The organism is Pseudomonas sp., from assembly GCF_017744435.1.
Taxonomy (GTDB): domain Bacteria; phylum Pseudomonadota; class Gammaproteobacteria; order Pseudomonadales; family Pseudomonadaceae; genus Aquipseudomonas.
The window spans coordinates 1-50,489 of the sequence record NZ_JAGIBG010000037.1 but is presented as its reverse complement, the minus strand read 5'-3'; the positions used below and the strand labels follow the sequence as shown (position 1 = coordinate 50,489).

Below are 50,489 nucleotides of genomic sequence, written 5' to 3'. Positions count from 1 at the left end.
TTGCCTTCGATCTCGATGCTCGACACCGACGGGCGCTCGACCACGTTGATGATCAGGACGTTGCCATCGCGGTTCAGCTGGATGTCCTGGAAGAAGCCGGTCTTGAACAGCGAGCGGGTGGAATCCACCAGGCGGCGATCGTCAGCCTGGTCGCCAACGTTGAGCGGCAAGGCGCCGAACACGCTGCCAGCGGATACCCGCTGCAGGCCGTTGACACGAATATCGGAGATAGTGAAGGACTCGGCGTGAACTTCAGCGATCATCAGTGCGGACATGACCGCAGTTAGCAGCAGACGTTTCATGAAGTCCTTTTATTCCAACTGGCAATAAACAACCCGCCGCATGGAGACGGCAGGTTCGCAATTGAGCGAAGCTTTTTAAAGTCGACCCAGATCGTTGATCAGGGCGAGCAACATCACCCCTACGACCAAACTGATACCGATCTGGACCCCCCAACCTTGCACCCGTTCCGACAGCGGACGACCGCGCGCCCACTCGACCAGGTAAAACAGCAAATGCCCCCCATCCAGTACTGGGATGGGCAGCAGGTTAAGAACCCCCAGGCTTATGCTCAGGTAGGCCAGGAAATTCAGGAAATCCCCCACGCCGGACTGGGCTGAAGCGCCCGCCACTTTAGCAATGGTTATCGGTCCGCTCAAGTTTTTTACCGAGAGCTCCCCGAACAGCATTTTCTTTAGCGACTCGAGGGTCAGGACGCTCATGTTCCAGGTCCTCGAGAGGCCTTCGCCCACGGCATCCAACGGGCCGTAGCTGACTTCGCGGAGCATGCTGGGCGGCCATTCGGCGCCCTTCACACCCGCGCCGAGGTAACCCCCAACGGCCTTGCCTTCACCTTTGTGAGCCAGCGTGACCGGCACCTCCAGGGCCGCGCCATCACGCTCGACACGCAGCACCACCTGGGCGTCCGGGCGGGCGCGAACACTGTCCACCACCTGCTGCCAATCACTCAGCGCAGCGCCGTCGAGGGCGAGCAACTTGTCGCCTGCCTTCAGACCAGCGGCAGCGGCCGGGCCTTTCGGATCGATTTCGGCCAGCACCGGCGACACGGCCGGCCGCCATGGGCGCAGGCCCAGGGACTGGATAGGGTCAGGCTCGTCGGCGCCCTTGAGCCAATGGTCCAGTTTCACCTGCAGCTGGCGCTCGGCAGTGGCGCCTTCATCGCGCACCCCCACCTGCAGCGTGCCACTCTCACCCAGGCGTCGAACCAGTTGCAGATTGACAGCGGACCAACCGCTGGTCGCCTTGCCATCAATAGATACAATTTCCTGACCGGCGGCCAGGCCTGCTGAAGCTGCCAGGCTTCCGGATTCGACCGCGCCGATCACCGGGCGGACCTGCTGGGTACCGAGCATGGCCAGCAGCCAGAAGAAGAGGATGGCCAGGAGGAAGTTGGCGATCGGGCCTGCGGCCACGATCGCAATGCGCTGACGCACCGACTTGCGGTTGAAGGACTGATGGGCAAGCGCCGGAGGAACATCGCCTTCACGCTCGTCGAGCATCTTGACGTAGCCACCCAGAGGGATCGCCGCCACCACGAACTCGGTGCCCTGGCGGTCATGCCAGCGCAGCAGCGGCGTGCCGAAACCGACGGAGAAGCGCAGCACCTTGACCCCGCAGCGCCGAGCGACCCAGAAGTGACCAAATTCGTGGAACGTGACCAATACACCCAGGGCCACCAGGGTGCCGACAATCATGTAGAGCGCAGTCATATCTATCTCCGAATGACGTTCAGCAGAACCCTGGCATAGCCACCGGCCTCAACGGCCGTGACGCCTCAGCCACTCACGGGCCAGCTCGCGGGCGCGCTGGTCGGCTGCAAACACGGCCTCCAGCGAAGGCAGCGCCACCACAGGTTCCTGATCAAGCACCTGTTCGATCATACCCGCGATCTCCGGGAAGCGGATACGCCGCTGGAGAAATGCCTCGACGGCGACCTCATTGGCCGCATTGAGCACCGCAGGCGCACTGTTACCGGCTTCAGCCGCCTCGCGCGCAAGGCGCAGACAGGGAAAGCGCTGTTCGTCCGGCGCCTGGAAGTCCAGGCGGGCAATGGCGAACAGGTCCAGCGGTGCCACCCCGGAATCGATGCGCTCTGGCCAGGCCAGGGCGTTGGCGATAGGGGTGCGCATGTCCGGGTTGCCCAGCTGGGCCAGCACCGAACCATCGACGTAGTCGACCAGCGAATGGATCACGCTTTGCGGATGCACCACCACCTCGACCTTGGCCGGCGCCGCATCGAACAGCCAGCAGGCTTTAATCAGCTCCAGCCCCTTGTTCATCATGCTGGCCGAGTCCACCGAAATCTTCCGCCCCATAGACCAGTTGGGATGGGCGCAGGCTTGTTCCGGCGTGACATCGACCAGGGCCGCCTGGGGCGTTTCGCGGAACGGCCCACCCGAGGCGGTCAGCAGGATGCGACGTACGCCGACCTGGCTCAGGCCACGGGCATAATCGCCAGGCAGGCATTGGAAGATCGCATTGTGCTCGCTGTCGATCGGCAGCAGCACGGCACCACTGCGCCGCACCGCGTCCATGAACAGCGCGCCAGACATCACCAGCGCTTCCTTGTTGGCCAGCAACACCTTCTTGCCCGCCTCGACGGCGGCCAGGGTCGGGCGCAGGCCAGCGGCACCGACGATGGCCGCCATCACCGCATCCACTTCAGGGGCTGCTGCGACCTCACTGAGGCCCGCCTCCCCTACCAGCACCTGCGCACTGCAGCCAGCGCCAAGCAGACCATCACGCAGGCGCGTAGCGGCTTCGTCATTGGGCACCACGGCATAGACCGGACGGTGCCGAACACACAGGGCCAGCAGTTCGTCGATGCGCGAATAACCGCTCAGCGCGAACACCTGGTAGCGCTCAGGGTGCCGTGCAATCACATCAAGGGTGCTGAGACCGATCGAGCCGGTCGCACCCAGGACTGTAATTCGCTGCACGCCGCTCACATCACACCCCATTCGGCAGCCCACAACAGCACAGCAAAGATCGGGATCGCCGCCGTCAGGCTGTCGATGCGATCCAGCACACCACCATGGCCAGGCAGCAGGTTGCTGCTGTCCTTGATGCCGGCACGGCGCTTGAACATGCTCTCGGTCAGATCGCCGATCACCGACGACATGACCACCAGCGCAGCACCCAGCAGCCCCAGCAGAAGCTGGCCGAAGCCCCAGTCACGCGTGATGCCGACCACCAGGGTGATCACCAGGCTGACCGCCAGGCCACCATAGACACCTTCCCAGCTCTTGCCCGGGCTCACCTGCGGCGCCAGCTTGCGCTTGCCGAAGGCACGGCCAGAGAAATAGGCGCCGATATCGGCCGCCCAGACCAGTACCATGACCGACAGGATCAGCCAGTTACCCAGCTGCCAGTGCTTGAGCAGGATCAGCCCTTGCCAGGCTGGCAACAGGATCAGCAAGCCGATCAACAGCTTGCAGGCCGCACTGGCCCACAGTTCGCTGCTGCGTGGATAGGTCAGTACCAGCCAGGTGGCCAGCCCCCACCAGATGACCGAAGCCCCGAGCACCCAGGGTGCCAGGTCCGGCATGAGATGGAGCAGCATCAGCGCTCCGGCGACCACGGCGGCGTAGGCGATGCGCAAAGGCTGGGCCACAAGCCCGGCCAGACGCGCCCATTCCCAGGCACCGAGGGTCACCACGAAGCCGATGAACAGGGCGAAATCCCCGCCGTTGAGCAGGAAAAACCCACCCAGCGCGACCGGCAACAGGATCAGCGCAGTAATGATGCGTTGTTTAAGCATTAAGCACGAGCTCCAGCCTCGACCTGCTCGCTGGTCTTACCGAAGCGGCGCTGGCGCGAAGCGAAATCGGCCAGGGCTTTGCGCATGGCCTCGTGTTTGAAATCCGGCCAGTAGAGGTCGGAGAAGTACAGTTCGGCGTAGGCCAGCTGCCACAGCAGGAAATTGCTGATGCGGTGCTCGCCGCCGGTGCGGATGCACAGGTCGGGCAATGGCAGCTCGCCCGTGGCCAGGCAGGTCTGCAGAAGGCCCGGGGTGATGTCATCCGGACGCAGATGGCCGGCCTGGACCTCACGCGCCAAGCGCTGGGCAGCCTGTGCGATATCCCACTGGCCACCGTAGTTGGCGGCGATCTGCAGGATGAAGCGATTGCTGCCCGCGGTCAGCGCTTCGGCTTCGCGCATGGCGGCCTGCAGCTCGGGATGGAAACGCGAACGATCGCCGATGATGCGCAGGCTGATGTTGTTCTCGTTGAGGCGTCGGGCCTCACGGCGCAAGGCCGAGAAGAACAGCTCCATCAACGCGCCGACCTCTTCGGCCGGGCGCTGCCAGTTTTCACTGGAGAACGCGAACAGGGTCAGTACTTCGACCCCGGACTCGGCACACACCTCGATGACCGCGCGCACCGCATCGACGCCGGCCTTGTGCCCGGCAACGCCGGGCAACAGGCGCTTCTTCGCCCAGCGGTTGTTGCCATCCATGATGATCGCGACATGACGCGGCACCGAGGACGGTGCCGCCAACTTGGACTTTTCCATTAAAAAACCTCGGCCTTAAACGGCCATCAGGTCCTTTTCCTTGGCTTTGTAAGCAGCATCGACTTCAGCAATGAACTTGTCGGTCAGCTTCTGGATTTCATCAGCGGCACGACGCTCTTCGTCTTCGCTGATTTCCTTGTCCTTGGTCAGCTTCTTCAGGTCGCCCAGGGCATCACGACGCACGTTGCGCACGGCCACCTTGGCGTCTTCGGCAACGCCGCTGGCCTGCTTGGTGTAACCCTTGCGGGTTTCCTCGGTCAGGGCCGGCATCGGTACGCGGATGGTGGTACCGGCGCTGGACGGGTTCAGGCCCAGATCGGAGGTCAGAATGGCCTTCTCGATGGCAGCGCTGAGGTTCTTGTCGTGGGCGACGATCTTCAGGGTGCGGGCATCTTCGACGGTGATCGCAGCCACCTGGTTCAGCGGCATCTCGCTGCCCCAGGCAGTGACCTTGACGGTGTCCAGAATGCTTGGGTGGGCGCGACCGGTACGGATCGCCGCCAAGTTGCGAGCCAGCGCTTCCAGGGACTTGGTCATGCGCTCCTGCGCGTCTTTCTTGATGTCGTTGATCATTTTTGAACTTCCTCGATCAGAGTTCCTTCCGCGCCGCCATGCACGATGTTCAGCAGGGCGCCGGGCTTGTTCATGTTGAAGACGCGCAGCGGCATCTTGTGGTCGCGGCACAGACAAATTGCCGTCAGATCCATTACACCCAGCTTGCGATCCAGCACTTCATCGTAGGTCAGATGATCGAACTTCTCGGCATGCGGGTCCTTGAATGGGTCTGCAGTGTATACACCATCGACCTTTGTTGCCTTCAAAACTACATCGGCATCGATTTCGATGGCGCGCAGGCAAGCGGCGGAGTCGGTGGTGAAGAACGGGTTGCCGGTACCGGCAGCGAAGATTACGACTTCTTTAGCGTTCAGGTGGCGCATGGCTTTGCGGCGATCATAGTGATCGGTCACGCCTACCATGGAGATCGCCGACATGACGATGGCGGTGATGTTCGCCCGCTCCAGCGCGTCGCGCATGGCCAGGCCATTCATCACGGTGGCCAGCATCCCCATGTGGTCGCCGGTAACGCGGTCCATGCCGGCTGCACTGAGCGCCGCGCCACGGAACAGGTTGCCACCACCAATCACCAAGCCTACCTGAACACCGATGCCGACCAACTGGCCGACTTCCAGCGCCATGCGATCCAGGACCTTGGGGTCGATCCCGAACTCTTCCGAGCCCATCAGGGCCTCGCCGCTAAGTTTGAGTAGAATGCGTTTATAGCGAGCCTGATGACCACTGCCCTGCTGAGCCATTGCGAATCTCTCCTGCGGCGTTTGTAAAATTCTGGCGGGCTTCTTGAGCCTGCGTATAACTCTATCGTGACGCAGCGACTGCGTCAGCGAGCAACGGCCTTGTAAACCGTTCCCGCTTTGACAAAGAGGCTGCGCGCGTGAGCGGGCAGCCTCTTTGGGGCGACAGACGGGGCTGTCTTACTGCTTGGCAGCAGCTACCTGAGCGGCAACTTCAGCAGCGAAGTCGTCAACTGGCTTCTCGATGCCTTCGCCAACCTTGAAGTAGGTGAAGGAAACGATTTCAGCGCCGGCTTTCTTGGCCAGCTCGCCAACTTTGACTTCCGGGTTCATGACGAAGGCTTGCTCTTTCAGCGAGGCTTCGGCTTTGAACTTGGTGATACGACCGTTGATCATGTTCTCAACGATGTTTTCCGGCTTGCCGGCGATCTTGTCAGCGTTCAGCTGCAGGAAGACGCCCTTCTCGCGCTCGATGGCCTCGGCGGAGATTTCCGACGAATCCAGGAACTCTGGGTTCGAAGCGGCAACGTGCATGGCGATGTTCTTGGCCAGCTCGACGTCGCCGCCTTTCAGGACAACGACAGCACCGATCTTGTTGCCGTGCAGGTAGGCGCCGACAACGTCACCTTCAACGCGCACCAGGCGACGGATGTTGACGTTTTCGCCGCACTTGGCAACCAGGGCTTCACGAGCGGACTCGCGCGAGGCGATCAGCGGAGCAGCGTCGGTCAGCTTCTGGGCGAAGGCTTCTTCCAGGCTTTCGGCCACGAAGTTCTTGAAGTCGTCTTGCAGAGCCAGGAAGTCGGTCTGCGAGTTCACTTCCAGCAGGACGGCGGCTTTGCCGTCGGTCTTGACGGCGATAGCGCCTTCAGCAGCGACGTTGCCAGCCTTTTTGGCGGCCTTGATGGCGCCCGAGGCACGCATGTCGTCAATGGCTTTCTCGATGTCGCCGCCGGCCTTTTCCAGGGCCTTCTTGCAATCCATCATGCCTTCGCCGGTACGCTCGCGCAGTTCTTTGACCAGCGCCGCAGTAATTGCTGCCATTTCAAAATCCTCTTGGAAAGTTTTTCAACCATTCCACCCGCTCGACGCGGGCGTTAAATTCTGCAAATCGCTGCCTTTATATCAGCTCGCCCATCATGCGGGGCCGTTGCTGACAGCAGGATTTCAAGGTGGCAAAAAGGGGGCAGAGCCCCCTTTTCGCGTGCCAAGTAGACGCTAGCGCCTATTACTCAGCAGCAGGTGCAGCCGCTTCTTCAGCGTAGACTTCAGTGCCGCCGGCAACGTTGTTGCGGCCGCGGATGACGGCGTCAGCCATCGAAGTCATGTACAGCTCGATAGCGCGGATGGCGTCATCGTTACCTGGGATAACGAAGTCAACGCCTTCTGGGCTGCTGTTGGTATCGACAACGCCGATAACCGGGATGCCCAGCTTGTTGGCTTCGGTGATAGCAATGCGCTCGTGGTCAACGTCGATCACGAACAGGGCATCAGGCAGGCCGCCCATGTCCTTGATACCACCCAGGCTGCGGTCCAGTTTTTCCAGATCGCGCGAACGCATCAGGGCTTCTTTCTTGGTCAGCTTGGCGAAGGTGCCATCTTCGGCCTGGGTTTCCAGGTCGCGCAGACGCTTGATCGAAGCACGGATGGTTTTGTAGTTGGTCAGCATGCCGCCCAACCAACGGTGGTCAACGTATGGCGAACCTGCGCGAGCAGCTTGCTCGGCAACGATCTTGCCGGCGGAACGCTTGGTGCCGACGAACAGGATCTTGTTCTTGCCCTGGGCCAGGCGCTCTACGAACGACAGAGCGTCGTTGAACATTGGCAGGGTTTTTTCCAGGTTGATGATGTGGATCTTGTTACGCGCGCCGAAAATGTACTTGCCCATTTTCGGGTTCCAGTAACGGGTCTGGTGGCCGAAGTGCACACCAGCCTTCAGCATATCGCGCATGTTGACTTGGGACATGATAGTTCCTTGATAAGTCGGGTTGGGCCTCCACGTATCCCAATGACCAACCCGCGCTTCCGGAGAATCGGGGCACCCAGGTCATCGTGTCGACACGTGTGTGGGTTTAGTGCTGACGGGGTCGTCCCCGAAAGCGGCGCATTTTATACCACAGACCGCGAGCGAACGGAACCCGGTTCAGGTTGCGTCCGTCAGCAGTTTTTGCAGCACCCTGGCAAACAGGCCAGAATGCCTCCTATAGACAGCAGCATGGCCGCCTTTATCCCGACAGAATGCCGCCCTGCTCTGCTAGAATCCGGCCTTTCCCGTTTGTTCGCGCCGCGTGCGGCGCCGTAGAGAGCCTGTAATGACCGTCACCATCAAGACTGCAGAAGACATCGAGAAGATGCGCATCGCCGGCCGCCTGGCCGCCGATGTGCTGGAAATGATCGAAGAACACGTCAAGCCCGGTGTCACCACCGAAGAGCTCGACCGCCTGTGCCACGACTACATCGTCAACGTTCAGCAGGCCATCCCGGCGCCCCTCAACTACAAGGGCTACCCGAAGTCGATCTGCACCTCGATCAACCATGTAGTCTGCCACGGCATCCCCAACGACAAGCCGCTCAAGGACGGTGACACGCTCAACATCGATGTCACCGTGATCAAGGATGGCTACCACGGCGACACCAGCCGCATGTTCCACGTCGGTACCGTACCGGTCTGGGCCGAGCGCCTGTCCAAGGTCACCCAGGAATGCATGTACAAGGCCATCGAGCTGGTCAAACCGGGCTGCCGCCTGGGCGACATCGGTGAAGTGATCCAGAAGCACGCCGAGAAGAACGGCTTCTCCGTGGTGCGCGAGTTCTGCGGCCATGGCATCGGCAAGGTGTTCCATGAGGAGCCGCAGATCCTCCACTACGGCCGTGCCGGCACCGGCATGGAGCTCAAGGAAGGCATGACCTTCACCATCGAGCCGATGATCAACCAGGGCAAGGCCGACACCAAGGTGCTGGGCGACGGCTGGACCGCCATCACCAAGGACCGCAAGCTCTCGGCCCAGTGGGAGCACACCCTGGTGGTGACAGCGACCGGCTACGAGATCTTCACCCTGCGCAAGGACGACACCATCCCGCGCACCTCGGCCTGATTGCACCCAAGGCAACCTCCAGACAGGAACGCGACGCGATGCCCCAGGTGGATCCCGAGCTGTTCGACCGCGGCCAGTTCCAGGCGGAACTGGCCCTCAAGGCGAGCCCCATCGCCGCCTTCAAGAAAGCCATCCGCCAGGCCGGCGAGGTGCTCGACAAGCGTTTTCGCACAGGCTGCGAAATCCGCCCGCTGATCGAAGCCCGCGCCTGGCTCGTCGACAACATCCTGCAGCAGGCCTGGAACCAGTTCGACTGGGGCGACCCGAGCGGTATCGCCCTGGTGGCGGTTGGCGGCTATGGCCGCGGTGAACTGCACCCGCATTCGGACATCGACCTGTTGATCCTGCTCGGCGCCGCCGAGCATGAGCAGTACCGCGAGGCCATCGAGCGCTTCCTCACCCTGCTCTGGGACATCGGCCTGGAGGTCGGCCAGAGCGTGCGCACCGTCGGCGAATGCGCCGAACAGGCCCGCGCCGACCTGACGGTAATCACCAACCTGATGGAAAGCCGCACCATTGCCGGCCCAGAAGACCTGCGCCAACGCATGCTCGAGGTGACCAGCACCACCTACATGTGGCCAAGCAAGGAGTTCTTCCTGGCCAAGCGCGCCGAACTCAAGGCCCGCCACCACAAGTACAACGACACCGAGTACAACCTCGAGCCCAACGTCAAAGGCTCGCCCGGTGGCCTGCGCGACATCCAGACGGTGCTCTGGGTGGCCCGCCGCCAGTACGGCACGCTGAACCTGCACGCCCTGGCCGGCGAAGGCTTCCTTTTGGAAAGCGAGAACGAACTGCTGGCCTCGTCCCAGGACTTCCTGTGGAAAGTGCGCTACGCCCTGCACATGCTCGCCGGCCGCGCCGAAGACCGCCTGCTGTTCGACCACCAGCGCAGCATCGCAGCACTGCTCGGCTACAGCGATGAAAACCCCAAGCGCGCCATCGAGCAGTTCATGCAGCAGTACTACCGGGTGGTGATGAGCATCAGCCAGTTGTGCGACCTGATCATCCAGCACTTCGAGGAAGTCATCCTCGCCGATGACGACAGCGGCGCCACGCAGCCTTTGAATGCACGCTTCCGGTTGCACGACGGCTACATCGAGGCGGTCAGCCCGAACGTGTTCAAGCGCACCCCGTTCGCCATGCTGGAGATCTTCGTGCTGATGGCCCAGCACCCGGAGATCAAGGGCGTGCGCGCCGACACCGTGCGCCTGCTGCGCGAACACCGGCACTTGATCGACGACACCTTCCGCAACGATATCCGCAACACCAGCCTGTTCATCGAGCTGTTCAAGTGCGAAATCGGCATCCACCGCAACCTGCGGCGGATGAACCGCTACGGCATCCTCGGCCGCTACCTGCCGGAATTCGGCCTGATCGTCGGGCAGATGCAACACGACCTGTTCCACATCTACACGGTCGATGCGCACACCCTCAACCTCATCAAGCACCTGCGCAAGCTGCAGTACACACCGGTGTCCGAGAAATTCCCGCTGGCCAGCAAGCTCATGGGCCGCCTGCCCAAGCCTGAGCTGATTTACCTGGCCGGCCTGTACCATGACATCGGCAAGGGTCGCCAGGGCGATCACTCCGAGATCGGCGCGGTGGATGCGCAGAAGTTCTGCGAACGCCACCAGTTGCCGGCCTGGGACAGTCGGCTGATCGTCTGGCTGGTGCAAAACCACCTGGTGATGTCGACCACCGCCCAGCGCAAGGACCTGTCCGACCCGCAGGTAATCAACGACTTCGCCCTGCACGTGGGCGACGAGACGCGCCTGGACTACCTCTATGTGCTGACCGTGGCCGACATCAACGCCACCAACCCCAGCCTGTGGAACTCGTGGCGCGCCAGCCTGCTGCGCCAGCTCTACACCGAGACCAAGCGCGCCCTGCGCCGCGGCCTGGAAAACCCGCTGGACCGCGAGGAACAGATCCGCCAGACCCAGTCGGCCGCGCTGGACATCCTCGTGCGCGAGGGCACCGACCCGGACGATGTCGAGCAGCTGTGGTCGCAGCTGGGCGATGACTACTTCCTCAAGCACAACGCTGCCGACGTGGCCTGGCACAGCGACGCCATCCTCCAGCAGCCGGCCGATGGCGGGCCACTGGTGCTGATCAAGGAAACCACCCAGCGCGAATTCGAGGGCGGCACGCAAATCTTCATCTACGCACCCGACCAGCACGACTTCTTCGCCGTGACCGTGGCCGCCATGTCGCAGTTGAACCTGAACATCCATGATGCGCGGATCATCACCTCGAGCAGCCAGTTCACCCTCGACACCTACATCGTGCTCGACAACGATGGCGGCTCGATCGGCGACAACCCGCAGCGGGTCAAGCAGATCCGCGACGGCCTGACCGAAGCACTGCGCAACCCCGAGGACTACCCGACCATCATCCAGCGCCGGGTGCCGCGCCAGCTCAAGCACTTCAACTTCCCGCCGCAGGTCACCATCCTCAACGATGCCCAGCGCCCGGTGACCATCCTCGAGATCACCGCACCGGACCGCCCCGGCCTGCTGGCCCGGATCGGGCGGATCTTCCTGGAGTTCGACCTGTCGCTGCAGAACGCCAAGATCGCCACCCTCGGCGAGCGGGTGGAAGACGTGTTCTTCATCACCGATGCCGACAACCAGCCGCTGTCCGACCCGCAGCTGTGCAGCCGCCTGCAGGAGGCCATCGTGCAGCAGCTGCAGGCCGGCCAGGCCAGCGATGCCAGCCCGACCCGCGTGACTTTTTAACGATTAGACGATTGACGAGACCTTGCGCCGATGAACCATGCCTTGACCCAGCTTCAGCCCTACCCGTTCGAGAAACTGCGCGCCCTGCTGGGCACCGTGAAGCCTGCGGCGGACAAACGCGCCATCGCCCTGTCGATCGGTGAGCCAAAGCACGAATCGCCGGCGTTCGTCGCCCAGGCCATGGCCGACAACCTCGACAAGCTGGCCGTGTACCCAAGCACCCTCGGCCTGCCGGCCCTGCGCCAGGCCATCGGCCAGTGGTGCGAGCGCCGTTTCGGCGTGCCGGCCGGCTGGCTGGACGCTGACCGCCACATTCTGCCGGTCAATGGCACCCGCGAGGCGCTGTTCGCCTTCACCCAGGCCGTGGTCAACCGCGCCGATGACGGCCTGGTGGTCAGCCCCAACCCGTTCTACCAGATCTACGAAGGCGCAGCCCTGCTGGCCGGTGCCACCCCGCATTACCTGCCCTGCCTGGAAGACAACGGTTTCAACCCGGACTTCGACGCCGTGCCGGTCGAGGTATGGAAGCGCTGCCAGATCCTGTTCCTGTGCTCGCCAGGCAACCCCACCGGCGCCCTGGTGCCGATGGACACCCTGAAGAAGCTGATTGCCCTGGCCGACGAGCACGACTTCGTGATCGCCGCCGACGAGTGCTACAGCGAGCTGTACTTCGACGAAGATGCGCCGCCACCGGGCCTGCTGAGCGCTTGCGCCGAACTGGGCCGTAGCGACTTCAAGCGCTGTGTGGTGTTCCACAGCCTGTCCAAGCGTTCCAACCTGCCAGGCTTGCGTTCGGGCTTTGTTGCCGGCGACGCCGAAATCATCAAGCCGTTCCTGCTGTACCGCACCTACCACGGCTGCGCCATGCCGGTACAGACCCAGCTCGCCAGCATCGCCGCCTGGCAGGACGAGGCGCATGTACGCGAGAACCGTGATCAATACCGTGCCAAGTACGATGCCGTGCTCGACATCCTGCAGCCGGTGCTCGACGTGCAGCGTCCGGATGGCAGCTTCTACCTGTGGGCCAAGGTGCCGGGTGGTGATGCCGAGTTCACCCGCGACCTGTTCGAGGCCCAGCATGTGACCGTGGTGCCGGGGTCGTATCTGTCACGTGAAGTCGACGGTGTGAACCCAGGGGCCGGCCGCGTACGCATGGCACTGGTTGCACCGCTGGCCGAGTGCATCGAGGCGGCCGAGCGGATTCGCGCCTTCCTGCAAAACCGCTGATTGGCCCGGGGGCGCTTTGCGCCCCATTCGCGGGTAAACCCGCTCCCTCCGGTACAGCGCCAGCCGCGAATGCGGTGCAAACTTGTGGGAGCGGGTTTACCCGCGAATGGCCCTCAACAGGTCTACCTGACCTGCCCCAGGTTCGCCTCACTCAAATCCAGCTCACCCAGCACCTGCCTGACCACCTCATCGCCCACCAGATGCTGGCGATGCAGGTTGTACAGCTCCAGCCGCTGCGCCCGCAGCGCCCGCAAGCGCAAGCGCCGCTCCAGCAAGTCCATCTGTTCGGCCAATGCCCGTGCCTCGGCCGTGTCGTTGTAGCTGTCCAGCTCATCCCGGTATTCAGCCATCAACCGTGCTTTCAGCTCGGTGGCCAAGGTCGCCTGTGTCGCATCCTGAGGCGCACTGGCATCGATCACTTCTTCTGCCTCCAGCGCATGGATCGCCGCCTCCACCGTACGCCTCCAGGCGTCCTGCACTTCCTGATGCAGGCGCTCGTCAGGACTTTTGACGATGCCGCGCAGCAGGAATGGCAAGGCAATACAGGCACTGATCAATGACAGCAGGATGACACCGGCCGCGATGAATATCAGCAGGTCGCGTTCAGGGAAGGCCTGGCCTGCGCCAATCAACAAGGGTACTGACATCACGCCGGCCAGGGTGACCGCTCCGCGCACTCCTCCCAGGGTCAGCAGCCAGCACGAGCGCGCCGTGGGCATCAGCACCAGCGCTGGCTTGCCACGCCAGCGCCGCACCACGCCAATGGCCCGCCAGATGCTCTGCACCCAGACAAACCGCAACAGGATCAGCGCAGCGAAGATCGCCAGCACATCGAGGCAACGCCAGGCCAGGGTCGGCCAGACCGTCGATTCATGGCTGACCACGGCCTTGATGATGTCCGGCAACTGCAGGCCCAGCAGCAAGAAGATAAGCCCGTTGAAGGCGAACTCCAGCAACGACCAGACACTGCGGTTAAGCAGGCGCGTGCTGGTCTGGCGCGGCAACAGGTCGAGCCAGCTCTGCATCATGCCAGCGGCCACCGCCGAGAGGATGCCCGATACACCCAGGCGCTCGGCCAGTACATAGGCGGCGAACGGCAACAGCAGCATGAAGACCACGTGGGTGGCCGGGTCATCCCAGCCACGGGCGATCATCCAGGCGCGCAGGCGACCGATCAGCCAGCTCAAGGCTACCCCCACCGCCAGGCCGCCGAGGGCGACCAGCACGAAGCTGAAGCTGGCATCGGCCAGCGAAAACGCCCCGGTAATCGCGGCGGCCAGGGCGAACTTGAAGGTCACCAGGCCCGAGGCATCATTCATCAATGCCTCGCCCTGCAGCATGTGCATCAGCGGGGTCGGCAGGCGATCCTGGGTGATGGCCGACACCGCCACGGCGTCGGTGGGCGACAGCACCGCGGCCAGGGCGAAGGCCACCGGCAGCGGAATGCTCGGCAGCAGCCAGTGGATGAAGTAACCGGCACCGACCACGGTGAACAGCACCAGCCCCACGGCCAGCGCCACTACCGGGCCACGGATGCGCCACAACTCACGCTTGGGAATGCGCCAGCCATCGGCGAACAGCAATGGCGGCAGGAACAGGAACAGGAACAATTCGGGGTCCAGGGCCACATGCAGGCCCAAGGTCGGCCAGGCCAGCAACGCGCCGGCGGCGATCTGCACCAAGGGCAACGGCAACGGGATCATGCGCCCGACCAGTTTCGACACGCTTACCAGCGTCAGCAGAATGAGGACGGTGTAGGCGGACTGCATCCGTGAAGGCTTCCTTTGTGAACCAAAAACGACAGCGGGGGCGAGAGATCGCCATTGAAACAATATGTTAGCGGGGTCTGGTGAAACGAGACCGCTGCACGATAGTCGCAGGTGACGGATGAATATGTAACACGATGATACCCAGCTATCGTTACCGATGCTCACTCGCAACCTGCGGGCTTGTAATACTGTTGCCTGGCCGCACAATCAGCCTAAACGAGTAACGTTAGGCATTCAGGACCTGCTCGCCAAGGCTCAGGCCAACATCACAGACTGACCGTAAGCCCACTGATCCGGCTGCCAGCTAAGTTGATCACTGCGGTAGCTTCAGCCTTCGACGGCGCAACCACTCTGGCAAGGTGAGAGAACACTGGGATAGGCACGCCGATTGGCTGGAAGACCCCCACAGCCCAGAAGGCGCTGGCCGAGCGAATCAACGGAATCCTCAAGATGGAGCTGCTGTTGAGCAACCCTGAAGATCTTGAGCAAGCGAGGCAGATGGTTGACGAGGCAGTGCAGATCTACAACACAGAACGGCCCCATATGGCCCTGAAAAACAAAACGCCCGATGCAGTGCATCGGGCGCTTTGAGTCCTGCGGCCTACCCGAACAGGTGTAAACCTCTTTCAGGACTCGCCACATTCCTCAACACGCGCAGGAATCACAGGATCGAATAATAGCCGGCCAAGCGGCCTTTGATGTCAAGCGTCAATGTGAAGAGGCCGGAAATCAGTTGGCCATCTTGCAGTCTTCAAAAATTGGCGTTTCGGCGATGTTCCCTCGCCCCGTACAATTCAGTTGGACTGTCGATCCCTTCTTGACCGTTGCCACAACCAGCGCATCTGACTTGGCGAACTTGAACTGCGGGCCATAGCCTGGGTTTGTTCCAACCATCTCCAAATAAGGGTAACCCAGGAAATCAGTGTTGATATCCGTTACCTCGCCGCTCACCTCTACTCGCTTCCCCTTGAACCTCATGTCCGCTTTAGCGGTGTCCTCTTCATAGCTGGCAGCAATCTGAACGGAATGATAGGTACTCAAGATCTTGCAATTGTCGAACATTGGCGTTTCGGCGACTTCGCCTTGCCCCGTGCAAATCACATGGACTGTCAATCCCTTCTTCACCGCCGCCACGACCTGGGCATCTGACTTGGCGAATTTGAACTGCGGACCAACGTCTGTGTTTGTTCCGGCCATTTCCAAATAAGGGTAACCCAGGAAATCAGTGCTGACATCCGTTACCTTACCGCTCACCTTCACTCGCTGCTCCTTGAACTTCATGTCCGCTGCAACGGTGTTCTCGTCATAGCTGGCCGCAATTTGAGAAGAGAGATAGGTCTTCAGGGGCCCGGCAGGTGCCTCAATGTTCGCAGCTGAAATCGTTCGGTAGGCCGCCGAAGCCAAGATGAGAAGCCCAGCAGCCAGCCACGCAAATCCCAGAATTCTAGCAAGCGTGGAATGCCCTTTTCTCAAAAGGAACCAAGAGAAAATGAGAGGAATAAAGAAAACGCCAAGCCCCAAGAGAAATTTAACACCTCGCTTTCGTTGTACAACCACACCACTCATATCGCTCTCCATGGCGATTAGGCAAAAAGGCTGCATTCTGAACGCTACGCCACCAAATAGCCATCACCGATAACTTGAGCATTATGGCGCCGACAACATAAGCAATCCCTCGAAGTCCAGTTCCTGTGCCGCGGCCTTCAAGGCCTCACCTATCATTTCATCCAGCATATTCTCGACGCCTTTCTTCCAGCGACGGTGCGTGCGCGCTGTCCATCCGGACCCCAGCGGTTAATGTCGTAGAACTGAGACGGCAACATGATCATGTCGCTCGAGCGCTCACTCTCTCCGCCTTTCAGCTTCGGTGCCGCGGGCCAGCCTCCAGCATGGCGTCGCCCGGATCTTGCTCGAAGGCCTTGGCCAACCACACCGGCCCCGCTATCGAGCGCAGCTTCATAGCGGACAGCTGCGCCTGTATCCCAGGTCGCGGCATTCTGTACGCCGGTAAGCGGATGCAAGCGCAGATCCGCAGTCAGACGTAGAACTGGTCGCGCTTGGGCTTCTACCTCAAATGCGACCTGACCAGCTTCTTTGTATCGATCGGGACAGGGCAGCAGAGAAACTCGGCCTCGACCAGGGCGCCAACCCGCCGACGTTCCACCGACAGCGTCGCTGCCAGCGCGCCTGCACGAGGATGAGGGGCGAGACGCGCAGCGACTATTGGATCACCGCTCGGCCAAGATGACCGATCTAAACCGCGACAGCCGTGGCGCTGAGTAGATCGATGTCGCATAATCCTGCGACTAATTTTAGGGAGATATTGGGGAGGTTTTGGGGAGGAATCCCAGCCCCTTTAAATTCAATGACTTACACTCTTTACGGCATCAAAGCCTGTGACACCATGAAAAAGGCGCGTACCTGGCTCGAAGACAAAGCCATCGCCTACGAATTCCACGACTACAAGACCCAAGGCATCGACCGCGACAGCCTGAACCGCTGGTGCGACGAACACGGCTGGGAAGTCATCCTCAACCGTGCCGGCACCACCTTCCGCAAGCTCGACGACGCCAGCAAGGCCGACCTCGACCAGGCCAAGGCCGTCGAACTGATGCACGCCCAACCGTCGATGATCAAGCGCCCGGTGCTCGACCTTGGCGAGCGCACCCTGGTCGGTTTCAAGCCAGACCTGTACGCCGCCGCGCTGGCCTGAGCCCCTACCCTATTTCGCACGAGGTAATCACATGTCCAATACCCTGTTCAGCCTGGCCTTCGGTGTCGGCTCCCAGAACCGCCAGGGCACCTGGCTGGAAGTGTTCTACGCACAACCCCTGCTCAACCCGAGCGCCGAGCTGGTTGCCGCAGTAGCGCCGATCCTCGGCTACGAAGGTGGCAACCAGGCCATCGCCTTCACCACCGCCCAGGCTGCCCAGCTGGCTGAAGCCCTGAAAGGCGTCGACGCCGCCCAGGCTGCCCTGCTTACCCGCCTGGCCGAAAGCCACAAGCCGCTGGTCGCCACCCTGCTGGCCGAAGATGCCGCGCTGACTTCGACCCCAGAGGCCTACCTCAAGCTGCACCTGCTGTCGCACCGCCTGGTCAAGCCGCACGGCCTGAGCCTGGCGGGCATCTTCCCGCTGCTGCCGAACGTGGCCTGGACCAACCAGGGCGCCGTCGACCTGAGCGAACTGGCGGAACTGCAACTGGAAGCGCGCCTGAAGGGCGAGCTGCTGGAAGTGTTCTCGGTGGACAAGTTCCCGAAAATGACCGACTACGTGGTCCCGGCCGGCGTGCGTATCGCCGACACCGCCCGTGTACGCCTGGGCGCCTACATCGGCGAAGGCACCACCATCATGCACGAAGGCTTCGTCAACTTTAACGCTGGCACCGAAGGCCCAGGCATGATCGAAGGCCGCGTTTCCGCTGGCGTATTCGTCGGCAAGGGCTCGGACCTGGGCGGCGGCTGCTCGACCATGGGCACCCTTTCCGGTGGCGGCAACATCGTCATCAAGGTCGGCGAAGGCTGCCTGATCGGCGCCAACGCCGGTATCGGCATCCCGCTGGGTGACCGCAACACCGTCGAAGCCGGCCTGTACATCACCGCTGGCACCAAGGTGAACCTGCTGGACGAGAACAACGAGCTGGTGAAAGTGGTCAAGGCCCGCGACCTGGCCGGCCAGACCGACCTGCTGTTCCGCCGCAACTCGCTGAACGGCGCCGTGGAGTGCAAGACCCACAAGTCGGCCATCGAGCTGAACGAGGCGCTGCACGCCCACAACTGAGAACCCTTGGCGGTTTGAAGTGTTAAGATCGGGTCTGGCGTGCATGCGCCAGACCCGATTTTCATTCCAGGCCCCGCGAACATGTTCCAGCCCTCCCCCTGGCGCGCCGATTTCCCCGCCATCGCCGCCCTGCAACGGCAGCACCAGACCTACCTGGACAGCGCCGCCACCACCCAGAAGCCCCAGGCATTGCTCGATGCCCTGAGCCATTACTACGGCCACGGCGCCGCCAACGTGCACCGCGCCCAGCACCTGCCCGGCGCACTGGCAACCCAGGCCTTCGAGACCAGCCGCGACAAGGTGGCCGCCTGGCTCAATGCCGCAGACTCCCGGCAGATAGTCTTCACCCATGGCGCCACCTCGGCGCTGAACCTGCTGGCCTATGGCCTGGAACACCGTTTCGAAGCAGGCGACGAGATTGCCATCAGCGCCCTCGAGCACCACGCCAACCTGCTGCCGTGGCAGCAACTGGCCCGTCGCCGCGACCTGCGCCTGGTGGTATTGCCGCTGGACGAGCATGGTCGTATCGACCTGGATCAGGCATTGCAGCTGATCGGCCCGCGCACCCGTGTGCTCGCCGTCAGCCAGCTGTCCAACGTGCTCGGCACCTGGCAACCGCTGCCTGCGCTGCTGGCCCACGCCCGTGCACAGGGCGCGCTGACCGTGGTCGATGGCGCCCAGGGCGTGGTCCATGGCCGCCATGATGTGCAGCAGCTGGGCTGCGACTTCTACGTATTCTCGAGCCACAAGCTGTATGGGCCGGAAGGTGTCGGCGTGCTGTACGGTCGCACTCAGGCGCTGGAGCTGCTGCACCACTGGCAGTTCGGCGGTGAAATGGTGCAACTGGCCGACTACCAGAGCGCCAGCTTCCGTCCCGCACCGCTGGGCTTCGAGGCCGGCACGCCGCCGATCGCCGGGGTGATCGGGCTGGGCGCGACACTGGATTACCTGGCCAGCCTTGATCCCCATGCCGTTGAGGCCCACGAAACCAGTCTGCACCAGCACCTGCTGCGCGGCCTGGCCGACCGCGAGGGCGTGCGCGTCCTGGGCACACCACAAGCGGCCCTGGCCAGCTTCGTCATCGAAGGCGTACACAACGCCGACATTGCCCATATGCTGACCGAGCAAGGCATTGCCGTACGCGCCGGGCATCACTGCGCCATGCCGCTGCTCAAGGGGCTGGGACTGGAAGGGGCGATTCGGGTGTCGCTGGGGCTGTACAACGACAGTGACGACCTGCAACGGTTCTTCACGGCGCTGGACCAAGGCCTGGAGTTGCTGCGATGACGCTGCCTCAACCAGCCCGGGAAGCGCTGGAAAGCTTCGAACAGGCGCGTGGCTGGGAACAACGGGCGCGGCTGCTGATGCAGTGGGGCGATCGGCTGGAGCCGTTGAGCGAGGCGGAAAAGTCCGAGAGCAACCGGGTGCATGGCTGTGAAAGCCTGGTGTGGCTGGTGGCGGAACTGGACGAGGGGCAGTGGCACTTCAAGGCGAGCAGCGATGCGCGGTTGTTGCGCGGGCTGCTGGCGCTGCTGCTGGCGCGGGTTCAAGGGTTGGCCAGTGGGGAACTGGCCGGGCTGGACCTGCGTGAGTGGTTCACCCAGCTGGGGCTGGAGCGGCAGCTGTCGCCATCGCGCAGCAACGGGCTGCATGCGGTGTTGTTGCGGATGGCGGAATTGGCGACCACCTGATGAATCGGCGGCGCCTGCTTCGCGGGCACGCCCGCTCCCACAGGGATAGCGCCAGGCCCGAGAGCAACGCTTCACCTGTGGGAGCGGGCGTGCCCGCGAAGAAGCACATGCAATTTATTCAGGTTTGACCCGCTCTGAAGGCCGCCGCGTTCCGGCCACCAGCTTCTCGATCGCCTTGCTCGCCGCGACCATGCCGAACGTCGCGGTCACCATCATCACCGCACCAAAGCCCCCCGCGCAGTCCAGGCGCACGCCTTCACCGACAAAGCTCTTCTGCAGGCAGACACTGCCATCTCCCTTCGGATAACGCAGCTGCTCGCTGGAGAACACACACGGCACGCCATAGTTGCGGCTGGTATTGCGCGAGAAGTTGTAGTCCCGGCGCAGGGTGGAGCGCACCCGCGAGGCCAGCGGGTCGTTGAAGGTCTTGTTGAGGTCGCCGACCTGGATCTGCGTCGGGTCGATCTGCCCGCCCGCACCACCGGTGGTGACGATGGCGATCTTGCGGCGCCGGCACCAGGCGATCAGCGCCGCCTTGGCCATCACGCTGTCGATGCAGTCGATCACCGCATCCATCTCTTCGGTGATGTACTCGGCCATGGTCTCACGGGTGACGAAATCCGCCACCGCGTGGACCGTGATCGCCGGATTGATCGCCCGCAGGCGCTCGGCCATCACCTCGACCTTGGGCCGCCCGACCTGGCCTTCCAGGGCATGGGCCTGGCGGTTGGTGTTACTGACGCAGACATCGTCCAGGTCGAACAGGGTGATTTCGCCCACGCCGCTGCGCGCCAAGGCTTCGGCCGCCCACGAGCCGACCCCGCCGATGCCGACCACCGCCACATGGGCGTTGCTCAGCCGTTGCAGGCCCTCGTCGCCATACAACCGGGCGACGCCGGCAAAGCGTGGATCTTCTGTGCTCATGTTGCTACCCCGAAACTCATGCCCGAAAAACGGCGCGCATTATAGGCCAGCGGCCGCTCTGACCTCCATCGTTAGGAAACACCCTACCATTACTGCTTTAATGTCCTATCACTTGGACAGAAACGGACCACAATGTCATCTCGCAAATTCGGCCTCAACCTGGTGGTGGTCCTGGCCATCGCCGCGCTGTTCACCGGGTTCTGGGCGCTGATCAATCGCCCAGTCTCCGCACCTGCCTGGCCGGAACAGATCTCCGGCTTCTCGTACTCGCCGTTCCGCCTTGGGGAGAGCCCGCAAAAGGGCCAGTACCCCAGCGAGGACGAGATACGCCAGGACCTGGAGCAGTTGAACAAGCTCACCGACAACATCCGCATCTATACCGTCGAGGGCACTCAGGCCGAAATCCCCCGGCTGGCCGAGGAATTCGGCCTGCGGGTGACCCTGGGCATCTGGATCAGCAAGGACCTGGAGCGCAACGAGCGCGAGATCGAAAAAGGCATCGAGCTGGCCAACCACTCACGCAGCGTGGTGCGGGTGGTGGTCGGCAACGAAGCGCTGTTCCGCGAGGAAGTCACGCCCGAAGAGCTGATCCAGTACCTCGATCGGGTACGTGCCGCCGTCAAGGTACCGGTCACCACCAGCGAGCAGTGGCACATCTGGAAGGAACACCCGGAACTGGCCAAGCACGTCGACCTGATCGCCGCGCACATCTTGCCGTACTGGGAATTCGTGCCGATGAAAGACTCGGTGCAATTCGTTCTCGACCGCGCCCGTGAGCTGCGCCACCAGTTCTCGCACAAGCCGCTGCTGCTGTCGGAAGTCGGCTGGCCCAGCAACGGCCGCATGCGCGGTGGCGCCGACGCCACCCAGGCCGACCAGGCAATCTACCTGCGCACCTTGGTCAACACCCTGAACCGCCGAGGCTACAACTACTTCGTCATCGAGGCCTACGACCAGCCGTGGAAGGCCAACGACGAAGGCTCGGTGGGTGCCTACTGGGGCGTGTACAACGCCGAGCGCCAGCAGAAGTTCAACTTCGAGGGGCCGGTGGTGGCGATCCCGCAGTGGCGGGCCCTGGCGGTGGCCTCGGTGGTGCTGGCGATGATCGCCCTGGCCGTACTGCTGATCGACGGCTCGGCCCTACGCCAGCGCGGGCGCACCTTCCTGACCTTCATCACCTTCCTGTGCGGGTCGGTGCTGGTGTGGATCGCCTATGACTACAGCCAGCAATACAGTACCTGGTTCAGCCTGACGGTCGGCGTGCTGCTGGCGCTGGGTGCGCTGGGCGTGTTCATCGTGCTGATGACCGAAGCCCACGAGCTGGCCGAGGCGGTGTGGATTCACAAGCGCCGGCGCGAATTCCTGCCGGTGCAGGGCGACAGCGCCTACAGGCCGAAGGTGTCGGTGCATGTGCCGTGCTACAACGAGCCGCCAGAGATGGTCAAACAGACCCTCGACGCCCTCGCAGCGCTGGATTACCCGGACTATGAAGTCCTGGTGATCGACAACAACACCAAGGACCCGGCCGTGTGGGAGCCGCTCAAGGCCCACTGCGAGAAGCTCGGCGAGCGTTTCAAGTTCTTCCACGTCGCGCCCCTGGCCGGCTTCAAGGGCGGCGCGCTGAACTACCTGATCCCGCACACCGCCAAGGACGCCGAAGTGATCGCGGTGATCGACTCGGACTACTGCGTCGACCGCAACTGGCTCAAGCACATGGTGCCGCATTTCGCCGACCCGAAGATCGCCGTGGTGCAGTCGCCACAGGACTACCGCGACCAGCACGAAAGTGCCTTCAAGAAGCTCTGCTACAGCGAATACAAAGGCTTCTTCCACATCGGCATGGTCACCCGCAACGACCGTGACGCGATCATCCAGCACGGCACCATGACCATGACCCGGCGCAGCGTGCTGGAAGAGCTGGGCTGGGCCGAATGGTGCATCTGCGAGGACGCCGAGCTGGGCCTGCGGGTATTCGAGAAAGGCCTGTCGGCTGCCTATTCGCACAACAGCTATGGCAAGGGCCTGATGCCCGACACCTTCATCGACTTCAAGAAGCAGCGCTTCCGCTGGGCCTACGGTGCCATCCAGATCATCAAGCACCACGCCAGCGCCCTGCTGCGCGGCAAGGGTAGCGAGCTGACCCGTGGCCAGCGCTACCACTTCCTGGCCGGCTGGCTGCCGTGGGTGGCCGATGGCATGAACATCTTCTTCACCGTCGGTGCCCTGCTGTGGTCGGCGGCGATGATCATCGTGCCGCACCGGGTCGACCCGCCGCTGATGATCTTCGCCATCCCGCCGCTGGCGCTGTTCTTCTTCAAGGTCGGCAAGATCATCTTCCTCTACCGCCGCGCGGTGGGGGTGAACCTCAAGGATGCCTTTGCCGCGGCACTGGCGGGGCTGGCGTTGTCGCACACCATCGCCAAGGCGGTGCTGTACGGGTTCTTCACCAGCAGCATGCCGTTCTTCCGCACGCCGAAGAATGCCGACAGCCATGGCTTGCTGGTGGCGATTTCCGAAGCCCGGGAAGAGTTGTTCATCATGTTGATGTTGTGGGGTGCGGCGCTGGGCATCTTCCTGGTGCAGGGGCTGCCGAGTTCGGACATGCGCTTCTGGGTCGCGATGTTGCTGGTGCAGTCGTTGCCGTATGTGGCGGCACTGGTGATGGCGTTCCTGTCGTCGCTGCCCAAGCCTGCGGAGAAGGCCGCAGAGCCGCAGCAGGCTTGAGATTTTTTGGGGCGCTTTGCGCCCCATTGGCCCGACGGTTTGATATAAGATAACGCCCCTCAGATTTCCCCGCCTTGCCTTGCCCCGGAGTCCCCCATGACGGCCCCTGCCGAGCTCTCGCCTACCCTTCAACTGGCCTGCGACCTGATCCGTCGCCCCTCGGTCACCCCCGTCGATGCCGACTGCCAGGCGCAGATGATGAATCGCCTGGGCGCCGTGGGCTTCCAGCTGGAGCCGATGCGCTTCGAAGACGTCGACAACTTCTGGGCCACCCACGGTACCCAGGAAGGCCCGGTGCTGTGCTTCGCCGGCCATACCGACGTGGTCCCCACCGGCCCGGTGCAGCAGTGGCAGCACGAGCCGTTCGAGGCGCTGATCGACGCCGACGGCATGCTCTGCGGCCGTGGCGCCGCCGACATGAAAGGCAGCCTGGCGTCGATGGTGATTGCCAGCGAGCGCTTCGTGCAGGACTACCCCAACCACCGCGGCAAGGTCGCCTTCCTGATCACCAGCGACGAGGAAGGCCCGGCCCACCACGGCACCAAGGCCGTGGTCGAGCGCCTGAAGGCACGCAACGAGCGCCTGGACTGGTGCATCGTCGGCGAGCCGTCGAGCACCACCCTGCTCGGTGACGTGGTCAAGAATGGCCGTCGCGGCTCGCTTGGCGCCAAGCTGACCGTGCGCGGCAAACAAGGCCACGTGGCCTACCCGCACCTGGCGCGCAACCCGATCCACCTGGCCGCCCCGGCCCTGGCGGAACTGGCTGCCGAGCACTGGGACGAAGGCAACGCATTCTTCCCGCCGACCAGCTTCCAGATCTCCAACCTCAACTCCGGCACCGGCGCCACTAACGTGGTCCCGGGCGAGCTGACCGCGCTGTTCAACTTCCGCTTCTCCACCGAATCGACCGTCGAAGGCCTGCAGGCGCGGGTCTCGGCGATCCTCGACAAGCACGAGCTGGACTGGTCGGTCGACTGGGCGCTGTCGGGCCTGCCATTCCTCACCGAACCGGGCGACCTGCTCGACGCAGTGGCGGCCAGCATCAAGGGCGTCACCGGCCGCGAAACCCAGCCGTCGACCAGCGGCGGCACCTCCGATGGCCGCTTCATCGCCACCATGGGCACCCAGGTGGTCGAACTCGGCCCGGTCAACGCCACCATCCACCAGGTCGACGAGCGGATTCTGGCCAGCGACCTCGACCTGCTGACCGAAATCTACTACCAGACCCTGGTCCGGTTGCTCGCCTGATGCTCGCCTGCCCCCTCTGCCAGGCAGCCCTGTCGCGGCTCGACAACGGCGTGGTGTGCCCGGCCGGCCACCGCTTCGACCGCGCCCGCCAGGGTTACCTGAACCTGCTGCCGGTGCAGCACAAGAACAGCCGTGACCCAGGCGACAACCAGGCCATGGTCGAAGCCCGCCGCGACTTCCTCGACGCCGGCCACTACGCACCGGTGGCCCGCCGCCTGGCCGAGTTGGCCGCCGAGCGCCAGCCCGGCGCCTGGCTGGACATCGGTTGCGGTGAGGGTTACTACACCGCCCAGATTGCCCAGGCCCTGCCGGCCGCCGATGGCTATGCCCTGGACATTTCCCGCGAGGCGGTCAAGCGCGCCTGTCGCCGCGCGCCCGACGTCACCTGGATGGTCGCCAGCATGGCCCGCGTGCCATTGGCCGATGCCAGCTGCCAGTTCATCGCCAGCGTGTTCAGCCCACTGGACTGGGACGAGGCCAAGCGCCTGCTCAGCCCCGGTGGCGGCCTGATGCGTGTGGGCCCGACCAGCGGCCACCTGATGGAGCTGCGCGAAGTGCTCTACGATGAAGTGCGCCCCTACGCCGACGACAAGCACCTGGCCCTGGTGCCCGAGGGCATGGCCCACGCCCACAGCGAAACCCTCGAGTTCCGCCTGAGCCTGGCCGAACCCAAGGCCCGTGCCGACCTGCTGGCGATGACCCCCCACGGCTGGCGCGCCAGCGCCGAGAAACGCGCCCGGGTGATCGAGCAGCCCGAGCCGTTCGAGGTGACGGTTTCCATGCGTTATGACTATTTCGTGCGCCAGCACTGAGCACACCCGGAGCCCTTATGCGCCAACCCGATATCGAGATCTACCTGAAGGACGCCGACGTCGACCACAAGCAGATTGCCGAGTGGCTCAGCCAGGCAATCGGCCCGTGCAGCGAATGGAAGCAGAAAGGCCAGACCTTCAAATGCCAGGCCGGTAACATTCCGGTCACTTGGTTACCCAAGGCTGTAGGGAAATGGAACAGCCTCTACCTGGAAAGCGACCAGACCCCATGGGCCGATGACGTCGCCTGCGCCCGCGCCGCGTTCGCCGCGCTGAACGTCGAAGTGCGTTGCGCGCCGGGTGGCTGGGTCGAGGAAGACGGTGAAGAAGATGCCGATCGCTGGATCCGCATCAGCGCCGATGGTGAAGAGGAAATCACCTGGCGCACTAGCTGAAACCGGTTGCTTCAGGCTGCAAGTCACACGGTCAACTTGCAGCTTGAGGCTTACCACATGAGGCTCAGAGCCCGACTACGTCCTCGGCTTGCAGGCCTTTCTGGCCCTGCACACAGGCGTATTCCACCCGCTGCCCTTCGACCAGGGTACGATGCCCCTCACCGCGGATCGCCCGATAGTGGACGAAGACATCCGCACCACCTTCGCGCTGAATGAAGCCATAACCTTTGGCATCGTTGAACCACTTAACATTCCCAGTCTCACGAGACGACATCTGAACTACTCCGGATTTTTATTGTGAAGATCGCCTTGTAGACACAGGGTGTCCTCCCTATGTCGACGCCGCTTGCCGAAATATCCTGCAAGTGGCAGGCCGAGTATATGACACAGAACAAAAAAATTTCATGACCGTCGCGCTATTTGCCGAATTTTGCTGAACTTGCGCCGATACGGCAGACTAAATGGCTGTCCAACCTCTGAAATTCATACCCAGGGCACTCACCCCATGACCCGTTCCCCCCTGCGCCGCCTGATCTTCGGCGCCCTGCGTCGCCTGATGTACCTGTGGGTGCGCTCCGAGACCATCAACCAGTCGTCGCTGACCCTCAAGCTCGACCGCAGCCGCCCGGTGTTCTATGCCCTGCCCTCGCCATCGCTCACCGACCTGGCGGTGGTCGACCGTGAATGCACCAAAGCAGGGCTGCCGCGCCCGGTGCTGCCGGTGGCCGTCGGCCCGCTGCAGGAACCTGCCGCATTCTTCTACCTGACCCCGGACCCTGACTGGCTGGGCCGCCACGACAAGCGCGGCGCCCCGCCGACTCTGGAGCGCCTGGTCGCCGCCATCAGCCAGCACGCCGAGGAAGACGCCCAGATCATTCCGGTCAGTGTGTTCTGGGGGCAGACACCGGCCAGTGAAAACAGCCCGTGGAAGCTGCTGTTTGCCGACAGCTGGGCCGTGACCGGGCGCCTGCGCCGGCTGCTGACCGTACTGATCCTGGGGCGCAAGACCCGCGTGCAGTTCTCCGCGCCGATCCACCTGCGTGAACTGGTGCAGCACAACAAGGGCCACGAGCGCACCGTGCGCATGGCCCAGCGCCTGATGCGCGTGCACTTTCGCAACCTCAAGACCGCAGTGATCGGCCCGGACATCTCGCACCGGCGCAACCTGGTCAAGGGCCTGGTGCATGCACCCCTGGTCCGCCAGGCCATCGCCGAGGAAGCCCAGCGCGAAAACATGCCCGTGGCCAAGGCCGAAGCCCAGGCGCTGCGCTATGGCAACGAGATCGCCTCGGACTACACCTATACCGCAATCCGCTTCCTGGAAGTGGTGCTGAGCTGGTTCTGGAACAAGATCTACGACGGTATCAAGGTCAACCACATCGAGCAGGTGCAAGGCATCGCCCCGGGCCACGAAGTGATCTACGTGCCCTGCCACCGCAGCCACATCGACTACCTGCTGCTGTCGTACCTGCTGTTCCGCAATGGCCTGACGCCGCCGCACATCGCCGCCGGCATCAACCTCAACATGCCGGTGATCGGCGGCCTGCTGCGCCGTGGCGGCGCCTTCTTCATGCGCCGCACGTTCAAGGGCAACCCGCTGTACACGGCGGTGTTCAACGAGTACCTGCACACCCTGTTCACCAAGGGCTTCCCGGTGGAGTACTTCGTCGAAGGTGGCCGCTCGCGCACCGGGCGCATGCTGCAGCCGCGCACCGGGATGCTGGCGATCACCCTGCGCAGCTTCCTGCGCTCGTCGCGCACACCGATCGTCTTCGTGCCGGTGTACATCGGCTACGAGCGCGTGCTGGAAGGCCGTACCTACCTCGGCGAACTGCGTGGGGCGAGCAAGAAGAAGGAGTCGATCTTCGACATCTTCAAGGTCTTTGGCGCACTGAAGCAGCGCTTCGGCCAGGTGTATGTCAACTTCGGCGAGCCGATCCGCCTGGCTGGCTTCCTCGATGAGCAGCAACCCGGCTGGCGCGAGCAGGAACTGGGCCCGCAATACCGCCCGGCCTGGCTCAACGAGACCACCACCCGCCTGGGCGAGACCGTGGCCCGCCACCTGAACGAGGCGGCGGCGGTAAACCCGGTGAACCTGGTGGCCCTGGCACTGCTCTCCACCAGCCGCCTGGCGCTGGACGAACGCGCCCTGACCCGTGTGCTCGACCTGTACCTGGCCTTGCTGCGCCAGGTGCCCTACTCCGAGCACACCACCTTGCCCGACGGCGACGGCCAGGCCCTGATCGAGCACGTCCGCGGCATGGACCTGCTGGCCGAGCAGAAGGACGCCCTGGGTCGCATCCTCTACCTGGATGAAGCCAACGCGGTACTGATGACCTATTACCGCAACAACGTCCTGCACATCTTCGCCCTGCCTGCACTATTGGCGAGCTTCTTCCTCAGCAGCTCGCGGATGAGCCGCGAACTGCTCGGCCAGTACGTGCATGCGCTGTATCCGTACCTGCAGGCCGAGCTGTTCCTGCGCTGGACGCCGGAGCAGCTGGACGAGGTGATCGACCAATGGCTGGCAGCACTGGTCGAACAAGGCCTGCTGCGCCACGAGAATGGCCTGTACATGCGACCGGCACCGAGCTCACGCCAGTTCGTGCTGCTGACCCTGCTCGCCCGCACCATCACCCAGACCTTGCAGCGCTTCTACATGGCCACGTCGCTGCTGCTCAACAGCGGCCAGAACTCCCTGAGCGCCGAAGCGCTGGAAGACCTGTGCGTGATGATGGCCCAGCGCCTGTCGATCCTGCATGGCCTCAACGCCCCGGAGTTCTTCGACAAGACCCTGTTCCGCCACTTCATCCAGACCCTCATCGAGCAAGGCGTGCTGCGCCCGGATGGCAACGGCAAGCTGGGTTATCACGACAAGCTCGGCGAACTGGCCGAGGGCGTAGCCAAGCGTGTGCTGTCGGCTGAACTGCGCCTGTCGATCCGCCAGGTGGCGTTGCACCGTGAGGACTCACTGGCCACCGCGGCCATTTGAGGTCACATCTGCCGGGGAAATCCGCTAAAGTCCCTGGGGTTGGCCACAAGCCAGCTCCAAGGACACACCGGAGATTCCATGAAAAAGCTCTTTATGCTGTGTTGCGCATCCCTGCTCGCAGCCTGTTCCAGCCAAACCCCGTCCACCCAGGCCAGCCTGGATGGCGAAGTCTTCTACCTGCAGCGCATCGCCCTGCCGCCTGCCGCCACCTTGAGCGTCGAGTTGCAGGATGTCTCGCTGATGGACGCCCCCGCCGTGACCCTGGCCCGCCAGGCCGGCCCGGTCAAAGGCAACGTGCCGCTGCCATTCCACCTCACCTACGACCCGGCCCAGGTCAAGCCCGGCCACCGCTACGCGGTCAGCGCGCGGATCGAGCTGGATGGCAAGCTGCTGTTCATCAACACCGAACACCACGGCGTCGCACTTGACGGCAGCGACCAGCAGCCGGTACGGGTCAAAGTCGACCCGGTGCGCTGAGCCCGCCCCACTTCATCGATAAGGAAATACTCATGATTCGCGCCTCCCTGCGCTTCTCTACCCTGTGCGCCGGCCTGCTGCTGTCGGCCAGCGCCCTGGCCCTGTCGCTTGGCGACCTGAGCCAGTCCGACGCCACCGGCGGCCTGAAGGATGCCCTCACCCAGGGTGCGCAGATAGCCGTCAAGCAGTTGAGCACGCCAGGCGGCTTCAGCAACAACCCTGATGTGCGCATCGAACTGCCGGGCAACCTCGGCAAAGCCGCCAAGGCCATGAAGATGTTCGGCAAGGGTGACCAGGTCGACGCCCTGGAAACCAGCATGAACAAGGCCGCCGAAGCCGCGGTGCCGCAGGCCCAGGCGATTCTGGTGGATGCCGTGAAGAAGATGACCGTGACCGATGCCAAGGGCATCCTCAGCGGCGGTGACGACTCGGCCACCCAGTACCTGAACAAGAGCAGCCGCGAGCAGATCCGCGCCAAGTTCCTGCCGATCGTCAAGCAGGCCACCGACAAGGTCGGTCTCGCCCAGCAGTACAATGCCTTTGCCGGTCAGGCCAAAGGCCTGGGGCTGATCAAGGATGACGCCAACATCGAGAACTACGTGACCGAGAAGGCGCTGGATGGCCTGTTCGAGATGATTGCCAAGCAGGAAGAGAGCATTCGCCAGAACCCGGCACAGGCAGCGACCAGCCTGGCCAAGAAGGTCTTCGGCGCCCTCTGAAGGCAGTGTTGCAGCCATTCGCGGGCAAGCCCGCTCCCACAGGAACACCTCAAGCTTGAAAACTGTGGCGTCCTTGTGGGAGCGGGCTTGCCCGCGAAAGGAGGGCGAAGCCCTCCCCTGCAATCTTCAGCCCTTCTTGACCCTGAACCACGCCGCATACAACGCCGGCAGGAACAGCAAGGTCAACGCCGTCGCCACGATCAACCCGCCCATGATCGCCACCGCCATCGGCCCATAGAACACGCTCCTCGACAACGGAATCATCGCCAGCACCGCCGCCAGCGCGGTCAGCACGATCGGCCGGAAGCGCCGTACCGTGGCCTCGATGATCGCCTGCCAGCGGTCCAGCCCGGAAGCGATATCCTGCTCGATCTGGTCCACCAGGATCACCGAGTTGCGCATGATCATCCCCGCCAGGGCAATGGTGCCGAGCATGGCGACGAAGCCGAACGGCTGGCGGAACACCAGCAGGAACAAGGTCACGCCGATCAGCCCCAATGGCGCGGTGAGGAACACCATCACAGTGCGCGAAAAGCTGCGCAGCTGGATCATCAGCAGGCTCAGCACCACCACGATGAACAGTGGCATACCGGCATTCACCGACTTCTGTCCGCGCTCCGAGTCCTCCACCGTGCCGCCCACTTCCAGCAGGTAGCCATCCGGCAGCTTGGCCTTGATCTCCTGCAAGGTCGGCAGGATCTGCTTCACCAGCGTCGCCGGCTGCTCCTTGTCATAGATGTCGGCACGCACGGTCACCGTCGGCAGGCGGTTGCGGTGCCAGATGATGCCTTCCTCGAAGCCGTATTCCAGCGTGGCCACCTGCGACAGTGCCACGCTCTGGCCGTTGTTGGTGGGCAGCGCCAGGCTGCCGAGGTTGCCCAGCTCGCCGCGCTCCTGCTGGGTGCCGCGCAAGAGGATCTCGATCAGTTCGTTGTCCTCGCGGTACTGGCTGACCGTGGTGCCAGTCAGCGAACTCTGCAGGAAGCTCGACAGCTGCGCGGTGCTCACGCCCAGGGCACGTGCGCGGTCCTGATCGATCTCCAGGAATACCGCCTTGCTCGGCTCTTCCCAGTCCAGGTGCACGTTGACCACATGCGGGTTCTCGCGCACCTTGTCCGCCACTTCGCGGGCCAGGGCACGGGCCTTTTCGATATGTTCGCCGGTGATCCGGAACTGTACCGGGTAGCCCACGGGCGGGCCGTTCTCCAGGCGCGTCACGCGGGCACGCAGGTCGGGGAACTGCTGGTCGACGGTGCTGATCAGCCAGCTGCGCAGGCGCTCGCGGTCTTCCATCGACTTGGCCAGTACCACAAACTGGGCAAAGCTGGCGGCTGGCAACTGCTGGTCCAGCGGCAGGTAGAAGCGCGGCGAACCAGTACCGACGTAGGCTACATAGTTGTCGATGCCGTCCTGCTGCTTGAGCAGCGCTTCCAGTTGCTTGACCCGCTCGGCGGTATTGGCCAGCGAGGCGCCTTCGGCGAGCTTCAGGTCGACCATCAGCTCCGGGCGCCCCGAGGCCGGGAAGAACTGCTGGGGCACGAAGCGGAACAGCAGAATACTGCCGACAAAGGCGGCAATGGTCAGCAGGATCACTGTCTTGCGCCGTCGCACGCACCACTCCACCACACGCCGCACGCGCTGGTAGAACGGCGTGCCGTACGGGTCAGGGGCATGCCCGTCCTTGCCATGGCGGGCGGCATGCAGCTTGGCCAGGTCCGGCAGCAGCCGCTCGCCCAGGTAAGGCACGAAGACCACCGCCGCGACCCACGAGGTCAACAGCGCGATGGTCACCACCTGGAAGATCGAGCGGGTGTATTCGCCGGTGCTCGAGGCCGCCGTGGCAATCGGCAGGAAGCCCGCCGCCGTGATCAGCGTACCGGTGAGCATCGGGAACGCCGTGCTGGTCCAGGCGTAGCTGGCAGCCTTGAGACGATCGAAGCCCTGCTCCATCTTGATCGCCATCATCTCCACGGCAATGATCGCGTCATCCACCAGCAGGCCCAGCGCCAGCACCAGCGCACCCAGGGAGATCTTGTGCAGGCCGATGCCGAAGTAGTGCATGGTGGCAAAGGTCATGGCCAGCACCAACGGGATGGCCAAGGCCACCACCAGGCCGGTGCGCAGGCCGAGGGAGAAGAAGCTCACCAGCAGCACGATCACCAGCGCCTCGACCAGCACCTGGACGAACTCGCCGACCCCGGCCTTGACCGCCGCCGGCTGGTCGGAGACCTTGCGCAGCTCCATGCCGGCAGGCAAGTTGCGCGCCAGGCGCTCGAACTCGCCCTCCAAGGCTTTGCCGAGTACCAGGATGTCGCCGCCGTCCTTCATCGACACCGCCAGGCCAATGGCATCCTCACCCATGAAGCGCATGCGCGGTGCGGGCGGGTCGTTGAAGCCACGGTGCACGTCGGCCACATCGCCGATGCGGAAGGTGCGGTCGCCCACCCGGATGGGGAACTGACGGATCTCATCCACGCTGTCGAAGCGGCCGCTTACCCGCAGTTGCAGGCGCTCGCTGGGGGTTTCGAAGAAGCCGGCGGTGCTGACCGCGTTCTGTTCACGCAACGCCTGCTGCACTGCCTCCAGCGGCACGCCGAGGGTGGCCAGCTTGAGGTTGGACAGCTCGATCCAGATCTTCTCGTCCTGCAGGCCGATCAGCTCGACCTTGCCCACGTCCTTGACCCGCTGCAGCTGGATCTGGATACGGTCGGCGTAGTCCTTGAGCACCGCATAGTCGAAGCCGGCGCCGGACAGCGCATAGATATTGCCGAAGGTGGTACCGAATTCGTCGTTGAAGAACGGCCCCTGGATCTCTGGCGGCAGGGTGTGGCGGATGTCCGCGACCTTCTTGCGGATCTGGTACCACAGCTCGGGAATGTCCTTGGAATGCAGCGAGTCGCGGGCCATGAAGGTCACCTGCGACTCGCCCGGGCGCGAGAACGAGACGATCTTCTCGTACTCGCCGGTCTCCATCAGCTTCTTCTCGATGCGCTCGGTCACCTGACGCGACACTTCTTCGGCCGTGGCCCCTGGCCACAGGGTACGAATGACCATGGCCTTGAAGGTGAACGGTGGGTCTTCACTCTGCCCCAACTTGGTGTAGGACATGGCGCCGATGGCAGCCAGCAGAATCATCAGGAACAGCACGATCTGGCGGTTACGCAACGCCCATGCGGAAAGGTTGAAACCCATCGGGACTTACTCCTTGGCCGTCAGGTTCACCACGCGGTTGGTGCGATCTACCGGCCGCACCTCCTGCCCCTCGCGCAGCACGTGGCCGCCGGCGGCGACTACCCAATCGCCCGGCGCCAGGCCCTCGAGCACCGGCACGGTTTCGCTGCCATAAGGCCCCAGGCGCACCACGGCGCGCTCCAGGCGGCTGTCCTTGTTGACCCGCCAGACATAGGCCTGGCCGTTTTCCGCAGTCACTGCCGACAACGGCACCGCCAGCGGAATCACCCCGTCATGGGCAATGAACACCCGCGCGCTCTGGCCCAGCTCGGCAGGCACCTTGGCCGAGGTGAAGGCAATGCGTGCGGCGAACGTGCGTGAGCGCGGGTCGGCCGCGGGCGACAATTCGCGAATGCGCCCCTGGAAGCGCTCGTTGGGGTGCGACCACAATTCGACACTGACAGCCTGGCCCACGGCAAAGCGCGCGAACTGCTGTTCCGGCAGGCCGATGGCCACTTCACGCTCACCGTCGGCGGCGAGCGTGAACACGGTTTGCCCGGCGGCGACCACCTGGCCGACTTCAACCTGACGCTTGGCGATGACGCCTGCCTGCGGCGCACGCAACACGGCGTAGTCGGCCTGGTTGCCGGCCACGTCGAACTCGGCCTTGGCCTGCTTCAGGCGGGCGAGGCCTGCGCGGTAGAGGTTTTCCGCATTGTCGTACTGGGAGTGGCTGACCATCTGCCGATCCAGCAGCTTCTGGTAGCGGTCGCGCTCGGTGCGCACCAGCGACAGGTTGGCCTCGGCCGCCGCCAGCTGGGCACGGTTGGCCTCCAGCTGCAGGCGCACGTCCTGTGGGTCAAGTTCGGCCAGCGGCTGCTCGGCCTTGACCCGCTGCCCCTCCTCCACCAGGCGCTTGCTGACCTTGCCGCCGATGCGGAAGGCCAGTTCGGGCTCGAAGCGCGCGCGCACTTCGCCGGGGTAACTGTCGGCAGCGGCTTCTGCCGGCTGCGGCTGCACCACCAGGGCCGGGCGCGGCGCGGCAGGCGGGGCGGCTTCCTGGCCGCAGGCGGCCAGCAACAGTGCGGCGGCAGCGGGCAGAGCGAGGGACAAGGCATGGCGCAACATGATGAATCCTTTCGCGAAGAGCACGTCGAATATTTATACTGGCGAGTATATTAAGTCAGGGAACCGAGGCCGGGAAGCCGGCGTCGGAAAGAAAATCAACATTAACGAGGGTCGCGACCTGCAGCCGGAAGCGGTTCGAGCCGGTAAGATGGGCGCCCCTTCATCCAGATGCGGATTCCAATGTCCAACGACGCACCCATCGGCCCGGGCCGGCCCAAGGACCTGGCCAAGCGCGAGGCCATCCTCGAAGCCGCCAAGGCCCTGTTCCTCAGCCTTGGCTACGCCAACACCAGCATGGATGCGGTCGCTGCGGCGGCAGGTGTTTCAAAGCTCACGGTCTACAGCCACTTCACCGACAAGCAGACGCTGTTCGGCTCCGCGGTCATGGCGACTTGCCAGAACCAGTTGCCCGACCTGATGTTCGAGTATCCCGAAGGGGCGGCGGTGGAGGAGGTGTTGCTGAACATTGGCCGCAGCTTCCAGGCACTGATCAGCAGCGACGAAGCAGTCAAGCTCAGCCGCCTGATCATGGCGCTGGGCAGCCAGGACCCAAGGTTCGGCGAGTACTTCTATGAAGCAGGGCCCAAGCGGGTGCTGGCAGGGATGGAAGCCTTGCTGCGCGGGATCGACGAGCGGGGAATGCTGCGGATTGCAAATCCGTTGCAGGCGGCGGAGCACTTCTTCTGCCTGGTCAAGGGCGCGCCGGATTACCGGCTGTTGCTGGGGTGTGCCGGGCCGCTGGAGGGGGATGAGGCCGAGGCGCATGTGCGCGAGGTGGTGGAGTTGTTTATCCGGGCCTTCAAGGCCTGAATCAGCCTGTACCGGCCTCTTCGCGGCTAAAGCCGCTCCCACAGGTACCGCACAGTTTTCAGAACCTGTGACATCCCTGTGGGAGCGGCGGTGCGGCGATCCGACTTGCCCGCGAAGAGGCCGGCGCAGGCGATCAAGCCTTCAGGGCTTTCTTCGGATAGATGTCATACCGGCTCGACTTGCCTTCCAGGCTATGGCTCGGCTTCGGCCCATCAATGATCGGCGCCTTGCGCGGCCGCTTCACCACCACCCGGTGACTGGCCAGCGCCAGTGCCGCCTCCAGCAATGCGGGCGCATCCAGGTCATCGCCCACCAGCGGCCGGAACACGCGCATTTCCTTTTTCACCAGCGCGCTCTTGTCGCGGTGCGGGAACATCGGGTCGAGGTAAATTACCTGCGGCGCTTCACCTTCCCAGGCGCGCATGCGTTCGATGGCGTTGCCGGTCAGCAGGCGCATGCGCCCGACAATCGGCCCCACTTCTTCATCCACACGGGCCCGCGCCAAGCCATCTTCCAGCAATGCAGCAATCAGCGGCTGGCGTTCGATCAAGGTCATCTGGCAGCCCAGGCTGGCCAGCACGAACGCGTCCTTGCCCAGCCCCGCCGTGGCATCCAGCACCTGCGGTCGCACCCCCTGAGCGATGCCCACCGCCTTGGCAATCATCTGCCCGTTGCCACCACCAAACTGGCGCCGGTGCGCGGCCTGACCGTCGACGAAGTCCACCCGCACCGGCCCCGGTGCCTGCGGGCCCAACTGCTGGATCTGCAAGCCGTCCACACCCACCTGCACGGCAAACCCGGCAGTGTCGTCCTGCAAGGGCAGCGCCAGGCGCTCGGCCCATGCGGCGGCCTGCGCCTCGAATTCAGCCGACAGCGCCTCGACCCGGATACCTGTGCCCTGCTCTTCCATCATTCACACCTAGAAATTTAACCCTGCCCCTCATGTATCGGCCGCCACGGCCGATACAGGCAATATCCCGCTATTCTGCCAGAGCACAGCGCGCACGACTGCCATGACAGATACTCTTCCCATCGGTTTGACCTACTTGTCGCCTGTCGGCAACTACGGTCGGCAGAATACCCAGGCACTTGGGGGCGTCAGCCACCTGTGGCAGGATTTCTTTGCCCGCGCGATGGCCGAGCAGCAGGCAGCAGAGCCGGACAGCGTCAGCCAGGCGATGGCGCAGTACGATCAGGCCAGCGGCGAGCCGATCGGCGGGGCCAAGGCCCTGGCGATGATCGAAACCCAGCGCGCCTGCCCGGTGCAGGACACCATCGTCGCACCGCCCGAGCCCTTGTTCCTGCCCAAGGCGGAACTCGAGGCCAACCTGCTGGAACCGGCGCCAGAGCCGTTCAGCGTCGCCGAGATGATCCAGCAACAGCGCCAGCTCGACATCAGCAACAACTGGCTGCGCCCGGTGGTGATGAGCCAGGGCCACCCACTCGCCGAGCCAGGCCCTGCCCCATCCCCGCGCCCGCTGCACCTGCCGATCGCCGAATTCGAGATGGGCCTGCTCGACCCCGCGCCGGAGCCGTACGACGAGGCGACCATGGCCAGGCAGCAGAACGACCTCGAGTTCGACATGCACTGGGCGCGCCCGGTGGTGCTGAACAACGTTCGCACCCACGCCTGAGATCAGCGGCGGAACAAGTCATTGAGCTGGGCGAACGGCAAGGCCTGCTCGCCATAGCTGAATGTGCCCTGATCACGAATCTCCAGGGCCGCACGCTGGAACGCGCCCAGCGCTGCCCGGGCCAGCGATGAACCGACACTGATACGACGCACGCCCAGGTCCTGCAACTGGTTGACGCTCAATGGCACGCCCGCCAGCCCCATCAGCACGTTGACCGGCTTCGGCGCCACCGCCTGCACCACCGCACGCACCTCATCGACACTGCGCAGCCCCGGCGCATAGAGCACGTCGGCCCCCGCCTCGGCGAAGGCCTGCAGGCGCAGGATGGTGTCATCCAGGTCCATGCGCCCGTGTAGCAGGTTTTCCGCACGGGCACAGAGAGTGAACGGGAATGGCAGGCTGCGCGCGGCCTGCACCGCGGCCCGCACACGCGCCACGGCCAGTTCGAAGTCATAGATCGGCGCGTCGGCACGGCCGCTGGCATCCTCGATCGACCCGCCGACCAGCCCCACTTCAGCGGCACGCAGGATGGTCTGCGCGCAGTCTTCCGGCAGGTCACCGAAGCCATTCTCCAGGTCGGCGGCCACCGGCAGTGGCGTGGCATCGACGATCACTCCGGCATTGTCCAGGGTCTCATCCAGGCTCAAGGCACCTTCGGCATCCGGCCTTCCGAGGCTGAAGGCCAGGCCTGCGCTGGTAGTGGCCAGCGCTTCGAAGCCGAGGCTGGCCAGCAGCTTGGCGGAGCCGGCATCCCACGGGTTGGGAATGACGAAGGCACCATCACGCTCATGCAGTGCCTTGAAGGCTTCGGCTCGCAGGGTCTGTACATCCATGATCACAACCTCCGGGGTCAGGGAATGGTCAGAGTAGCCCCAGTTGTTCGACCTCGGGGGCGCGCGGCAATTCCGGTAATGCCGCCAGGCCAGGCAGACGCGCCATCAGCCGTTGGTGGAAACGCTGGGCCAGGGCGGCGGCCAGGCGGTTGTCGGAGGTGTGCAGGAACACATAAGGGCTGAGCCCCTCCTCGATCCAGGCAGCGACCTTGTCCACCCAGGGAGTGAGGAAGGTCTCGTTGGCCTCAAGCTGCGGATGGCCGATGAAGCGCACCTGAGGGTGCTGGCTGAACGCGGCGGGGCGCGGTGGCACCTTGGGCTTTTTCGACTGTGCATGCAGCACGGCGGGATCGCGTGAAGTGCAGCTGAACAGAGCACGGGGGTCGAGGCAGATGCGCTCCACGCCGCGCTCGCGCAGCAGGCGGTTGAGCAAACGCTCTTCCTCGCCCTTGGCGAAGAACGCCTGGTTGCGCACCTCCACAGCCACCGGCACGCCGATTTCGTCGAGAAAATGGCACAGTTCGCCCAGCCGTGCGGGGCTGAAGTGGGCCGGCAACTGCAGCCAGTACGGCGATACGCGCTGGCCCAGCGGAGCCATCAGGCGGGTGAAGTCGCAGGCCGCTTCCAGCTGAGCACGCAGGTCACCTTCGTGGCTGATATCCCTGGGAAATTTGGCGGTGAAACGGAAGTGCTCAGGCATGGTCTGCGCCCAGCGGGCGATGGTGCCGGGTGCGGGGCGCGCATAGAACGTGGTGTTGCCCTCGACGGCGTTGAATACCTGGCTGTAGTAGCCAAGCATTTCATTGGTATTGGCGTCGGCGGGATACAGGTAGTCGCGCCAGGCGTTCTCGCTCCAGGACGGGCAACCTAGGAAATAAGGCAGGGGTGATGGATTCATCCATCAAATGTACAGGTCGAGCCCCAGTACTTCCATGTCCCAGTCGGTAAAACCGGCCGTGCTGAGGTAGCTGGCCAGCGCAGTGGCGGTGCGCCGGTCACGGGCGCGGGGGAACACCATGTCCTGCTGGCGAGCCGGCAGGCCCGCCGGGCGACGATGTGCAGCGGCTTCCTGGGTGACTTCGCTGTCCTCGATCAGCTCGGCATCATCGACGCTTTCGTCGCGCACCGCTGCCTTGCGCGGCGTGCGCCTGATCGGGTAGGACTGCGATGAGAAACCGTCGATACGCATGGCGTGAGCACTCAGGACCGATGATGGCAATTTAGCAGCATCAGAGTTCCGTCGCTAATGCTCGAGTGATAACTGGACCACAGTTTGCGCCGAAGGTTTTATCGTCAACCGCGATAACCGACGAACAGCACTCAGCGCGCCTTGGGTGTGGCTACATTATCGCGCAAGTAAACCGGTTGCGCCTGTTCGGCGACGATTGCCTCGCCACGGGCCCAGGCGAAGCTGGCCAGGCTGAGGATGTCCAGGGCGCTTGGCAATGCAGCCGGGTTGCTGGCGCTGGCCTGCACCGCCAGGCGCTCGGCATAGCCCCAACCGGTACCGGCACCGAACCATTCACCGCTGCTGCCTTCAGGCAGGGCCACGCGCTCAGGCGGTAGCACGGCTTCCAGGCCCTGCAGGCGCATTTCGCCGGCTTCGGCCTTGTAGCAACCCCAGTACACTTCGTCCATGCGCGCATCGATGGCCGCGGCCACCTGTTGCACGCCGTGCTCGCGCAGTGCGCCCTGGGCCAGCGCGGCCAGGTTGGACACCGGCAGCACCGGGCGCTCCAGCGCAAACGCCAGGCCCTGCACCACACCGATGGCGATGCGCACGCCGGTGAACGCGCCCGGGCCACGGCCGAAGGCGATGCCATCCAGTGCATTCAGCGCCACACCGGAGTCCGCCAGCAGCTGCTTGATCATCGGCAGCAGCTTCTGCGCATGCATGCGCGGGATCACCTCGTAATGGCTGGTTACCTTGCCATCATGCAGCAGCGCGACGGAACAGGCTTCGGTGGCGGTATCCAGGGCCAGCAGGGTGGTCATCGAACGGGTATCCAGGTACTAGGGGAAAAGAGCGGCAGTATAAACGACAACGGCCCGCAAGCGGGCCGTTGTGACGCATGGCGTTGGATCAGCTCAGGGCTGCCAGCACCTTGGCGGTGATCGACTCGACCGAGCCGACGCCTTCGATGTGGCTGTACTTCGGCTTGCCGGCGTTGGCGGCCGACAGCTTCTGGTAGAAGTCCACCAGCGGCTTGGTCTGGCTGTGGTAGACCGACAGGCGGTGACGCACGGTTTCTTCCTTGTCGTCGTCGCGCTGGATCAGGTCTTCGCCAGTGACGTCGTCCTTGCCTTCCACTTTCGGCGGGTTGTACTGAATGTGGTAGGTGCGGCCCGAGGCCAGGTGCACACGGCGGCCAGCCATGCGGCCGACGATTTCTTCGTCATCGACGGCGATTTCGACCACGGCGTCGATGTCGACACCGGCGGCAACCATGGCTTCAGCCTGTGGAATAGTGCGCGGGAAGCCGTCGAACAGGCAGCCATTGGCGCAATCCGGCTGGGCGATGCGCTCCTTGACCAGGCTGATGATCAGCTCGTCGGAAACCAGCTGGCCGGCATCCATGACTTTCTTCAGTTCCAGGCCCAGTGGGGTACCGGCCTTGACGGCGGCACGCAGCATGTCACCGGTGGAGATCTGTGGAATACCGAACTTCTCGGTGATGAACTTTGCCTGAGTACCTTTACCGGCCCCGGGAGCTCCCAGCAGAATTACGCGCATCTCGTGCTCCTCAAATTTTTTTATGAAATTCAATGGATTCGGCAATCGAGGCCAAGTCCGGAAAATCGGGTATGACCATAAATCGGTCAGAAGGCTGCTCAAGATACACAGCGCCCGGCAGCCAGACAAGCGTCCCAAAGTTGCAGCATTGCGTCATTTGTAAGCAAAACCGAAGGTGGTTGCGCCCGGCGCAACCACCCTCCTCGCCCTGTTCTGGCCGATTCCCTGCCAAACGGGCAAGGCCGCACCAGCAGGCCTCAACCGGTGTTGCGCAGGCCTGCGGCAATCCCTGCCACGGTCACCAGCAAGGCCTGCTCCAACGGGCTGTCCAGAGCGGCTTCGCGGCTGCGCGAACGGGCCAGCAACTCGGCCTGCAGGCGGTGCAGCGGGTCCAGATAGGTGTTGCGCAGGCTGATGAATTCCAGGGTCTCGGGGCTGTGCGCCAGTAGCACCGGCTGACCGGTCAGGCCCAGCACCACCTGGCAGGACTGCGACAATAGGTCGCGCAGGTGCACACCTAAAGGAAGCAAGCCCGGTTGCACCAGACGTTGGTCGTAGGCCTCGGCGATTTGCGCATCGGCCTTGGCCAGGACCATTTCCAGCATGTCGATGCGGGTGCGGAAGAACGGCCATTGCTCGCGCATCTGCCCCAGCAACTCGCCCTGGCCCCGCGCCAGGGCGTTGCTCAGGGCCGTTTCCCACCCCAGCCAGGCCGGCAGCATCAGGCGCGTCTGGGTCCAGCCGAAGATCCACGGGATGGCCCGCAAGCTTTCGATGCCACCGGCACGACGCTTGGCCGGGCGGCTGCCCAGCGGCAGACGGCCCAGCTCCTGCTCGGGGGTGGACTGACGGAAGTATTCGACGAAGTCGGGGTTTTCCCGCACCACGCCGCGATAGGCCTTGAGGCCATCGGCCGCCAGCTGGTCCATCAATGCGCGCCAGGCGGGTTCTGGTGGTGGTGGCGGCAGCAAGGTGGCCTCGAGCACTGCGGCCAGGTAAAGGTTGAGGTTCTGCTCGGCAATGCCCGGCAAGCCGAACTTGAAGCGGATCATCTCGCCTTGTTCGGTGGTGCGGAAACGCCCTGCCACCGAGCCTGGTGGCTGCGACAGGATCGCCGCATGGGCCGGGCCGCCGCCACGGCCGACCGTCCCCCCACGGCCATGGAACAGCAGCAGCTCGACCTGATGCTCGCGGCAGATGCGCACCAGGTTTTCCTGGGCGCGGTACTGGGCCCAGGCGGCCGCCGTGGTGCCAGCGTCCTTGGCCGAATCGGAGTAGCCGATCATCACTTCCTGCGGCCCGCGCAGGCTGGCGCGGTAGCCCGGCAGGCCAAGCAGGCGCTCCATCACCGGCCCGGCGTTGTCCAGGTCGGCCAGTGTTTCGAACAGTGGCACCACGCGCATCGGCCGGGTCAGGCCGGCTTCCTTGAGCAGCAGCTGCACGGCCAGCACATCGGAGGCTGCACCGGCCATCGAGATCACGTAGGAACCCAGCGAGGCGCCCGGCGCCGCGGCGATCTCGCGGCAAGTGGCGAGCACTTCTGCGGTCTCTGCCTGGGGTTTGAAGTGCGCCGGCAGCAATGGCCGGCGGTTCTTCAGTTCGGCCTGGAGGAAGGCGATGCGCTGTTCTTCGTCCCAGTCGGCATAACTGCCCAGGCCCAGGTAATCGGTAATCTCCGCCAATGCATCACGGTGGCGGGCGGCATCCTGGCGCACATCCAGGCGGCCGAGGAACAGGCCGAAGGTGACCGCCCGGCGCAGGCTGTCGAGCAGCGGGCCATCGGCGATCACGCCCATGCCGCATTCATGCAATGACTGGTAGCACAGCTCCAGCGGGGCGATCAGGTCGCGGTTGTCCACCAGCACCTCGGCACTGGCCGGCTGGCTGCTGGTCAATGCCACCTGGGCCCAGGCGCGGGTCGCCCGCAGGCGGTCGCGCAGCTGCTTGAGCAACGCCCGGTACGGCTCGGCACTGTCGCCGACGCGTTCACGCAAGGCACTGCTGGCCTGCTGCATGGACAGTTCGGCCGCCAGCGCATCGACATCGCGCAGGAACAGGTCGGCGGCCATCCAGCGGGCCAGCAGCAGCACCTCACGGGTCACGGCAGCAGTGACATTGGGGTTGCCGTCACGGTCGCCGCCCATCCACGAGGCAAAGCGGATGGGTGCGGCTTCCAGCGGCAGGCGCAGGCCGGTGGCGTCGAACAACGCCTTGTCGACCTTGCGCAGATGGCTGGGAATGGCGTGCCACAGCGAATGTTCGATCACCGCGAAGCCCCATTTGGCCTCGTCCACCGGGGTTGGCCGGGTGCGGCGGATTTCTTCGGTGTGCCAGGCCTCGGCAATCAGCCGGCGCAGGCGCTCACGCACCTGCTCGCGCTCGACGGGGGTCAGGTCGCGGTGGTCCTGCACGGCCAGCTGGCCGGCGATGGCATCGTATTTCTGGATCAACGTGCGCCGCGCCACTTCGGTCGGGTGGGCGGTCAGTACCAGCTGGATATCGAGCTTGGCCAGTTGCCGGGCCAGGGCGTCATCCTTGTGCCCAGCCTGTTTCAGGCGCGCCAGCAGTTCGGGCAACACCCGTGCCTCGAACGGCTCTGGCTGGCCGGCATCACGCCGGCGGATCAACTGATACTGCTCGGCCATGTTGGCCAGGTTGAGGAACTGGTTGAAGGCTCGCGCCACCGGCAGCAGGTCTTCTTCGGCAAGGTCGGCCAGGGTCGAGCTCAATTGCTCGCCAGCACCGCGGCGGTCGGCCTTGGCGCTGTGGCGGATGTCCTCGATCTTCTGCAGGAACGCATCACCGTGCTGCTGGCGAATGGTCTCGCCGAGCAACTCCCCCAACACATGGACATCTTCACGCAGGCGCACATCGATATCAGTCATTGGCCCTCTCTTCGGCGCGGCTCGCCGCGCTCTGCTCAGGAAACAGCACTTGCCCAAGAGTGCCCACTGCCGGGGCGCGATGGCAAGCCGCGATCGCCCAAAGCAAACTAAAGTTAAGGCAGCGCAGTCCGATGCACTGCAGCCTTTACTGGCGTTCACAGAGGTCATCATGAAAATCCGCGAACTCGCCCAGCACTGGGAACAGAATGCCGCCGGCACCCTGAGCCCCACGGGCCACGCCTTGCACCTGGACCTCGAGTCCGAGGCGCGCCTGGCGGCCCTGATCGACATGTACCCCAAGCGCACCGCCGAGGAACTGCTCGGCGAACTGGTCGCCGCCGCGCTGGAGGAGCTGGAAGCCAGCTTCCCTTACGTGCAGGGCCAGAAGGTCATCGCCACTGACGAAGAAGGTGACCCGCTGTTCGAAGACATCGGCCCGACCCCGCGCTTTCTGGCCCTGTCACGGCGCCATCTGCACGACCTCAGCAACACCGGCGACGACAGCGGCAACTGAGCTTGCAACACGATATTCCGGGCCTGCAACAGGCCCGGAACCACTCCAGGCATCGAAAGTTCCGGGCAAATTCCGCTGACCGATCAGTCAGAAATAAATAGCCGAAATGAGCGTTTTTTTCTGAACCATTCAAAAAACGGTCAAGTCCCAGCCAATAGCCATCACGCTAAAACCCTGCACTCCCGCCATGTGCATCGTTGAGCGCAAGCGCAGGCAATGTCAGGGATTGAGCGATGGACTGCTACGGACATCGTCGTAATCAGGAGTGATCCAATGGAACTGACCACCATCAACACCCGCACCCCGAAACCCACATCCAGCCACGTGCGCGGGTTGAAGCTGGCCGCGCTGGCCCTTGGCAGCAGCCTGGTCCTGGCCGGCTGTGCTGGCAACCCGCCAACCGAGCAGTACGCCGTCACCCAGTCCGCCGTGAACTCCGCCGTCAGTGCCGGTGGTACCGAGTTCGCTGCCGTGGAAATGAAAGCGGCCCAGGACAAGTTCAAGCAGGCCGAAATCGCCATGCACGACAAGCAGTATGACGAGGCCAGGCGCCTGGCCGAGCAGGCCGAATGGGACGCCCGCGTCGCCGAACGCAAGGCCCAGGCAGCCAAGGCCCAGAAGGCCGTGCAGGATGCCCGCCAGGGCGTTCAGGACGTGCGTCAGGAAGGCCTGCGCAGCGCTGAATGAGCGCGGCCACGCCAACCCGAGCCTTCGCAACTGATCAAAGGATGAACACTATGCGCAACTCCATCATGATTCCCGCCCTGCTGGCCCTGAGTATCGGCCTCGCTGCCTGCGCCCACGACCCGAACCCCAACCTGGAGTCGGCCCGCAGCAACTTCTCGGCGCTGCAGAGCGACCCGCAGTCGAGCAAGGTCGCCGCACTCGAGACCAAGGACGCCCAGGACTGGCTGAACAAGGCCGACAAGGCCTTCATGGAACGTGAAAACACCCAGAAGGTCGACCAACTCGCCTACCTGACCAACCAGCGCATCGAGGTAGCCAAGGAAACCATCACCCTGCGCACCGCCGAGAACGAACTGAAGAACGCCTCGGCCCAGCGCGCCCAGGCCAAGCTCGATGCCCGCGACGCGCAGATCGCCAAGCTGCAGGACAGCCTCAATGCCAAGCAGACCGACCGCGGTACCTTGGTGACCTTCGGTGACGTGCTGTTCGACTTCAACAAGGCCAACCTCAAGAGCAACGCCTACCCGAACATCACCAAGCTGGCCCAGTTCCTCCAGGAGAACCCGGAGCGCAAGGTGAGCGTCGAGGGCTACACCGACAGCGTCGGCTCGGCCAACTACAATCAGACCCTGTCCGAACGCCGCGCTGCCAGCGTGCGCATGGCACTGGTACGCGCAGGCGTCGACCCGGCGCGCATCGTCGCCCAGGGTTATGGCAAGGAATACCCGGTGGCGGACAACGGCAGCAACTCGGGCCGCGCGCAGAACCGTCGGGTGGAGGTGACCATCTCCAATGACAACCAGCCGGTGGCACCGCGTTCGGTGAGCCAGATTCAGCAATAAGGCTGCCGAAAAAAGGGAACCCCGCCTCAATGGCGGGGTTTTTCATACATGCACACTGACAAAAGCACCTTTAAAAGCACTATTACAAGCACTAGACTTGCAGCTGCCGATAACTGAATTAATGGGTTGATACAACTATGACCTACCCCGTCCTCGCCGATCTGGCAGCATCGATCACCGAACTGAAGAAAGACCCCATGGGCACTATCCGCGAAGCTGCCGGTGAAACCGTGGTCATCCTCAATCGCAACGAACCAGCGTTCTATGCCGTACCGCCAGAACGCTACGAAGCGATGATGGAGCTGATCGACGACATGCAACTGGCTGAGCTTGTCCGCCAACGACGTGGAGGGCCCACCGTAAGAGTGGATATCGATGAGCTCATCGCCGAAGCCGAAGGCAGCAAAAAGCTACGACCTTGAATTCGATGTGAGGGCAAAGAAGGAGTTCGGAAAGCTGGATGGCTCGTTGCAGCTCCAGTTTGCAAGAAAACTGAAGGAGCGGCTGGCACAGCCGAGAGTGGAGAAAGACAAACTCTCCGGTATGGCTGATTGCTACAAGATCAAACTGAGGTCTGCCGGCTATCGACTGGTTTACCGCGTAGTCGATCACCGTGTGGTTGTGATTGTCATTGCCATAGGCAAGCGAGAGCGAAGCGCAGCCTATGATGCAGCCCGCTCCCGCCTGACCTGAGATTCACTGCACCTGCTGCGGCGTCTCCTGGCCCATGCAGCGCACGGCGCGCTTACGGCTGTCCACCAGTACGCCGGTCAGGCCTTTCTGCTCGGTATCGAACAGCACCAGCACACCATCCACGCACTGCGCGACTTGCGGCGCCGGGTCGAGGGAGACCTTGTAGTCCTCGCCAGGAATCGTCTTGAGCATGGTGAAGTCCTGCAGCAGCAGCGCATCCTCGGGTTTGGCGAAATGCAGGTAGCCGTAGTACCAGAGGGCTCCCACCGTCACGATGATGCTGCCGACACCGGTCAGGATCAGCGGGATGGCGTTGCGTTCTTCACTCATTGCTTGTTCTTCTCGTCAGGGTAGTTGGGCACTTCGGCAAGCCGCCGCAGGCCGTTGAAATGGCTCGGGTCATCGAGGAAGCGCAGCATCACCTGGCGCCACACCGGGTCGGCGAAGGTCTGCACGTGACCACCCCGGGTCAGCTGCAGCACCCGCGGCGGCGGTGCGTGCTGGTACAGGCTGATGCCGTTGTCCATTGGCACCAGATGGTCGTCGATGCTGTGGAAGAACAGCTTCGGCGGGCTGCTCAGTTGCTCGATCGAATGGATGGCACTGTCGCCGTCCGGTACCAGCCAGGACAGCGGCACCTGCAGCGGCCAGGTCATCCACGAGGTACTCAGGGCGTAACGGCCGACAGCACGGTAACTGGCTGGTACGCCGTCGAACACCAGGGCACTGAAGTGCTGGCGCTGCTCGGGGTGCTGCGCCAGGTAGTGAATCGCCATCGCCCCGCCGAGGCTCTGGCCAAGCAGCACCAGGGGCTTGCCCTTGACCTCGGGGGCCTGGGCCAGCCACGCCATGGCTGCGTCGATGTCCTGATAGACCTCGGGCAAGCTTGGCGAGCCCTCGGACAGGCCATAGCCTCGGTAGTCGATCATCAGCACCTGGTAGCCCTGCTCCGGCAGCCAGTAGCTGCCGCCGAGATGACCCGGCAGATTGCCGCCGTTGCCGTGCAGATGCAGCACCGTCCCCTTGACCTCCACCCCTGCCTTGGCCGGCAGCCACCAACCGTGCAGGCGCAGACCATCGGCGGTGGTCAGGCTGATATCGCGGTACTCCAGCTTGGCCCGTTTCGGCGTGAACGGCTCGCCGGGTTCCGGGTAGAACAGCAGGCTGCTGCAACCGCCCAGCCCCAGCAGGAGCATGCCCAGAATCAGCAGGCGGCAGCGCTCAAAGAATGTTCGCGTAGTCGGCTTCAATGCGATCCAGGCTCAAGTGGTTGAGGAAGTTGGAGAAGCACATCCAGGCCGACAGCGCATTGAGGTCGCGGAACTGCTCCGGCAGGTACTTGGGCGGTTCCACCTGCCCCTCCTCGACCAGCTGGCGCAAGGTGCGCATGTCTTCCAGGGTGGTCTTGCCGCAGAACAGCAACGGTATCTGCTCGAGCTTGCCCTTCTTCACGGCCAACTGAATGTAGTTGTAAACCATGATGAAGCCCTTGAGGTAGGACAAGTCTTTGGTGAATGGCAGGCCATTGGGCACCGAGCCGCGGAACACCCGGCTGGCGTTGCTGTAGCTTTGCGCCATCTCGAAGCCCTGCTCGCGGAAGAAGTCGAACACCTGCAGGAAATCGGCGCCCTCCTCGACCATGTGGATGGCACGGGTGCGGTTGGTCAGCTTGCGCAAGCGGCTGGGGTAGGAAGCGAAGGCGATCACTTCCATGAGGATCGCCAGGCCTTCCTGGGTCACCGTCGACGAGGGCGGGCCCTTGGCCAGGAAGGTGCAGATCGGCTGGTTCAGGCCGTTGAGCGTGGTCCCCACGTGCACCAGCCCTTCATGCACCTCCAGCGCACGTACGTCGCGGTTGTTGAACATGGCATCGGCGCGCACCTTGATGTAGTCGGCACCGGCTGCGGCGTCGGCGACGATACCGTCCGACTCGAACACGCGGATGGTTTCCTCGGCCTCGCCGAACACCTTGTTCAGGCGGCGTTGGAGGATGTCCACGGCCTCCTTGGCGGTGAGGTTCTTCGGCTCGTCCTTGAGGTCGCCGCGCCCGTCGATGTTGTTCAGGTAGTCCGAGAGCATCAGCCCCAGGTCGGCCAGGGTCGGGTCACCGGCGTGGAAGGCGTCGGAAGCCGCGCCGTACAGCTCCTGGGAGATCAGCCCGAAGTCTTCGGTACCGCGGGCTTCGAGCATGCGCACGACCATGCGGTACTCGCGGCACATGCGCTTCATGATCTGCCCGACCGGGTTGAACTGGCCGAGCTGGCGAATGATGTCACGCTCGATGGCCTGGAACTCGGCCTTCACCGCGCTGGAGTCGAACGCCAGCGGGCGGGCCAGGTAATACTCGCGGTCAACGGCGGGCGGCTCCTTGCCCTTGGCCTTGAGGAAGCCCTGGCGAATGTTGTCGTCCCATTTCACCGCGTCCAGGACCCGGATCGGGGTCTGCGCCGCGACGATGCGGTCGGACAGGGCGCGGATGGTTTGCTGGTATTCGTCCACCGGGGACTCCTTTCTAGAACACGATACCTGTGCCGGCCCCTCGCGGCTAAAGCCGCTCCCACAGGGATATCACAGCCCTCAGGCCGGGCACGGACCCTGTGGGAGCGGCTTTAGCCGCGAAGCAGCCAGCACTGTCATTTGCCCGAGCGCTGGAACCGCGCCACTTCGACGAACAGGTCGGAGTTGGCCGGGTCGTCCAGATACGCCAGCACCCGCGGCGAAGGGCTGTCGATCAGCACACCCTCGCCGTTTTCCTCCGGCACCTCGGTGCTGCGCCCGCTCAGTTCCTTCTTCTCGACCGCCTGCTGCACCTGCTCGACGTCGAGGTTGTAGACCACCAGTTCCTTGCCATCGACGATGTCGAAACCGCCGATCAGGAAGTTACCACCCAGGCGCTTGGGCACGCCAGCCGACAGGTACCAGCGGTTGCCATGGCGCGAGACGGTGAAAGTGTATTCCTCCGGTGCCTTGCCCTTGGCCGTGGCCACCGCCTTGTAGGCATCGCCACCGCTGCGGCTGATGGTCAGCTTCAGTGGCTCGCCCCAGGCGTCCTTGCTGCTCCATTTGCCGAGCAAGGCCTTGGGCGCCGCCTGGTTGCTTGGCAGCGGCTCATGAAAGGTCACCAGACAACCGCCCAGCAGGAGGAATGACAACGTCAACAACACCACACGCCAGGCTTTCATCAGGTTCTCCTTGAAAGTTCGGTCTCAGCTCAGGCCGATGCCAACACCAGGTGGAGGTAACGGGTAAGCATAGCGAGCATCTGCCCATCGGCTTGCGCATCGGCATCCTTGAGCAGGCCCTGATATTCCATCTGCTCGATAATCGCCGTCAACATTTGGGCGTCCTGTTCCGGTTGCTGCGAGCCGACTACCTGCAGCAGCTGGCGGGCGCCGTGCAGCAGAATCTGCTCATGAGCGCGCACCAGCTCGGCCAGGCGCGGGCACAGCAGGGCCTCCTGGCGGAAGGCCTGCTCGGCCATCATGAAATCGCGGCGATTGAGCAACTGGCGCTGGACATAGTCGGCGGTCATGCGGGCGATTTCGTCGGCCAGTCGCGCCCGCGACTGCACGCTGCCATCACCCTGGGCCAGCAGCTGGCGCAGGACCACCTCGGTGTTGGCCCAGAGCTTGGCCATGTAGGCGGCGCTGCGTTCGACGTACTGGGCGAAGGTATCGGTGAGCAGGTCTTCGATGTCCTTGAAGTAGTAGGTGGTGGCCGACAGCGGCACACCCGCCTCGGCGGCCACCGCACGGTGGCGCACGCCACGCACGCCATCGCGCACGACGATGCGCATGGCGGCGTCGAGGATCAGCTGGCGGCGCTGTTCGCTGCCTTGACGGGCGGTCTTGCGACCCTGGTACTGCACGCTCTCGGCGACGGCGGTGGCGATGCCGGCGGCGCCTTGTTGGGCCATTGCGGGTGTCACAGTGGTTACCTCATGGACAGTGGTTGACCTGTACCGGCCTCTTCGCGGCTAAAGCCGCTCCCACAGGTACTGCACAGATTCTGAGAGCTGCGCAATCCCTGTGGGAGCGGCTTTAGCCGCGAAGAGGCCGGTACAGGTCAACCACTGTCCATGAGGTAACCACTGTGACACCCGCAATGGCCCAACAAGGC

Annotated in this window: 48 protein-coding genes and 2 pseudogenes; 23 read left to right on the top strand and 27 right to left on the bottom strand. The window is 63.7% G+C overall.

What is annotated here, in order from left to right:
• The 9 genes from J7573_RS21850 to rpsB all read right to left on the bottom strand — a co-directional run.
• On the bottom strand, positions 1–302 hold a 302-nt coding region (locus J7573_RS21850), incomplete at its 3' end, for a POTRA domain-containing protein (RefSeq protein WP_348529460.1).
• Between the two features lie 75 nt (positions 303–377).
• Positions 378–1,730 (bottom strand): sigma E protease regulator RseP, encoded by a 1,353-nt coding sequence (rseP, locus tag J7573_RS21845; protein WP_294340277.1) that lies wholly within the window; start codon positions 1,728–1,730, stop codon positions 378–380.
• A gap of 48 nt (positions 1,731–1,778) precedes the next feature.
• Positions 1,779–2,969 carry a 1-deoxy-D-xylulose-5-phosphate reductoisomerase gene (gene ispC, locus J7573_RS21840; protein ID WP_294340275.1) on the bottom strand — a complete coding sequence of 397 codons (1,191 nt, stop codon included), beginning with the start codon at positions 2,967–2,969 and terminating at the stop codon, positions 1,779–1,781.
• The gene (locus J7573_RS21835; RefSeq protein ID WP_294340273.1) at positions 2,966–3,781 is read right to left on the bottom strand and encodes a phosphatidate cytidylyltransferase; all 816 of its coding nucleotides are present in this window, start codon (positions 3,779–3,781) and stop codon (positions 2,966–2,968) included. The genes ispC and J7573_RS21835 overlap by 4 nt, the downstream gene beginning before the upstream one ends.
• Complete coding sequence (uppS, locus tag J7573_RS21830) at positions 3,781–4,536, bottom strand: polyprenyl diphosphate synthase (RefSeq protein WP_027920033.1); 756 nt, start codon at positions 4,534–4,536, stop codon at positions 3,781–3,783. Before uppS ends, J7573_RS21835 begins: the two co-directional genes overlap by 1 nt.
• A gap of 15 nt (positions 4,537–4,551) precedes the next feature.
• Positions 4,552–5,109: a ribosome recycling factor gene (frr, locus tag J7573_RS21825; protein ID WP_152959007.1), complete on the bottom strand. Its 558-nt coding sequence runs from the start codon at positions 5,107–5,109 to the stop codon at positions 4,552–4,554.
• Complete coding sequence (pyrH, locus tag J7573_RS21820) at positions 5,106–5,849, bottom strand: UMP kinase (RefSeq protein WP_027920035.1); 744 nt, start codon at positions 5,847–5,849, stop codon at positions 5,106–5,108. The genes frr and pyrH overlap by 4 nt, the downstream gene beginning before the upstream one ends.
• A 177-nt stretch (positions 5,850–6,026) precedes the next feature.
• Positions 6,027–6,890 carry a translation elongation factor Ts gene (gene tsf / locus J7573_RS21815; RefSeq protein ID WP_060512638.1) on the bottom strand — a complete coding sequence of 288 codons (864 nt, stop codon included), beginning with the start codon at positions 6,888–6,890 and terminating at the stop codon, positions 6,027–6,029.
• 184 nt (positions 6,891–7,074) lie between these two features.
• Positions 7,075–7,812: a 30S ribosomal protein S2 gene (gene rpsB, locus J7573_RS21810; protein ID WP_027920037.1), complete on the bottom strand. Its 738-nt coding sequence runs from the start codon at positions 7,810–7,812 to the stop codon at positions 7,075–7,077.
• A gap of 346 nt (positions 7,813–8,158) precedes the next feature.
• Here rpsB and map point away from each other — a divergent pair, with 346 nt between their 5' ends.
• Genes map through dapC form a run of 3 tightly spaced genes read left to right on the top strand, consistent with a single transcriptional unit; the run spans position 8,159 to position 12,909 of the window.
• On the top strand, positions 8,159–8,941 hold the full coding sequence (gene map / locus J7573_RS21805) for a type I methionyl aminopeptidase (protein WP_025337973.1): 783 nt from the start codon (positions 8,159–8,161) through the stop codon (positions 8,939–8,941).
• 38 nt (positions 8,942–8,979) lie between these two features.
• Positions 8,980–11,682: a [protein-PII] uridylyltransferase gene (locus J7573_RS21800; protein ID WP_294340264.1), complete on the top strand. Its 2,703-nt coding sequence runs from the start codon at positions 8,980–8,982 to the stop codon at positions 11,680–11,682.
• Between the two features lie 30 nt (positions 11,683–11,712).
• Complete coding sequence (gene dapC / locus J7573_RS21795; RefSeq protein WP_294340262.1) at positions 11,713–12,909, top strand: succinyldiaminopimelate transaminase; 1,197 nt, start codon at positions 11,713–11,715, stop codon at positions 12,907–12,909.
• Positions 12,910–13,031: 122 nt separating this feature from the next.
• On the opposite strand, the gene J7573_RS21790 is transcribed toward dapC, so the two are convergent.
• The gene (locus tag J7573_RS21790) at positions 13,032–14,678 is read right to left on the bottom strand and encodes a Na+/H+ antiporter (protein WP_294340261.1); all 1,647 of its coding nucleotides are present in this window, start codon (positions 14,676–14,678) and stop codon (positions 13,032–13,034) included.
• Positions 14,679–15,089: 411 nt separating this feature from the next.
• Here J7573_RS21790 and J7573_RS21785 point away from each other — a divergent pair.
• Positions 15,090–15,269 (top strand): annotated as a pseudogene (locus J7573_RS21785) (transposase); the annotation flags it as partial.
• Positions 15,270–15,407: 138 nt separating this feature from the next.
• On the opposite strand, the gene J7573_RS21780 reads toward J7573_RS21785, so the two are convergent.
• The gene (locus tag J7573_RS21780; protein ID WP_294340259.1) at positions 15,408–16,244 is read right to left on the bottom strand and encodes a hypothetical protein; all 837 of its coding nucleotides are present in this window, start codon (positions 16,242–16,244) and stop codon (positions 15,408–15,410) included.
• A gap of 386 nt (positions 16,245–16,630) precedes the next feature.
• Between J7573_RS21780 and J7573_RS21775 the strand changes: the two are divergent.
• The 5 genes and pseudogenes from J7573_RS21775 to J7573_RS21755 form a co-directional block, all read left to right on the top strand.
• Positions 16,631–16,783, top strand: a pseudogene (locus tag J7573_RS21775) (reverse transcriptase); the annotation flags it as partial.
• A 260-nt stretch (positions 16,784–17,043) separates the two neighbouring features.
• Complete coding sequence (locus J7573_RS21770; RefSeq protein WP_163986014.1) at positions 17,044–17,391, top strand: ArsC family reductase; 348 nt, start codon at positions 17,044–17,046, stop codon at positions 17,389–17,391.
• 31 nt (positions 17,392–17,422) lie between these two features.
• A complete protein-coding gene (dapD, locus tag J7573_RS21765; protein ID WP_294340257.1) occupies positions 17,423–18,457 on the top strand; it encodes a 2,3,4,5-tetrahydropyridine-2,6-dicarboxylate N-succinyltransferase in 1,035 nt (344 codons plus the stop codon).
• 81 nt (positions 18,458–18,538) lie between these two features.
• Positions 18,539–19,744 (top strand): cysteine desulfurase, encoded by a 1,206-nt coding sequence (locus tag J7573_RS21760; protein ID WP_294340256.1) that lies wholly within the window; start codon positions 18,539–18,541, stop codon positions 19,742–19,744.
• Entirely contained in the window at positions 19,741–20,148 is a 408-nt protein-coding gene (locus J7573_RS21755) for a SufE family protein (RefSeq protein WP_294340254.1), read from the top strand. The genes J7573_RS21760 and J7573_RS21755 overlap by 4 nt, the downstream gene beginning before the upstream one ends.
• 114 nt (positions 20,149–20,262) lie before the next feature.
• Here the strand turns inward: J7573_RS21755 and tcdA are convergent, their stop codons facing one another.
• Positions 20,263–21,072, bottom strand: a complete 810-nt coding sequence (tcdA, locus tag J7573_RS21750) for a tRNA cyclic N6-threonylcarbamoyladenosine(37) synthase TcdA (protein WP_294340253.1) — start codon at positions 21,070–21,072, stop codon at positions 20,263–20,265.
• 132 nt (positions 21,073–21,204) lie between these two features.
• Between tcdA and J7573_RS21745 the strand changes: the two genes are divergently transcribed.
• The 4 genes from J7573_RS21745 (at position 21,205) to J7573_RS21730 (ending at position 26,251) form a co-directional block, all read left to right on the top strand.
• Complete coding sequence (locus J7573_RS21745; protein ID WP_294340252.1) at positions 21,205–23,796, top strand: glycosyltransferase; 2,592 nt, start codon at positions 21,205–21,207, stop codon at positions 23,794–23,796.
• A 96-nt stretch (positions 23,797–23,892) separates the two neighbouring features.
• On the top strand, positions 23,893–25,044 hold the full coding sequence (gene dapE, locus J7573_RS21740; RefSeq protein WP_294340250.1) for a succinyl-diaminopimelate desuccinylase: 1,152 nt from the start codon (positions 23,893–23,895) through the stop codon (positions 25,042–25,044).
• On the top strand, positions 25,044–25,856 hold the full coding sequence (locus J7573_RS21735) for a putative RNA methyltransferase (protein ID WP_294340249.1): 813 nt from the start codon (positions 25,044–25,046) through the stop codon (positions 25,854–25,856). Before dapE ends, J7573_RS21735 begins: the two co-directional genes overlap by 1 nt.
• Before the next feature lie 17 nt (positions 25,857–25,873).
• Positions 25,874–26,251, top strand: a complete 378-nt coding sequence (locus J7573_RS21730) for a hypothetical protein (protein WP_085673285.1) — start codon at positions 25,874–25,876, stop codon at positions 26,249–26,251.
• Between the two features lie 64 nt (positions 26,252–26,315).
• Here the strand turns inward: J7573_RS21730 and J7573_RS21725 are convergent, their stop codons facing one another.
• Positions 26,316–26,525 carry a cold-shock protein gene (locus J7573_RS21725; protein WP_003252255.1) on the bottom strand — a complete coding sequence of 70 codons (210 nt, stop codon included), beginning with the start codon at positions 26,523–26,525 and terminating at the stop codon, positions 26,316–26,318.
• A gap of 231 nt (positions 26,526–26,756) precedes the next feature.
• On the opposite strand from J7573_RS21725, the gene plsB reads away from it, so the two are divergent.
• From plsB to J7573_RS21710, 3 genes are all read left to right on the top strand, one after another.
• Complete coding sequence (plsB, locus tag J7573_RS21720) at positions 26,757–29,243, top strand: glycerol-3-phosphate 1-O-acyltransferase PlsB (protein WP_294340222.1); 2,487 nt, start codon at positions 26,757–26,759, stop codon at positions 29,241–29,243.
• 78 nt (positions 29,244–29,321) lie between these two features.
• Complete coding sequence (locus J7573_RS21715; RefSeq protein WP_294340221.1) at positions 29,322–29,720, top strand: YbaY family lipoprotein; 399 nt, start codon at positions 29,322–29,324, stop codon at positions 29,718–29,720.
• 32 nt (positions 29,721–29,752) lie between these two features.
• A complete protein-coding gene (locus J7573_RS21710) occupies positions 29,753–30,439 on the top strand; it encodes a DUF4197 domain-containing protein (RefSeq protein ID WP_294340219.1) in 687 nt (228 codons plus the stop codon).
• 126 nt (positions 30,440–30,565) lie between these two features.
• Here the strand turns inward: J7573_RS21710 and J7573_RS21705 are convergent, their stop codons facing one another.
• Together J7573_RS21705 and J7573_RS21700 are read right to left on the bottom strand one after the other, a co-directional pair.
• On the bottom strand, positions 30,566–33,631 hold the full coding sequence (locus tag J7573_RS21705) for an efflux RND transporter permease subunit (protein ID WP_294340218.1): 3,066 nt from the start codon (positions 33,629–33,631) through the stop codon (positions 30,566–30,568).
• A gap of 6 nt (positions 33,632–33,637) precedes the next feature.
• Positions 33,638–34,738, bottom strand: coding sequence for an efflux RND transporter periplasmic adaptor subunit (locus J7573_RS21700; RefSeq protein WP_294340216.1), 1,101 nt, complete (start codon positions 34,736–34,738; stop codon positions 33,638–33,640).
• 168 nt (positions 34,739–34,906) lie between these two features.
• Between J7573_RS21700 and J7573_RS21695 the strand changes: the two genes are divergently transcribed.
• Positions 34,907–35,548: a TetR/AcrR family transcriptional regulator gene (locus J7573_RS21695; RefSeq protein ID WP_294340215.1), complete on the top strand. Its 642-nt coding sequence runs from the start codon at positions 34,907–34,909 to the stop codon at positions 35,546–35,548.
• A gap of 133 nt (positions 35,549–35,681) precedes the next feature.
• On the opposite strand, the gene J7573_RS21690 is transcribed toward J7573_RS21695, so the two are convergent.
• Positions 35,682–36,458, bottom strand: coding sequence for a class I SAM-dependent methyltransferase (locus J7573_RS21690; RefSeq protein WP_294340213.1), 777 nt, complete (start codon positions 36,456–36,458; stop codon positions 35,682–35,684).
• Between the two features lie 103 nt (positions 36,459–36,561).
• On the opposite strand from J7573_RS21690, the gene J7573_RS21685 reads away from it, so the two are divergent.
• Positions 36,562–37,182 (top strand): energy transducer TonB, encoded by a 621-nt coding sequence (locus tag J7573_RS21685; protein ID WP_294340211.1) that lies wholly within the window; start codon positions 36,562–36,564, stop codon positions 37,180–37,182.
• Between the two features lie 2 nt (positions 37,183–37,184).
• Here J7573_RS21685 and J7573_RS21680 read toward each other — a convergent pair whose 3' ends face one another.
• The 6 genes from J7573_RS21680 to ppc all read right to left on the bottom strand — a co-directional run bounded on the left by J7573_RS21680 (position 37,185) and on the right by ppc (position 43,634).
• Entirely contained in the window at positions 37,185–38,015 is an 831-nt protein-coding gene (locus J7573_RS21680) for an isocitrate lyase/phosphoenolpyruvate mutase family protein (protein ID WP_294340210.1), read from the bottom strand.
• A gap of 28 nt (positions 38,016–38,043) precedes the next feature.
• Positions 38,044–38,913: a DUF72 domain-containing protein gene (locus J7573_RS21675; RefSeq protein WP_294340208.1), complete on the bottom strand. Its 870-nt coding sequence runs from the start codon at positions 38,911–38,913 to the stop codon at positions 38,044–38,046.
• Positions 38,914–38,916: 3 nt separating this feature from the next.
• Positions 38,917–39,204, bottom strand: a complete 288-nt coding sequence (locus tag J7573_RS21670; RefSeq protein WP_294340207.1) for a hypothetical protein — start codon at positions 39,202–39,204, stop codon at positions 38,917–38,919.
• Positions 39,205–39,335: 131 nt separating this feature from the next.
• The gene (tsaB, locus tag J7573_RS21665; protein WP_294340204.1) at positions 39,336–40,010 is read right to left on the bottom strand and encodes a tRNA (adenosine(37)-N6)-threonylcarbamoyltransferase complex dimerization subunit type 1 TsaB; all 675 of its coding nucleotides are present in this window, start codon (positions 40,008–40,010) and stop codon (positions 39,336–39,338) included.
• Positions 40,011–40,098: 88 nt separating this feature from the next.
• Entirely contained in the window at positions 40,099–40,749 is a 651-nt protein-coding gene (gene adk / locus J7573_RS21660; protein ID WP_028691565.1) for an adenylate kinase, read from the bottom strand.
• Positions 40,750–41,006: 257 nt separating this feature from the next.
• Complete coding sequence (ppc, locus tag J7573_RS21655; RefSeq protein WP_294340194.1) at positions 41,007–43,634, bottom strand: phosphoenolpyruvate carboxylase; 2,628 nt, start codon at positions 43,632–43,634, stop codon at positions 41,007–41,009.
• 169 nt (positions 43,635–43,803) lie between these two features.
• Here ppc and J7573_RS21650 point away from each other — a divergent pair, with 169 nt between their 5' ends.
• The 5 genes from J7573_RS21650 (at position 43,804) to J7573_RS21630 (ending at position 46,370) form a co-directional block, all read left to right on the top strand.
• Positions 43,804–44,148 carry a pilin assembly protein gene (locus J7573_RS21650; protein ID WP_294340193.1) on the top strand — a complete coding sequence of 115 codons (345 nt, stop codon included), beginning with the start codon at positions 43,804–43,806 and terminating at the stop codon, positions 44,146–44,148.
• A gap of 273 nt (positions 44,149–44,421) precedes the next feature.
• The gene (locus J7573_RS21645) at positions 44,422–44,835 is read left to right on the top strand and encodes a DUF4398 domain-containing protein (protein ID WP_294340192.1); all 414 of its coding nucleotides are present in this window, start codon (positions 44,422–44,424) and stop codon (positions 44,833–44,835) included.
• A gap of 50 nt (positions 44,836–44,885) precedes the next feature.
• The gene (locus J7573_RS21640; RefSeq protein WP_294340190.1) at positions 44,886–45,677 is read left to right on the top strand and encodes an OmpA family protein; all 792 of its coding nucleotides are present in this window, start codon (positions 44,886–44,888) and stop codon (positions 45,675–45,677) included.
• 137 nt (positions 45,678–45,814) lie between these two features.
• Positions 45,815–46,099: a type II toxin-antitoxin system Phd/YefM family antitoxin gene (locus J7573_RS21635; protein ID WP_294340189.1), complete on the top strand. Its 285-nt coding sequence runs from the start codon at positions 45,815–45,817 to the stop codon at positions 46,097–46,099.
• The gene (locus J7573_RS21630; protein WP_294340187.1) at positions 46,053–46,370 is read left to right on the top strand and encodes a type II toxin-antitoxin system mRNA interferase toxin, RelE/StbE family; all 318 of its coding nucleotides are present in this window, start codon (positions 46,053–46,055) and stop codon (positions 46,368–46,370) included. The genes J7573_RS21635 and J7573_RS21630 overlap by 47 nt, the downstream gene beginning before the upstream one ends.
• A 3-nt stretch (positions 46,371–46,373) precedes the next feature.
• Here the strand turns inward: J7573_RS21630 and J7573_RS21625 are convergent, their stop codons facing one another.
• From J7573_RS21625 to J7573_RS21605, 5 genes are all read right to left on the bottom strand, one after another.
• Positions 46,374–46,700, bottom strand: a complete 327-nt coding sequence (locus tag J7573_RS21625; protein ID WP_261942911.1) for a hypothetical protein — start codon at positions 46,698–46,700, stop codon at positions 46,374–46,376.
• Positions 46,697–47,620, bottom strand: coding sequence for an alpha/beta hydrolase (locus J7573_RS21620; protein ID WP_294340185.1), 924 nt, complete (start codon positions 47,618–47,620; stop codon positions 46,697–46,699). Before J7573_RS21620 ends, J7573_RS21625 begins: the two co-directional genes overlap by 4 nt.
• Positions 47,592–48,869 (bottom strand): flavohemoglobin expression-modulating QEGLA motif protein, encoded by a 1,278-nt coding sequence (locus J7573_RS21615; protein ID WP_294340184.1) that lies wholly within the window; start codon positions 48,867–48,869, stop codon positions 47,592–47,594. Before J7573_RS21615 ends, J7573_RS21620 begins: the two co-directional genes overlap by 29 nt.
• Before the next feature lie 134 nt (positions 48,870–49,003).
• On the bottom strand, positions 49,004–49,552 hold the full coding sequence (locus tag J7573_RS21610; protein ID WP_294340182.1) for a hypothetical protein: 549 nt from the start codon (positions 49,550–49,552) through the stop codon (positions 49,004–49,006).
• 29 nt (positions 49,553–49,581) lie between these two features.
• Positions 49,582–50,286: a TetR family transcriptional regulator gene (locus J7573_RS21605; protein ID WP_294340181.1), complete on the bottom strand. Its 705-nt coding sequence runs from the start codon at positions 50,284–50,286 to the stop codon at positions 49,582–49,584.
• Positions 50,287–50,489: the final 203 nt, after the last annotated feature.

Coding starts and splice junctions, on each gene's coding strand:
- rseP (WP_294340277.1), bottom strand. CDS start 1,730: ATGACTGCGCTCTACATGATTGTCGGCACCCTGGTGGCCCTGGGTGTA.
- J7573_RS21835 (WP_294340273.1), bottom strand. CDS start 3,781: ATGCTTAAACAACGCATCATTACTGCGCTGATCCTGTTGCCGGTCGCG.
- uppS (WP_027920033.1), bottom strand. CDS start 4,536: ATGGAAAAGTCCAAGTTGGCGGCACCGTCCTCGGTGCCGCGTCATGTC.
- frr (WP_152959007.1), bottom strand. CDS start 5,109: ATGATCAACGACATCAAGAAAGACGCGCAGGAGCGCATGACCAAGTCC.
- pyrH (WP_027920035.1), bottom strand. CDS start 5,849: ATGGCTCAGCAGGGCAGTGGTCATCAGGCTCGCTATAAACGCATTCTA.
- tsf (WP_060512638.1), bottom strand. CDS start 6,890: ATGGCAGCAATTACTGCGGCGCTGGTCAAAGAACTGCGCGAGCGTACC.
- rpsB (WP_027920037.1), bottom strand. CDS start 7,812: ATGTCCCAAGTCAACATGCGCGATATGCTGAAGGCTGGTGTGCACTTC.
- map (WP_025337973.1), top strand. CDS start 8,159: ATGACCGTCACCATCAAGACTGCAGAAGACATCGAGAAGATGCGCATC.
- J7573_RS21800 (WP_294340264.1), top strand. CDS start 8,980: ATGCCCCAGGTGGATCCCGAGCTGTTCGACCGCGGCCAGTTCCAGGCG.
- dapC (WP_294340262.1), top strand. CDS start 11,713: ATGAACCATGCCTTGACCCAGCTTCAGCCCTACCCGTTCGAGAAACTG.
- J7573_RS21790 (WP_294340261.1), bottom strand. CDS start 14,678: ATGCAGTCCGCCTACACCGTCCTCATTCTGCTGACGCTGGTAAGCGTG.
- J7573_RS21780 (WP_294340259.1), bottom strand. CDS start 16,244: ATGAGTGGTGTGGTTGTACAACGAAAGCGAGGTGTTAAATTTCTCTTG.
- J7573_RS21770 (WP_163986014.1), top strand. CDS start 17,044: ATGACTTACACTCTTTACGGCATCAAAGCCTGTGACACCATGAAAAAG.
- dapD (WP_294340257.1), top strand. CDS start 17,423: ATGTCCAATACCCTGTTCAGCCTGGCCTTCGGTGTCGGCTCCCAGAAC.
- J7573_RS21760 (WP_294340256.1), top strand. CDS start 18,539: ATGTTCCAGCCCTCCCCCTGGCGCGCCGATTTCCCCGCCATCGCCGCC.
- J7573_RS21755 (WP_294340254.1), top strand. CDS start 19,741: ATGACGCTGCCTCAACCAGCCCGGGAAGCGCTGGAAAGCTTCGAACAG.
- tcdA (WP_294340253.1), bottom strand. CDS start 21,072: ATGAGCACAGAAGATCCACGCTTTGCCGGCGTCGCCCGGTTGTATGGC.
- J7573_RS21745 (WP_294340252.1), top strand. CDS start 21,205: ATGTCATCTCGCAAATTCGGCCTCAACCTGGTGGTGGTCCTGGCCATC.
- dapE (WP_294340250.1), top strand. CDS start 23,893: ATGACGGCCCCTGCCGAGCTCTCGCCTACCCTTCAACTGGCCTGCGAC.
- J7573_RS21735 (WP_294340249.1), top strand. CDS start 25,044: ATGCTCGCCTGCCCCCTCTGCCAGGCAGCCCTGTCGCGGCTCGACAAC.
- J7573_RS21730 (WP_085673285.1), top strand. CDS start 25,874: ATGCGCCAACCCGATATCGAGATCTACCTGAAGGACGCCGACGTCGAC.
- J7573_RS21725 (WP_003252255.1), bottom strand. CDS start 26,525: ATGTCGTCTCGTGAGACTGGGAATGTTAAGTGGTTCAACGATGCCAAA.
- plsB (WP_294340222.1), top strand. CDS start 26,757: ATGACCCGTTCCCCCCTGCGCCGCCTGATCTTCGGCGCCCTGCGTCGC.
- J7573_RS21715 (WP_294340221.1), top strand. CDS start 29,322: ATGAAAAAGCTCTTTATGCTGTGTTGCGCATCCCTGCTCGCAGCCTGT.
- J7573_RS21710 (WP_294340219.1), top strand. CDS start 29,753: ATGATTCGCGCCTCCCTGCGCTTCTCTACCCTGTGCGCCGGCCTGCTG.
- J7573_RS21705 (WP_294340218.1), bottom strand. CDS start 33,631: ATGGGTTTCAACCTTTCCGCATGGGCGTTGCGTAACCGCCAGATCGTG.
- J7573_RS21700 (WP_294340216.1), bottom strand. CDS start 34,738: ATGTTGCGCCATGCCTTGTCCCTCGCTCTGCCCGCTGCCGCCGCACTG.
- J7573_RS21695 (WP_294340215.1), top strand. CDS start 34,907: ATGCGGATTCCAATGTCCAACGACGCACCCATCGGCCCGGGCCGGCCC.
- J7573_RS21690 (WP_294340213.1), bottom strand. CDS start 36,458: ATGGAAGAGCAGGGCACAGGTATCCGGGTCGAGGCGCTGTCGGCTGAA.
- J7573_RS21685 (WP_294340211.1), top strand. CDS start 36,562: ATGACAGATACTCTTCCCATCGGTTTGACCTACTTGTCGCCTGTCGGC.
- J7573_RS21680 (WP_294340210.1), bottom strand. CDS start 38,015: ATGGATGTACAGACCCTGCGAGCCGAAGCCTTCAAGGCACTGCATGAG.
- J7573_RS21675 (WP_294340208.1), bottom strand. CDS start 38,913: ATGAATCCATCACCCCTGCCTTATTTCCTAGGTTGCCCGTCCTGGAGC.
- J7573_RS21670 (WP_294340207.1), bottom strand. CDS start 39,204: ATGCGTATCGACGGTTTCTCATCGCAGTCCTACCCGATCAGGCGCACG.
- tsaB (WP_294340204.1), bottom strand. CDS start 40,010: ATGACCACCCTGCTGGCCCTGGATACCGCCACCGAAGCCTGTTCCGTC.
- adk (WP_028691565.1), bottom strand. CDS start 40,749: ATGCGCGTAATTCTGCTGGGAGCTCCCGGGGCCGGTAAAGGTACTCAG.
- ppc (WP_294340194.1), bottom strand. CDS start 43,634: ATGACTGATATCGATGTGCGCCTGCGTGAAGATGTCCATGTGTTGGGG.
- J7573_RS21650 (WP_294340193.1), top strand. CDS start 43,804: ATGAAAATCCGCGAACTCGCCCAGCACTGGGAACAGAATGCCGCCGGC.
- J7573_RS21645 (WP_294340192.1), top strand. CDS start 44,422: ATGGAACTGACCACCATCAACACCCGCACCCCGAAACCCACATCCAGC.
- J7573_RS21640 (WP_294340190.1), top strand. CDS start 44,886: ATGCGCAACTCCATCATGATTCCCGCCCTGCTGGCCCTGAGTATCGGC.
- J7573_RS21635 (WP_294340189.1), top strand. CDS start 45,815: ATGACCTACCCCGTCCTCGCCGATCTGGCAGCATCGATCACCGAACTG.
- J7573_RS21630 (WP_294340187.1), top strand. CDS start 46,053: ATGAGCTCATCGCCGAAGCCGAAGGCAGCAAAAAGCTACGACCTTGAA.
- J7573_RS21625 (WP_261942911.1), bottom strand. CDS start 46,700: ATGAGTGAAGAACGCAACGCCATCCCGCTGATCCTGACCGGTGTCGGC.
- J7573_RS21610 (WP_294340182.1), bottom strand. CDS start 49,552: ATGAAAGCCTGGCGTGTGGTGTTGTTGACGTTGTCATTCCTCCTGCTG.
- J7573_RS21605 (WP_294340181.1), bottom strand. CDS start 50,286: ATGGCCCAACAAGGCGCCGCCGGCATCGCCACCGCCGTCGCCGAGAGC.